Annotated in this window: 48 protein-coding genes and 3 pseudogenes (1 of these 51 only partly in view); 22 read left to right on the forward strand and 29 right to left on the reverse strand. The window is 70.7% G+C overall.

What is annotated here, in order from left to right; all coding sequences use genetic code 11:
• Positions 1 to 1,739: 1,739 nt before the first annotated feature.
• Positions 1,740 to 2,606, reverse strand: a complete 867-nt coding sequence (locus OG514_RS31810) for a GNAT family N-acetyltransferase (protein WP_266900609.1) — start codon at positions 2,604 to 2,606, stop codon at positions 1,740 to 1,742.
• A 760-nt stretch (positions 2,607 to 3,366) separates the two neighbouring features.
• The gene (locus tag OG514_RS31815) at positions 3,367 to 3,939 is read right to left on the reverse strand and encodes a GNAT family N-acetyltransferase (protein ID WP_266900610.1); all 573 of its coding nucleotides are present in this window, start codon (positions 3,937 to 3,939) and stop codon (positions 3,367 to 3,369) included.
• A 547-nt stretch (positions 3,940 to 4,486) separates the two neighbouring features.
• On the opposite strand from OG514_RS31815, the gene OG514_RS31820 reads away from it, so the two are divergent.
• Positions 4,487 to 5,188 (forward strand): restriction endonuclease, encoded by a 702-nt coding sequence (locus tag OG514_RS31820; protein ID WP_266900611.1) that lies wholly within the window; start codon positions 4,487 to 4,489, stop codon positions 5,186 to 5,188.
• 61 nt (positions 5,189 to 5,249) lie between these two features.
• On the opposite strand, the gene OG514_RS31825 is transcribed toward OG514_RS31820, so the two are convergent.
• Positions 5,250 to 6,479: an aromatic acid exporter family protein gene (locus tag OG514_RS31825; protein ID WP_266900612.1), complete on the reverse strand. Its 1,230-nt coding sequence runs from the start codon at positions 6,477 to 6,479 to the stop codon at positions 5,250 to 5,252.
• Positions 6,480 to 6,916: 437 nt separating this feature from the next.
• Positions 6,917 to 7,285 carry a hypothetical protein gene (locus OG514_RS31830; protein WP_266900613.1) on the reverse strand — a complete coding sequence of 123 codons (369 nt, stop codon included), beginning with the start codon at positions 7,283 to 7,285 and terminating at the stop codon, positions 6,917 to 6,919.
• 105 nt (positions 7,286 to 7,390) lie between these two features.
• Here OG514_RS31830 and OG514_RS31835 point away from each other — a divergent pair.
• A pseudogene (locus OG514_RS31835) lies at positions 7,391 to 7,834 on the forward strand (M15 family metallopeptidase).
• Positions 7,835 to 7,978: 144 nt separating this feature from the next.
• On the opposite strand, the gene OG514_RS31840 reads toward OG514_RS31835, so the two are convergent.
• From OG514_RS31840 to OG514_RS31865, 6 genes are read right to left on the reverse strand one after another with little or no spacing between them, the layout of a single operon-like run.
• On the reverse strand, positions 7,979 to 9,220 hold the full coding sequence (locus OG514_RS31840; RefSeq protein WP_266900614.1) for a cytochrome P450: 1,242 nt from the start codon (positions 9,218 to 9,220) through the stop codon (positions 7,979 to 7,981).
• Complete coding sequence (locus OG514_RS31845) at positions 9,217 to 10,446, reverse strand: cytochrome P450 (RefSeq protein ID WP_266900615.1); 1,230 nt, start codon at positions 10,444 to 10,446, stop codon at positions 9,217 to 9,219. Before OG514_RS31845 ends, OG514_RS31840 begins: the two co-directional genes overlap by 4 nt.
• Positions 10,443 to 11,072, reverse strand: coding sequence for an ATP/GTP-binding protein (locus tag OG514_RS31850; protein ID WP_266900616.1), 630 nt, complete (start codon positions 11,070 to 11,072; stop codon positions 10,443 to 10,445). Before OG514_RS31850 ends, OG514_RS31845 begins: the two co-directional genes overlap by 4 nt.
• Complete coding sequence (locus OG514_RS31855) at positions 11,053 to 11,406, reverse strand: DUF742 domain-containing protein (protein ID WP_266900617.1); 354 nt, start codon at positions 11,404 to 11,406, stop codon at positions 11,053 to 11,055. The genes OG514_RS31850 and OG514_RS31855 overlap by 20 nt, the downstream gene beginning before the upstream one ends.
• Positions 11,403 to 11,804, reverse strand: coding sequence for a roadblock/LC7 domain-containing protein (locus OG514_RS31860; RefSeq protein WP_266900618.1), 402 nt, complete (start codon positions 11,802 to 11,804; stop codon positions 11,403 to 11,405). Before OG514_RS31860 ends, OG514_RS31855 begins: the two co-directional genes overlap by 4 nt.
• A complete protein-coding gene (locus OG514_RS31865; protein ID WP_266900619.1) occupies positions 11,804 to 13,462 on the reverse strand; it encodes a sensor histidine kinase KdpD in 1,659 nt (552 codons plus the stop codon). Before OG514_RS31865 ends, OG514_RS31860 begins: the two co-directional genes overlap by 1 nt.
• A gap of 607 nt (positions 13,463 to 14,069) precedes the next feature.
• Here OG514_RS31865 and OG514_RS31870 point away from each other — a divergent pair.
• From OG514_RS31870 to OG514_RS31890, 5 genes are all read left to right on the forward strand, one after another.
• Positions 14,070 to 15,569, forward strand: coding sequence for a DHA2 family efflux MFS transporter permease subunit (locus OG514_RS31870; protein WP_266900620.1), 1,500 nt, complete (start codon positions 14,070 to 14,072; stop codon positions 15,567 to 15,569).
• 413 nt (positions 15,570 to 15,982) lie between these two features.
• Positions 15,983 to 17,434, forward strand: coding sequence for an RNB domain-containing ribonuclease (locus tag OG514_RS31875; protein ID WP_266900621.1), 1,452 nt, complete (start codon positions 15,983 to 15,985; stop codon positions 17,432 to 17,434).
• An 85-nt stretch (positions 17,435 to 17,519) separates the two neighbouring features.
• On the forward strand, positions 17,520 to 18,257 hold the full coding sequence (locus OG514_RS31880; RefSeq protein ID WP_266900622.1) for a VOC family protein: 738 nt from the start codon (positions 17,520 to 17,522) through the stop codon (positions 18,255 to 18,257).
• A 133-nt stretch (positions 18,258 to 18,390) separates the two neighbouring features.
• A complete protein-coding gene (locus OG514_RS31885) occupies positions 18,391 to 18,849 on the forward strand; it encodes a hypothetical protein (RefSeq protein WP_266900623.1) in 459 nt (152 codons plus the stop codon).
• Positions 18,824 to 18,940 (forward strand): hypothetical protein, encoded by a 117-nt coding sequence (locus OG514_RS31890; protein WP_266900624.1) that lies wholly within the window; start codon positions 18,824 to 18,826, stop codon positions 18,938 to 18,940. The genes OG514_RS31885 and OG514_RS31890 overlap by 26 nt, the downstream gene beginning before the upstream one ends.
• A 117-nt stretch (positions 18,941 to 19,057) precedes the next feature.
• Here OG514_RS31890 and OG514_RS31895 read toward each other — a convergent pair whose 3' ends face one another.
• Positions 19,058 to 20,617 (reverse strand): MFS transporter, encoded by a 1,560-nt coding sequence (locus OG514_RS31895; RefSeq protein WP_266900625.1) that lies wholly within the window; start codon positions 20,615 to 20,617, stop codon positions 19,058 to 19,060.
• An 866-nt stretch (positions 20,618 to 21,483) separates the two neighbouring features.
• Here OG514_RS31895 and OG514_RS31900 point away from each other — a divergent pair.
• On the forward strand, positions 21,484 to 22,131 hold the full coding sequence (locus tag OG514_RS31900) for a hypothetical protein (RefSeq protein ID WP_266900626.1): 648 nt from the start codon (positions 21,484 to 21,486) through the stop codon (positions 22,129 to 22,131).
• Positions 22,132 to 22,347: 216 nt separating this feature from the next.
• On the opposite strand, the gene OG514_RS31905 is transcribed toward OG514_RS31900, so the two are convergent.
• From OG514_RS31905 to OG514_RS31945, 9 genes and pseudogenes are all read right to left on the reverse strand, one after another.
• Positions 22,348 to 23,181, reverse strand: a complete 834-nt coding sequence (locus OG514_RS31905) for a PaaX family transcriptional regulator C-terminal domain-containing protein (RefSeq protein WP_266900627.1) — start codon at positions 23,179 to 23,181, stop codon at positions 22,348 to 22,350.
• 60 nt (positions 23,182 to 23,241) lie between these two features.
• Positions 23,242 to 23,949, reverse strand: coding sequence for an Asp/Glu racemase (locus OG514_RS31910; protein WP_266901028.1), 708 nt, complete (start codon positions 23,947 to 23,949; stop codon positions 23,242 to 23,244).
• A 159-nt stretch (positions 23,950 to 24,108) separates the two neighbouring features.
• Positions 24,109 to 25,008: a fumarylacetoacetate hydrolase family protein gene (locus OG514_RS31915; protein WP_266900628.1), complete on the reverse strand. Its 900-nt coding sequence runs from the start codon at positions 25,006 to 25,008 to the stop codon at positions 24,109 to 24,111.
• A gap of 16 nt (positions 25,009 to 25,024) precedes the next feature.
• Complete coding sequence (locus OG514_RS31920; protein WP_266900629.1) at positions 25,025 to 26,143, reverse strand: cupin domain-containing protein; 1,119 nt, start codon at positions 26,141 to 26,143, stop codon at positions 25,025 to 25,027.
• A complete protein-coding gene (locus OG514_RS31925) occupies positions 26,140 to 27,162 on the reverse strand; it encodes a carbon-nitrogen hydrolase family protein (protein WP_266900630.1) in 1,023 nt (340 codons plus the stop codon). The genes OG514_RS31920 and OG514_RS31925 overlap by 4 nt, the downstream gene beginning before the upstream one ends.
• Before the next feature lie 15 nt (positions 27,163 to 27,177).
• Positions 27,178 to 29,547, reverse strand: a complete 2,370-nt coding sequence (locus tag OG514_RS31930; RefSeq protein WP_266900631.1) for an FAD-dependent monooxygenase — start codon at positions 29,545 to 29,547, stop codon at positions 27,178 to 27,180.
• Positions 29,538 to 29,951 carry a thioesterase family protein gene (locus OG514_RS31935; RefSeq protein WP_266901029.1) on the reverse strand — a complete coding sequence of 138 codons (414 nt, stop codon included), beginning with the start codon at positions 29,949 to 29,951 and terminating at the stop codon, positions 29,538 to 29,540. The genes OG514_RS31930 and OG514_RS31935 overlap by 10 nt, the downstream gene beginning before the upstream one ends.
• Before the next feature lie 183 nt (positions 29,952 to 30,134).
• A pseudogene (locus tag OG514_RS31940) lies at positions 30,135 to 31,763 on the reverse strand (AMP-binding protein); the annotation flags it as partial.
• A 112-nt stretch (positions 31,764 to 31,875) separates the two neighbouring features.
• Positions 31,876 to 32,457: an ATP-binding protein gene (locus OG514_RS31945; protein WP_266900632.1), complete on the reverse strand. Its 582-nt coding sequence runs from the start codon at positions 32,455 to 32,457 to the stop codon at positions 31,876 to 31,878.
• Positions 32,458 to 32,664: 207 nt separating this feature from the next.
• Between OG514_RS31945 and OG514_RS31950 the strand changes: the two genes are divergently transcribed.
• Positions 32,665 to 33,618, forward strand: a complete 954-nt coding sequence (locus tag OG514_RS31950) for an alpha/beta hydrolase (protein WP_266900633.1) — start codon at positions 32,665 to 32,667, stop codon at positions 33,616 to 33,618.
• A gap of 286 nt (positions 33,619 to 33,904) precedes the next feature.
• Positions 33,905 to 34,696, forward strand: coding sequence for a phosphatase PAP2 family protein (locus tag OG514_RS31955; protein ID WP_266900634.1), 792 nt, complete (start codon positions 33,905 to 33,907; stop codon positions 34,694 to 34,696).
• Positions 34,697 to 34,905: 209 nt separating this feature from the next.
• On the opposite strand, the gene OG514_RS31960 is transcribed toward OG514_RS31955, so the two are convergent.
• The 3 genes from OG514_RS31960 to OG514_RS31970 form a co-directional block, all read right to left on the reverse strand.
• A complete protein-coding gene (locus OG514_RS31960) occupies positions 34,906 to 35,913 on the reverse strand; it encodes a LacI family DNA-binding transcriptional regulator (protein ID WP_266900635.1) in 1,008 nt (335 codons plus the stop codon).
• 176 nt (positions 35,914 to 36,089) lie between these two features.
• The gene (locus OG514_RS31965; protein ID WP_266900636.1) at positions 36,090 to 37,628 is read right to left on the reverse strand and encodes a carboxylesterase/lipase family protein; all 1,539 of its coding nucleotides are present in this window, start codon (positions 37,626 to 37,628) and stop codon (positions 36,090 to 36,092) included.
• Between the two features lie 105 nt (positions 37,629 to 37,733).
• Positions 37,734 to 38,450 carry a phosphatase PAP2 family protein gene (locus tag OG514_RS31970; protein WP_266900637.1) on the reverse strand — a complete coding sequence of 239 codons (717 nt, stop codon included), beginning with the start codon at positions 38,448 to 38,450 and terminating at the stop codon, positions 37,734 to 37,736.
• A gap of 768 nt (positions 38,451 to 39,218) precedes the next feature.
• On the opposite strand from OG514_RS31970, the gene OG514_RS31975 reads away from it, so the two are divergent.
• The 3 genes from OG514_RS31975 (at position 39,219) to OG514_RS31985 (ending at position 43,565) form a co-directional block, all read left to right on the forward strand.
• On the forward strand, positions 39,219 to 40,565 hold the full coding sequence (locus OG514_RS31975) for an MFS transporter (RefSeq protein ID WP_323181648.1): 1,347 nt from the start codon (positions 39,219 to 39,221) through the stop codon (positions 40,563 to 40,565).
• Between the two features lie 389 nt (positions 40,566 to 40,954).
• Positions 40,955 to 41,875, forward strand: a complete 921-nt coding sequence (gene surE, locus OG514_RS31980; protein WP_266900638.1) for a 5'/3'-nucleotidase SurE — start codon at positions 40,955 to 40,957, stop codon at positions 41,873 to 41,875.
• Positions 41,876 to 41,909: 34 nt separating this feature from the next.
• Positions 41,910 to 43,565, forward strand: coding sequence for a carboxylesterase/lipase family protein (locus OG514_RS31985; protein WP_266900639.1), 1,656 nt, complete (start codon positions 41,910 to 41,912; stop codon positions 43,563 to 43,565).
• Between the two features lie 278 nt (positions 43,566 to 43,843).
• Here OG514_RS31985 and OG514_RS31990 read toward each other — a convergent pair whose 3' ends face one another.
• Positions 43,844 to 44,593 carry a hypothetical protein gene (locus OG514_RS31990; RefSeq protein WP_266900640.1) on the reverse strand — a complete coding sequence of 250 codons (750 nt, stop codon included), beginning with the start codon at positions 44,591 to 44,593 and terminating at the stop codon, positions 43,844 to 43,846.
• Positions 44,594 to 44,643: 50 nt separating this feature from the next.
• Positions 44,644 to 45,342, reverse strand: coding sequence for a YafY family protein (locus OG514_RS31995; protein WP_266900641.1), 699 nt, complete (start codon positions 45,340 to 45,342; stop codon positions 44,644 to 44,646).
• 569 nt (positions 45,343 to 45,911) lie between these two features.
• Here OG514_RS31995 and OG514_RS32000 point away from each other — a divergent pair.
• Positions 45,912 to 46,823, forward strand: coding sequence for an SMP-30/gluconolactonase/LRE family protein (locus OG514_RS32000; protein ID WP_266900642.1), 912 nt, complete (start codon positions 45,912 to 45,914; stop codon positions 46,821 to 46,823).
• A 578-nt stretch (positions 46,824 to 47,401) separates the two neighbouring features.
• Positions 47,402 to 47,767 carry a hypothetical protein gene (locus tag OG514_RS32005; protein WP_266900643.1) on the forward strand — a complete coding sequence of 122 codons (366 nt, stop codon included), beginning with the start codon at positions 47,402 to 47,404 and terminating at the stop codon, positions 47,765 to 47,767.
• On the opposite strand, the gene OG514_RS32010 is transcribed toward OG514_RS32005, so the two are convergent.
• On the reverse strand, positions 47,723 to 48,289 hold the full coding sequence (locus OG514_RS32010) for a DUF4291 domain-containing protein (RefSeq protein ID WP_266900644.1): 567 nt from the start codon (positions 48,287 to 48,289) through the stop codon (positions 47,723 to 47,725). The genes OG514_RS32005 and OG514_RS32010 overlap by 45 nt on opposite strands.
• An 82-nt stretch (positions 48,290 to 48,371) precedes the next feature.
• Positions 48,372 to 48,737, reverse strand: a complete 366-nt coding sequence (locus tag OG514_RS32015) for a transposase (RefSeq protein ID WP_266900645.1) — start codon at positions 48,735 to 48,737, stop codon at positions 48,372 to 48,374.
• 157 nt (positions 48,738 to 48,894) lie between these two features.
• Between OG514_RS32015 and OG514_RS32020 the strand changes: the two are divergent.
• The 6 genes and pseudogenes from OG514_RS32020 (at position 48,895) to OG514_RS32045 (ending at position 53,865) form a co-directional block, all read left to right on the forward strand.
• Positions 48,895 to 49,414: pseudogene (locus OG514_RS32020) on the forward strand (hypothetical protein).
• Positions 49,415 to 50,145: 731 nt separating this feature from the next.
• Complete coding sequence (locus tag OG514_RS32025; RefSeq protein ID WP_266900646.1) at positions 50,146 to 50,427, forward strand: hypothetical protein; 282 nt, start codon at positions 50,146 to 50,148, stop codon at positions 50,425 to 50,427.
• Positions 50,428 to 51,167: 740 nt separating this feature from the next.
• Positions 51,168 to 51,407 (forward strand): hypothetical protein, encoded by a 240-nt coding sequence (locus tag OG514_RS32030; protein ID WP_266900647.1) that lies wholly within the window; start codon positions 51,168 to 51,170, stop codon positions 51,405 to 51,407.
• A complete protein-coding gene (locus OG514_RS32035; RefSeq protein ID WP_266900648.1) occupies positions 51,407 to 51,781 on the forward strand; it encodes a toxin Doc in 375 nt (124 codons plus the stop codon). Before OG514_RS32030 ends, OG514_RS32035 begins: the two co-directional genes overlap by 1 nt.
• A gap of 238 nt (positions 51,782 to 52,019) precedes the next feature.
• Positions 52,020 to 52,292, forward strand: coding sequence for a hypothetical protein (locus OG514_RS32040; RefSeq protein ID WP_266900649.1), 273 nt, complete (start codon positions 52,020 to 52,022; stop codon positions 52,290 to 52,292).
• Between the two features lie 784 nt (positions 52,293 to 53,076).
• Positions 53,077 to 53,865: an alpha/beta fold hydrolase gene (locus OG514_RS32045; RefSeq protein ID WP_266900650.1), complete on the forward strand. Its 789-nt coding sequence runs from the start codon at positions 53,077 to 53,079 to the stop codon at positions 53,863 to 53,865.
• Between the two features lie 405 nt (positions 53,866 to 54,270).
• Here the strand turns inward: OG514_RS32045 and OG514_RS32050 are convergent, their stop codons facing one another.
• Entirely contained in the window at positions 54,271 to 54,447 is a 177-nt protein-coding gene (locus tag OG514_RS32050; RefSeq protein ID WP_266900651.1) for a hypothetical protein, read from the reverse strand.
• Between the two features lie 750 nt (positions 54,448 to 55,197).
• On the opposite strand from OG514_RS32050, the gene OG514_RS32055 reads away from it, so the two are divergent.
• Entirely contained in the window at positions 55,198 to 55,842 is a 645-nt protein-coding gene (locus OG514_RS32055; RefSeq protein WP_266900652.1) for a GAP family protein, read from the forward strand.
• 180 nt (positions 55,843 to 56,022) lie between these two features.
• Here the strand turns inward: OG514_RS32055 and OG514_RS32060 are convergent, their stop codons facing one another.
• On the reverse strand, positions 56,023 to 57,423 hold the 3' portion of the coding sequence (locus OG514_RS32060) for a M9 family metallopeptidase (RefSeq protein WP_266900653.1). It continues 933 nt past the right edge of the window; 1,401 of the gene's 2,334 nt are visible here — the last part of the coding sequence; the start codon falls outside the window, past its right edge — the gene reads right to left on this strand; the stop codon is at positions 56,023 to 56,025.

Here is a 57,423-nt window from a genome sequence, read left to right on the forward strand (position 1 = left end):
TTTTCCTCGTTTTCCTTGTTTCCTTGTGGCCCACGGCGTTCGACGAATACTCGGACGGGTGAGCGGGCCCGACCATACCCCGCCCGTCTGAATTCCGTGGATTCCCTTGACCGCCCCCTCGGAGAGGGCGTTTTGGCTGTTCAGAGGCTGGTTACTATTGAGTTGGAAGGGCCTGAAACTGTTTCCGGTGCGGCGTAAGAGAGGAATTCGCCGACCGAAAACTCACGCGGTGACCCGAACTTCTCCACATCTGCGTCGACCAGATCGGCGAGGGGCCGGCAGCGGAGGGCGTCGGTGAAGCCGGACCATCCCGACGAGTGCCTCGGCGCCACCCACGGGGCAGTCTGGGCGGTGCCGCGGTCCGCCTCTGCGTCGCGGAGGCCGTCCGGGAACACGTCGGTACGTGGCTGGTGGGCCCACGAGGAGGCCGGCGGAAGCGAGGGTCCGTGCCGCGCCGAGCGAGGGAGTCATTCGACGACGGACAGCCTGTGCCACCAATGACCGCACATGCAGGAGCAGAAGCGCTCGCGTCGCCAGGCGCGCTGCACTGGACGCGCGCTTCGACGACCTGGCAGCTGTGCCCGCCAGGAGCTGAGCAGCCCGGACCCGGGGGACCCCGTACCACGCGATCGACATGGCACGCCGTCCGATCACCTTCTGGCGGGGTGTCACACCGACCCCGTCCGGCTGCTCACCGACTGCCTGCTGCCGTACGACTCCACGACGTCGGCGGTGGCCGAAGTGCTCGGGTCCCTGACCGGCCTCGCTGAACCGGCCCCGGATGCCCTCGCCCCCATGTCACATCGCAGCGACCCGATGCGTGGGCGGAGTCCACACTGTGGCCCGCGCCGTACCCACCAGCAACCCGTCGTGACGCCGGCCCGCCCCGTTCGGCGAGCAGGTCATGCGGTGGTCGCGTCGGCGCTGTTCCTGCCGTGGCGGTCGCGGAGGTCTGTCGGCGGTGGGTCACGGGCGTGACGGGTTCATGACGGCCGCGAAGGGTGTAGCTCTGGGTCGCGGAGTCGTCGGTGAGGCATTTGCCTTTGAACGGAGAGTTGGTGGCGTCCCAGTGGGAATCCCCTGTGTCCAGTTCCCACCATGCGGTCACATAACGCGGCTTCCGCGTCACATTGATGACGTTGTTGTTGGAGCGCACTGGCGCGTGGTGGATGACGAACTCGCCCTCGCATTCCTCCGGGGGAGTGGAGGACCGAGTTCTCCCCGCGAATACTGCACCGCAGCGAAGGTTCTCAGGTCGATCCGTCCCCGGTCCGTCCTCACCGACGGCCCGGGTGGCGACCGGCCCGCCGGCCTGCCACCCGCCGGCCTGCCGCACGGCGGCCAGAAGGCGCTGGTAGTCCGCCGGCAGCGCGGATTCGGCCACCCCTGACGCCCGGTCCGGGACCATCCGCACCGCCCGACCCGTCACCTGCACCACCGGCGACCCGGTCGTTGCCCGCTCGTCAGTGAGCTGCTCGCTCATCCGCTGCCACACCCGCACCGCCACGGCCGGCTCGTCCCGCTCGCTCGGCCGCACCTCGGACAGCCGCTTGACCAGCTGCTCTTCCGGTTCATCCCGCTCCGCGCGGCGCGCGGTGATCCGCTCATGCACCTCGGGGCGGGTCCACCATGCGCCGGAACATGCGAGCGCAACCCGCGACGGCGGGCGAGAAACGCAGAACCCGCACCTGCCGGACGATCTACGTCCCAGACCGCCGCCTTACCCAGCAGCCCCGGCGTCAGGCCGTCCGGATGCGGTCCCGCACCTCCGGCCGCACCTCGAACCTGGCGGCCTTGTACGTGGCGACGGCTCCGACGTTGGAACTCGGCGTGCACACACGGACGCTTGACGAGCCCATCTCCCGCAGCGCGGCCGCCCCGGCCACGGTGATCGCCCGGCCGTAGCCGCGACGACGGTGGTTCTCGTGGACGCCCATCGGCTCGACCAGCCCCGGCTTCCCCGGGCCGGCCGACCACACCGTCACCACCGCCGCCACGCTGCCCTGGTCGTCATAGGCGCCCAGGCAGCGGGCGTCGGCGTAGAACGGTCCGGCCGACATCGCGTGCCAGTACTCGCGCGTAGGCCGCGAGGTGTTGAACGCCGACCGTAGGACGTCGGCGAAGTCCTGTGCCTGCTCCGGGCCGATCGACTTGATCCGCACGCCGGGGTCCTCCACCGGGTCGGTGAGGTCGCGGAAGAGCGGCGTCCACGGCTCGTCGACGCCCCAGCCCTCCTTGCTCAGCAGGTCGTGGAGCAGCAGGCCTGGCGGAGCCTCGATGGACACCGCTCCGTCCGGCAGCACGCCGCGCTCAGCCAGCGAGAAGTCCTCGACGAGCCGCCGCGCCAAGTCCTCATCCTGGAAGGCGTCCGGAGCGACCGTCATCCGCACCAGCGTCGGCGTGTCGAGCATCCCGACCGCGAGAATCCGCCCGTCCCGACTCCAGGTCCGGACCACCGCGGCAGTCTGGGCCGTTCCGAATCGGTAGTTCCAGCCGATGTCCCCGGAGTGCAACTGCATCGGCGCTACGTCGTACTGCCACTCCCGCAGCGCGGCCATGGCCTCGCGTACCCCGTCGACAGTCGGCGTACCCAGCACAATCGTCATAGCTGGGATCAGACACTCCAGCCCGAAGGTCCGCAACCGATTAACCGGGCCGGCAAGTTGCTCCCGCAGCGGCCCGACCAAGAGCTTCTTCTCCCGCAACAGCCCAGCAGCTTCGGTCCCCCCGTTCCACGCGGCGCGGTGATGCGCTCACGCACCTCGGGGTCCACCATGCGCCGGAGCGTACGAGCGCAACCCGAGACGGCGGGCGAGAAAACGCAAACCGGCACCTGCCAGACGATCTACACCTCAGGCTGCCGCGCACGACCAGCACGAGTACGCCGAAGACAACTCGCGCGAGACCGGTGACCGGCACCTTCACGATGCACACCGCTCATTGGAGTGCCGGGCAGGCTCCGTACCTCACCTCCGCCATTCCTGCTCCCCACGGCGCCCCCGGCACACCAATAGTGAGCTGTCGCCGGGTCCGGGACGACGACCGACTGCAGGCCGAAAGACGTCGCGGACCAGGTCCGCCGTCGCCACGTCAGCCGCCTGACGGTCTGTCCGCGCGCACCCCGCGAAAGACGTCGGTCCGGCCCTGCGTGACCCCTTGATCGCCGCGAGTTGGACGGACATACTCTGGCCAGCGCTTGAGAGCGCTCTCAAAGAGTGGGGGTACGGCACCTTTCCGGCGATTCCGGCCACGCAGCCCTCCTCCCGTCCTCGCGGAGCGAGCCTCGCGCGCCTTCCGGCCTCGGCCTGACCACTCGCCACTCGCCGCTCACCACTGTCCTGCTGGCCGTAGAGGTCCCAGGGCCTGTCAGCGCAGGTCGAGCCGCATCAGGACCCGGGGATGACCGGCCAGTACCGATGTGGTGTCGGCGGCGTGGGTGAACCCGGCGCGTTGGAAGTTCTTCCGGATCCCGGCGTACGCCATCGTCGCGTCGACTGTGGCGCCACCGTTGTCGAGCGGGTACGCCTCGATCGCCGGTGCGCCATGGGCGCGGGCGAACTCGACCGCACCGGCAATCAGGGCGTGCGAGATCCCCTTCCTGCGATGACCGGGACGTACGCGGATGCACCACAGCGACCAGACCGGCAGGTCGTCAACGTGCGGGATCTTACGGCTGTGCGCGAACGAGGTGTCCGAGCGCGGTGCCACGGCGGCCCATCCGACCGGCTCGTCACCGTCGTAGGCGAGCACCCCCGGAGGGGGTGCCGTCCGACACAGCTCGGCGACGTACTCACCGCGGGCCGGCCCACGGAGCTCGTTGTTGAGCTTGGACGGGATCCGGTAGCTCAGGCACCAGCAGACGTTGGCCCCGGGTGACTTCGGACCGACGAGGGTGCGGACATCCTCGAAGACGGCAGCCGGGCGAACCACGATGGTCATGACACCACGATGTCACGTGTACAGGAGGGGCGCCGCTCACCCTCCGATGCCGTACACCACTACTTTCGCCGGCGCGATCCGCACGTACGTTCCGGCCCTCGGGCAGCCCACCTCGGCACGCGTGCGGAGCTCGTGGCGCAAAATGATCACGAATGGTGATCTCCATGTGACACGTTGTCAGTGGTGGGTGCTTTCATGAGCCGGTCGCGCAGGGAGGCGTGACTCGACTGATGAGGGGGGACACCGCTGTGCCTGTGGTCGAGCAGTATGCGAAGTCCGACGGAACCGTGGTCGGGAGGCACACGCGCCTCCCGGCCGGCGCCCGCCGGCAGACGGCGATCGCGGGGATGATCGTGGCAGGGGTGGTTCTCTTCGGTAGTGGAAACACGACCACCGGGGCGAGTGACCAGCCGGGGCGACACCGGATACCCCGGACGCAGTCGACGGTCGTCTATCCGATCAAGTGGCCCGGACGGGACAAGCCGGTGGTGCGCTCGACACCGACCGTCTCGTATCCGATCGTCTTCCCCAGCTCAGGGAGCGGCCGATGAGCCGCCGTCCCACCCGCCGTCGGCCCGCCCGGCGTGGGCCGCGCCGTCGCAAGAGCCCCGTTCCGGTCAACTTGTGGGTGCTCGGACTGATCGGGATGGTGGCCGTGAGTCTGGTCATGGCAGTGGTGTCGTGGCTGGCCGCGCATCCGTGGGTGGTTCTTCTGGCGTTGCTGGTCGCGGCAGGTGCTGGAGCGCTCTGGACGCACCGACGGCAGGAGGCCGCGCGGTGGAGCCGCGTCAGGGCTCAGGGCCTGAGGTATGCCGTCGAGCACCTGGACGGCCTGCACTACACCCAGTTCGAGTACGCCGTCCGCGACCTGATGCGCCGAGACGGCTGCCAGGACGCCCGACAAGTCGGCGGACGCGGCGACAACGGAGCGGACGTGAAGGCCACCGACCCGTTCGGAAGGCGCTGGGTGATCCAGTGCAAGCACCGCAAGGCCGGCTGGTCAGGTTCCGCCGTCGGTACTCCGGACCTCCAGGTCCTCAACGGCACCGGTCGACAGATCCACGGCGGCGACGTCCTCGTCATGCTCACCAACGGCCGTTTCTCCGCCCCCGCTCTCGACTTCGCCTCGTCCCAGCGCCTCCACCTGGTCGACCGCCATCTCCTCGCCCAGTGGGCCGCCGGATCGACGCCCCTGTGGGAGTTGCTGCGGGCCGTGCCGTCGCCGCGCAAGCCCACCGCACTCTCTTGACGTGGGCAGCGGAGCACGATCGAGTCGAGGGGGTCGTGAGTGAGTACCCCGTCGCGAGCGGTCATCCGCCGGCGCGGCCGGGCCGGCGCATGGCCCACCGGTCACGGAGGGCGATACGGCGTCGGCGGTCACTGCGCTCGCGGACCCGCCGGTCCAGCTCCTCCATCAGTCGGTGGCCCCGGTGCTCGGGGTCGAGTTCGTCGAGGATCCGGTCGACCTCGGTGAGCAGTGCCCCGTACAGCTGCCAGCGCCCGGGGTCGGCGAGGGCGAGGGCGAGGAGCCGGTCGGCGGCGTGGTCCCTGCAGGCCCTGGCCGCCCGCAGCTCGCCCGTAAGCCGGGTCTCCGCGGCCTCGGCGTCCTCGCTGCCCCGCGCGGTGACCAGGACGGCGAAGCTGACGAGGGCGTCGGCGGTGTACTGGGCGGTCTCCCGGATGGCCAGGGCGGCCTGCTCGGGCAGCAGCTGGTGCCCGGCACGATGTTTGGCCAGGTCGGTCAGGGTGCGGGCGAGGACCCGCAGGACGACGGCGCAGATCTCCAGGGTGTCGAGGCCGGTACGCAACACCACCCGGTGCAGGAGGCCCTCCTTGACGCGGGGGTTGAGCCGCAGGCTGTCCTCGGCGGTGCGCAGGGCCCCGTCGACGTCGGCGACGTCGTTGTCGAGACGGCGGGCCTCGTGGAGCCGGGTGGCGGCCTGCTCGACGGGGGGTGCACCGGTGAACTCGTCCGCCACGTCGAGGAGGAGCAGCCGCATCCGTCGGGCGAGGTCCTCGATGGAGTCGCCTGCGGTGTCGACCCAGACGGGCGGGGCGAGAAGCAGGTTGAAGAGCATGCCCACGGCGGCGCCGATGAGGGTCTCCAGGACGCGGTCCCAGGCGGTGTCGGAGACCTGGGTGACGCCGAGGACGAGCATGGCGCTGATGGCGACCTCGGGGATGAACTCCTCGACCTTCACGAGCCGGCCGACCAGCAGCGAGGCCAGGATGACGAGGGCGAGACTCCACCAGGAGAGGCCGACGACGGCGCTGAACGCGATGGCGATGAGGACACCGACGACGACCGAGTTCACCCGGCGCAGGCTGGTGGTCACGGTGGAGTAGAGCGTGACCTGGACGACGAGGAGGGCGGTGAGGGGTGCGGTGAGGGGGACCGGTTCGCTGCTGAGCCGGAGGGCGACGACGTAGCTGAGGGTGGCCGCCGCCGTGGACCGTACGGTCTGGACGGCGAAAGGGTCGCGCCGAACGCGCGCGAGCAGCCCCTGGCCCCGGTCGTGCTGTCCTTTGCCGAGTGCCACGCCCCACCTCGTCCGTCGCCGCCCCGCAGGGGCCGTATGGACGACCGCCTGCCCGGACGACCCCGGGTTCATACGTGGGTACGCCCGGGCGGACGAGGGATCACCCCCACTTCGGGGACGGGCAGCTCCGAAAGGGACGGCGTTGATACCGGTTGCCGTGCTGCCCCAGCAGCTGCCGCCGCGTGTGCCCTGATCAGGCAGGGGACCCTTGACCCGCGGGATGCCGATGCCGGCGAGCTCGGGGGAGGGAGCGTCAGCCCGGTTGCTGCGCATGCGTGACGCCATGGCGAGCGCGGGGAGTTCGGCGTGCGGCGAGCAAGCCGTGGGAGACCCGCCGCGCTCCACTCCCTGCGAGCTCGCTGGGGGCTCGATGGCGCGCCCGACCTTCGGCGAGGGCGCTGGTCACGGTCGACGGCATGGGTCTCGGTCTCTGGCCCTCACTGGTCTTCCTCCATCCGGATCGCCTGCCGCAGCTCGTCCGCCGCTGTGTGGCTGGTGCCGTCGCGTTGCTCCAGCAGGGCTGCTGCGATGGCGTCCAGCTTGCGCTGAACGGCGTGCGTGTCACGCCGCTCGGTGTTCTTCAGCAGAGCGAGCAGGAGGAGGTTGACGGCCGTCATGACATCCCCGGCGAAGATCAGCCAGGACAGCGGTGGGTGCATGAAGTGCAGGACGACCGTGCCGAGGACCAGAAGCACACACAGGACGTAGAACAGCGGGGAGCTGGTGATGTTCGACGCCCGATCGGAGAACGCGGCGAACCGGTCGCGCCCGGCGCCGCCGCGCTCGGCGGGATGATCAGTGGTCATGGCGCCATGCTCGCTGTCCACATCCCATCGGTTCGGGACCATGGAACGGCGCGGCGGGACGGACTCGGGTCAGGAGATGATCGCTTCACGACTGAGATCGTTCTGATGTCCGACCCGAAGGTCGCAGCCGTGCCTGTCCGGGAGTGCGGTGAACGGCTCGTGGATGTGCGACGAGGCATTCCCCTGCTTGGTCGACGAGCGCAAGTGGCAGGACTCCGCCAGTGCCTTCGCCCACCTGCGGGAAGGAGTGCTCGATCGACTCCTCAAGGCGCAGGCGCAGCTGCCTGAGGGGGTGCGGTGCTGTTCGTCGAGGGGTATCGTCCGCCGTCGCTGCAACGCCACTACTTCGACGAGTACGCGGCCCAACTGCGAGCCGACAACATCAGCGCCGAGGCTCGCTCCCATCGGGACGTCCTGAGTGCTGCGCTGACCGCTGCCGGCCTGGTCAACTACCCCACAGAGTGGTGGCACTGGTCGTGCGGAGACCGCTACTGGGCTTTGCAGACCGGAGCAGCCGTCGCCCACTACGGGCCCAGGGAACTCGACTGACCGCACACCTCACGAAGGCCCCGCACGATGGGCAGCAGTCCCGGTGTGGGCCGGAGACCTCGGCCCGCACCTGAGGACGTGAGACGTTTCTCCGCCCCGAGGGAGGGAACCCCGCTGCCGGGTTCCCTCCTCTCCGCGCGGCCGTCAGGCCAGGACGACCGGGAGGTCGAACAGGTCGTTCTGCGTGACGACCGGCTTGTTCCGGAGCTTCTCGGGCGCGACGGCGAGACGCAGCTCCGGGAAACGCGCGTACAGGGCGGGGAGGGCCACCGACGCCTCCAGGCGGGAGAGGGCGGCGCCCGGGCAGACGTGCGGGCCGTGACCGAAGGAGATGTGACGGTTCGGCGTACGGGTCACGTCGAACGAGCCCGCCGTCGGGCCGTGCTGCTCCTCGTCCCGACCGATCGCGCCGAACGAGACGATCAGGGCCTCGCCCTTGGGCAGGACCCGGTCGCCCACCTCGACGTCCTCGGTGGCGAAGCGGATCAGCACGTGCGAGGTCGGCGTCGACCAGCGCAGCGTCTCCTCGATCACGTTCGCCCACGGCACCTCGCCTGAGAGGACCAGGGCACGCTGCTCGGGGTGGGTCTCCAGGGCCACGACGGCGTTCACGATGAGGCTGATCGTCGTCTCGTGCCCGGCCGCCACCATCAGCTGGAGGGTGTTGGTGATCTCCTCCGTGGTGAGGCGGTCGCCGCCCTCCGACGCCTCGATCAGCGCGCTCGTCAGGTCGTCACCGGGCTTCTCGACCTTGCCCGCCACGATCCCGGAGAACAGCGCGCCCAGGTCCGCCATCATCTGCGGCACCTCCTCGGGCGGTGTCTGCGTCGAGAAGAACTTCTCGAACAGGGCCTTCAACCGCGGGTGGTCGACCGGGTCGACACCCATGAGGTCGCAGACCACGTTCATCGGCAGCGGGTAGGCGAACTCCGCCTTCAGGTCGACGGTCTCACCCGCCGGACGCTCCGCCAGCCGGTCCAGCATGCCCGTGGTCAGGGCCTCGATGCCCTCGCGCAGCCGCTCCACCCGGCGCGCGGTCAGCGCCTGCGCGACCAGTGTGCGCAGCCGCCGGTGCTCGTCGCCGTCGACCGTCAGCATCGACCTGCCGGGGTTCGCGAGGCCGATCAGCGGCCAGTCCATGGGTATCTCGCCACGCGTCCAGGCCCCCCAGACGTCGATGTCCTTGACCAGGCGGGCGTCGGTGAGCAGCCGCCGCGCCTCGGCGTGGTGGGTGACGGCCCAGCAGGCCACCCCGCCGGGCAGGACGACACGGGCCAACGGGCCCGCGGCCCGCAGCCGGGCGCTCTCGCCGTCGAGGTCGGTGACGAACGGGTCCAGGGCGATGGCGTCGGCGGCGGACGCGGCGTGGGCGTGCGGGCAGGTCATCCGAGTGCTCCAAGGGCGGGGGTCGGGGTGTAGGTCACGGGGAGCGCGGTGAGTCCGCGCAGCCAGGGCGAGGGGCGCCGGGCGAGGTCGGCCGCGGGGACCGCGAGGTCGACGTCCGGCAGTCGGTCGAGCAGCACCTCGATCCCGGTGCGGGCGATGGTCTCGGCGACCTCCTGCGCGGGGAAGGGGCAGCGGTGCTCGCCGTGGCCGAAGGAGAGATAGGCGTTGTTGCCGCCGGTGAGCCGGCCCGCGTCGGCGCGCACGTGCGGGTCGGAGTTGGCGGCGGCCAGGCCCAGCAGCAGCAGGTCGCCGCGGCCGATCCGGCGCCCGCCGAGGTGGGTGTCGCGCGAGGCCCAGCGGCCGGCGACGTTCTGGGTGGGGGTGTCCTCCCACAGGACCTCGTTCATCGCCTCGCCGACGCTGTGGCGGCCGCCGGACAGGGAGGCGGCGAACCGGTCGTCGGTGAGCATCAGCCGCAGCGAGTTGCCGATCCAGTCGGCGGTGGGCTGATGGCCGGCGGCCAGCATCACCATGAGGTCCTGGGCGACCTCCTCGACCGTGAAGCCGGCGGTGTTGCCCAGCATCCGGGAGGCCACGTCGTCGCCCGGCTCCTCCGCCTTCGCGGCGAGCAGGGCGAACATGGACTCCGCCAGGTGACGCTGGCCCTCCAGCGCGCCCTCCTGGCCGTTGATCATGTCGTTGAGGGCGGTGACCAGCCCCGGCCCCTGCTCTTCGGCGAAGCCGTAGACGCTGGCGAGGACGCGTACCGGCAGCAGCATCGCGTACTCGGCGATGATGTCGCAGGACCCCTTGCCGCACAGCGCGTCGATCAGCTCGTCGGCGAAGCGCTCGGCCCGCTCCTTCAGTACGAACGGGTCGACACCTTCAAGGGCCGAGGAGATGACGTTCGCGCGCTCGCGGTGCCGCTCCCCGACGGTGTAGAGGATGGACGGCTGCTTGCGGCCGATCATTGGCAGCAGCGGCCAGTCCGCCGGAATGGAGTCCCACTGGTTCCACAGGTCGGAGTCGCGGGAGAAGAGGGCCGGGTCGCTGGTGACCTGGTGGAGCTCGCGGTAGCCGAGGACCAGCCAGGCCGGTACGTCGCCGTCCAGCACGACGGGGGCGACCGCCCCGTGCTCGCGCCGGATCTGCCGGTACAGCTCGGTGGGGTCGGTCTGGAAGCGCGGCCCGCTCAGGGGGACGGGCGGGTGCTCGGGGAGGGTCACGGGGCGGGCTCCGGGATCGGCTGCGGGTCCGGCCGCGTGGCCGGGGCGACGACGGTCCGCAGGTGCTCGACGAGCGAGATGAGGACCTGCTTGCTGGACTCGCGCGACCGGGCGTCGCAGAAGACCAGCGGAACCTCGTCGGCGAGGTCGAGGGCCCCGCGGATCTGGGCGGGGGTGTGGGCGGGACCGCCGAAGTCGTTGCAGGCGACGACGAACGGCGTCCCGTGGTGTTCCAGACGGTCGATGGCGTACCAGGAGTCGGCGAGCCGACGGGTGTCGACGAGCACCACCGCGCCGAGCGTCCCGGAGAACAGCCGGTCCCACAGGAACCAGAACCGCTCCTGGCCGGGCGCCCCGAACAGGTACAGGACGTTGTGGGTGTCGAGCGAGATCCGGCCGAAGTCGAAGGCCACCGTGGTGGCCGACTTGGCGGCGACCCCCGCGGTGTCGTCGACGCCCTCGCCCGCCTGCGTCATCGTCTCCTCGGTGTTCAGCGGACGGATCTCGCTGACCGAGCGGACGAGGGTGGTCTTGCCGACTCCGAATCCGCCGACGACGACGATCTTCAGTCCGTTGTCGGCGGTGCTGTGCAGGGTCTGGCGCTGTTCAGAGGTTACGGAGTCCAACGAGCACCTGCTCCAGGATGTCGTGATCGGGAAGGCGGTACGACGCACGGGGATGCCGGGCGCTGATCCCGCCGGTGTCGTGCAGATCGGCCAGGAGGATCCGGGTGATCGACACCGGCAGTCCGAGCCCGGCCGCGACCTCCACCACCGCGGTGGGGAACCTGCACATGCGCAGGATCGCGGCGTGCTCCGACTGCATGCCGGGGACCGGGTCGCTCTCGGAGACCACCAGGGTCACCAGGTCGAAGGCGTCGGACCCGGCGCGGCTGCGGCCGCCGGTCAGGGTGTAGAGCCGGTCGGGGGAGTCGTCCCGGCCCGGCCTGCCGCGGCTCATCCCCGGGGCCTCGCGACCAGGTGCTCGCCCAACTGCTCCACCAGCTCCGACATGTTGTGGCCCACGAGGCCGGCGTCGGCGTCCTCGTCGGCGACGACCGCGAGGTGGGCGCCCTCGCCGGCCTCCACGATGAAGAGGATGCCGCCGTAGAACTCGGCGATCGCGGACCGGACCCCGCCGGTGCCGTCGCCGAACTCCACGGAGGCACCGTGCGACAGGCTCTGGATGCCGGCGGCGATCGCGGCGAGCTGGTCGGCCTGGTCGACGGAGAGCTCGGGGGTGCGGCAGAGCTTCAGGCCGTCACGGGAGAGCACCAGGGCGTGCCGGGTGCCCGCGGTGCGTTCCAGCAGGCCCTCAAGGAGCCAGCTGAGCTTCTCGTCGGTGGTGGAGCCGGTCATTACGAGGTGCCTTCCGGGTACGGGGGGTTCGAGGTCGGCGACGGCGTCCGCGGAGCGGACGTCGGGCCGGCCGGGTCGGTGGGTACGGAGGGGGAGCCGGGACGGTCGGCGCCGGCGGACGCGCCGGACCCGGCGGGGTCGGACGCCGTCGCGGTCTCCGGCACGGGGCCGCCCTCGGGCTCGCCGTCCGGCCGGGCCGTGGTGCCGCGGACCGCGCGGCGGAACGTGCCGAACCGGTTCGCCGCACCGGCGGCCGCGCCGGTGCGCGGCCCTTCGGCGGGCGCCTTCTCGGCGGCCTGCGGCCCCTCGGGGTGGGCGGCGGCCATGGCCCGTCCGCGGCGGCGCTGGGGCAGGCCGCTCTCGCCGAACCGCGGGTGCTCGCCGGTGGTCTCGGCCGCGCTGTCGTGCACGGTCTCGGGCTCGGAGGCCGTGGCCGGGGTCGGGGCGCCGGTCGTGGCGGGCGCGGACAGGCCGCGGCCCGAGACCGGCGGCAGAGTGTCGACGGGCGTGGCCGTCGGTTCCGCGGGTGCGTGGCTGATCAGTTCCTGAGGCAGCATCAGGAGGGCGCCGGTGCCGCCGCGCGCGGAGGGGCGGAACGACACGGTGAGGCCGTGCTTGCGCGCCAGCCGGCCGACGACCGCGAGGCCGAGGCGGGTGCCGGACAGGCCGGCCAGGTCCTGCGGTGCGGAGCCGACGGCGGCCTCCGCGCGGCGCTGCTGCACGTCGCTCATCACGAGGCCGCTGTCCTCGATGGCGATGATGACGCCGGCCGGGACCTCCTCGACGTAGACGTGCACCTCGGCGGTGGGGGGCGAGAAGTTCGCCGCGTTGTCCATGAGTTCGGCCAGGGCGTGCATGACGCCCTCGGCCGCGTGCCCAGCGACGGCCGCGTCGCTGCTGGAGTGCAGTCGCACCCGCTGGTAGCCGCTGATCCGGCCCATGGCGCCGCGGAGTATCGACTCCATGACGATGGGGCGGGTCCAGCGCCGGCCGGACCTGGCCCCGCTGAGCACGGCGACGGAGTCGGCGAGCCGACCCGCCTGCGCGGTGCGGTGGTCGAGGTGGAGCAGATCGGTCAGGACGTCCTCGTCGGCGTGCCGGTGCTCCATCTCCCGGAGGTCGGCGAGCATGCTCGTCGCAAGGGCCTGCATGCGGCCGGCGGCGTTGGCCGCGGCCGCCATGGCGGCCGACCGGCCGGACTCGGCGCGGCGCAGCCGGGTTTCGAGCCGCGCGGTCTCGGCGGCGCGTTCCCGGCCCAGCTCGGCGATCTCGGCCGCGTGGGACCGGACGAGTTCTTGGGCCTGGGCAGCGTGGGCCGCCCGGGCGGCGGCTGTCTCCGCCTCCTGACGGTCCCTGAGGGTGGCCGTCTCGCGCTCGGCGGTCGCCGCGAACCGGGCGACGTACGCGTCCTTGGAGGCGACTTCGGCGGCGAGGGTCTCGGCCCGCCGGGCCAGTACGCGCGAGGTCCGCCCGTACCAGGTCACGGCGAAGGCCGCGGCCGAGAGCAGCAGGACGCCACAGGCGGCGAACCAGCCGAGCGGGGCACGGACGCCGCCCGGTGCCGCGGCGACGGCGGCCACGGCGAGCGCACCGCCCGCGGCGGCGGTCAGCAGCGAGGCGGTCAGGGCAGGACGGAAGGGGGTGGGTGACGCCGACATCAACCAGACTCTCGGGAGCGGGCACGCGGGGAAGGGAGTCGCAACGACGGCACTATAGATGCGTTGTTGATCAGTTCGGAACTCTTGTGATCGGATCGGCATTCATTGAGGGGAATATTCTTCCGGTACTGCGCCCAAGAAGCTCCGAACTCGGTGACCCCGCAGGAAGTACCGCTCGGTAAGCGCTTCCTGAATGCCCCTCGGTTCCACGTTCCGCCCTACTCGCCGCGACACGGCAGGGGTTGGGCCGAGGGATGTCCTGTCGATCAGGCCGATCACCGCCCTTGGGCGGTTCTGTGCGGTACCAGCGTCGACTCGATATCGAGGTTCCGCAACGCCGGCGACTCCCTGGGGAACCCGCCGGTCGGCCGCAACCCTCGACGGGGAACCGGACGGGGAGCTCGACGGGGGAGGCGGACGCCCGCAGGGCAGGCCGCTGGAACCGCTCACGGCCTCCGACCCCTCCCGGCGTTCCGGCGCGGGAAAACGGTTTGTGCTCGGGCTGCGCGGCCGACAGGATCGGGAGCACCGATGAGTTCTTCCCGGCGCCGCCGTCTGTCAGTGTGAGCTGCCACGTGCGGAAGACACTCACATGACGGAAGGCGCCATGCCCGCACCACACCCGACACCCACCCTCTCGCCCGCCCACGTCACCGCCGTGCTGCGGATTCTCGTCCTGTCCACGTTCGTCGTCCTCCTCAACGAGACGATCATGGTCAACGCGATCCCGCGGCTCATGCGCGAGTTCGAGGTCACCGCGGCAGCCGCAGGATGGCTGTCCACGGCCTTCATGCTCACCATGGCTGTCGTCATCCCCGTGACGGGCTGGTTCCTGCAGCGCGTGACGACCCGGACCGCCTTCAGCCTGGCCATGGCACTGTTCCTGGCCGGTACGGCGCTGGCCGCGGCCGCGCCCGCCTTCCCCGTACTGCTGGCCGCCCGCGTCATCCAGGCCAGCGGCACCGCCGTCATGATGCCGCTGCTCATGACGACCCTGATGACCCTCGTGCCCCCGCACGACCGCGGCCGCGTGATGGGCAACATCACCCTCGTCATCTCCGTCGCACCCGCGCTCGGCCCCGCCGTCTCCGGCGTGCTGCTGGAGTTGGGGACATGGCGCCTGCTGTTCCTGGCCGTGTTGCCCATCGCCGGAGCGATGGCCGTCTTCGGTCGGCGCAAACTGGTCAACATCGGCGAGCCACAGGCCGGCCCGATCGACTGGTTGTCCGTCCCCCTGGCGGCAGCGGGCTTCGGCTCCCTGATCTACGGCCTGAGCGAGCTCGGAGCCGGGAACGCATCCCAGGCCCCCATGTCCCCGGCGGCCCTGACCCTGGCCGGCGCCGTGCTGGTCGGCCTGTTCGTATGGCGACAGCTGGCACTTCAGCGCTCGTCCACGCCGCTGCTGGACCTGCGCGCCCTGGCGTTTCGTCACTTCTCCGTGGCACTCGGCCTGATGTGCCTGTCCTTCATGGCCCTCATGGGTGCGTTCATCCTGCTGCCGATCTATCTGCAGGAGGTGCGCGGCCTGACCTCACTGCAGACCGGGCTGCTCCTCATCCCAGGCGGTTTGACCATGGGCCTGCTGGGACCACAGGTCGGCAAGCTCTACGACCGACTCGGCGCACCACGCCTGGTCGTACCCGGAGCCGCACTCACAGCGCTGTGCCTCGCGCTGTTCGCCCTCACGGACGAACAGACCTCGCCGTGGCTGGTGCTCGCCCTTCACGTGGTCCTGAGCGCCGGCATGGCGTTCGTCTTCACCCCCGTGTTCACCTCCGGCCTGTCCGTGCTGCCGCCGCACCTCTACCCCCACGGCTCCGCCATCCTCGGCTCGCTCCAACAGGTCGCTGCCGCCGCCGGCACCGCCCTGGTCATCAGTGTCATGTCGGGACACGCCGCCACGGCAGCCGCCGACGGCGCCGACACGACCGGCGCCCTGGCCACGGGCATCCGATGGGGGTTCGGCGTCGGCGCCGTGATCGGCGCCCTGGCCGTACTGGTCGCGCTGCTCGTCCGCACCCCGCCCACGCCGCAACAGCCCGCTGAGCCGGAGGCACAGGACGACGGCGGCACCACGACGCACAAAACCGCCCCCACACCCACCTGACACCTGGTCGAGCGGCCCGGTGCCCGCCGTGGCGACGGCGGGCAGGGCGGGTACCAGCCGCCCCAGGAGTACTTCATCGGCGGCGCCGGTACGCCTGCGCAGCCACGCCTGCGTCGACACGCCCGCGCCCGTAACGCTGGTCGCTGTCGGCCAGTGCTCCAGGGCGACGAGAGGTCACCCGTCACCCGCACTTCGCTCCCGTACGGCGGGAGTGGCGGGCGGCGGCCCGGCGTCGGTGACGACGGGACGGGGCAGGTGACGACGGTAGGGGGCGGGGGACCGCGTTGAGCGCGGCCAACGGGGCGGCGAGCAGACGCACCCAAGGGGATGGCCCGCCCCTCGGATCGCTGCCCCTTCCCCCGCCTGGACCCGCTCACTGCGCCGCTCCGCAGCCGCCGCCCTACGGTCGAGACATGCGACGCCGACAGATGCACATGTCCCGCGAGGCCCAGGACGACCTGCTCAAGGCACTGCAGCAGCTCCGGGCAGAGCTGAAGGCCTCTACGGAATTTCCCGCGCATGTGCTGGAAGCGGCGGAGGCCGCCAAGGCCGCGGTCCAGCTGCCCGCCAAGGACGCCACTCACCTGCCGTTGTTCACCATCGACCCGCCGACGTCGAAGGACCTCGACCAGGCCATGCACCTGGAGCGGCGGCCCGGTGGCGGATACCGCGTGCACTACGCCATCGCCGACGTGGCGGCCTTCGTCAGGCCCGGTGGTCCGCTGGACGCCGAGGCGCACGACCGGATCGAGACGCTGTACTTCCCCGACCTCAAGGTGCCCCTGTACCCGCCCTCGATCTCCGAGGGACCGGCCAGCCTGCTTCCGGACCAAGTCGTCCCCGCCCTGCTGTGGCAGCACGACCTCGACGCCGACGGCAACGTGACCGACTCGACCGTGAGCCGGGCCAAGGTCCGCAGCCTGGCCAAGCTCAATTACAAGAAGGTCCAACAGGACATCGAGGCCGGAACTGCCTCGGAGTCCGTCGCCCTGCTGCGCGAGATCGGCAAGCTGCGGGAAGCCGTCGAGGCCGCGCGCGGCGGGGTGGCGGTGAACCTGCCGGACCAGGAGGTCACCCTGGAGGACGGATCGTTCCGGCTGAGCTACGTGGCGGCATTGCCCGTGGAGGGCTGGAACGAGCAGATCTCCCTCATGACCGGAATGGCTGCGGCCCGGATCATGCTGGACAGCGGTACCGGGATCCTGCGGACCCAGAAGGAGCAGGCCGACCCGGACGTGGTCCGGCGCGTGCACGACATCGCAAAGCTCCTGGGCATCGACTGGAAGCCCGGCGTCTCGTACGCCGCGCTGGTCAACTCCCTCGATCCGGCTGACCGCAAGCACATGGCCTTCCTCAGCGAGGCGACCGCCATGTTGCTCAAGGCGGAGTACACCACCTTCCGTGACCACCACATCCCGAAGCACACGATGCACGCGGCGATCGCGGCTCCGTACACCTACTGCACGGCCCCGTTGCGGCGCCTGATCGACCGCTACACAGGTGAACTGTGCGTGGCCGCGTGCGCCGGCCAGGCCCCGCCGAACTGGGTGCTCGACGCCCTGTACTGCCTGCCGTGCGACATGGCGCGGGGGAAGGGGAAGGTGGCGGACCGGCGCGCGGTGGACCTGGCGGAGGCCGCGGTGCTGAAGAACCGGGTCAACGAGGTCTTCGGCGGCATGGTCATCAACACCGACGCGGAGATCGACGAACCGAAGAAGGGCACGGTGCACCTGGCGGAACCCGCCGTGATGGGCAGGATCACGTCCGGCGTCGAACTCGACCTGGGCGCGAGCGTCCAGGCCAAGCTCACGCGGGCCGATCCCTTCTTCACCGGCCAGCACAAGATCCTCTTCAATACGGTGTAGCGGCCCGTCGCCTCCGGTGGGCCGGGCGCCCGCGCGGCCCGCACCACCGCGACCAGGGCCGCCGACAGCTCCTAGGATCTACGGCATGGCGACACGACTTGTGCAGATCAACATGAAGGCCCAGGACGACTCCGTGCTCGGCCGGTTCTGGGCGGAGGCACTGGGTTGGGGTGTCGACAGTGAGGGGCCGGGAGTGACCAACCTCGAACCGGTGGGTTTCTCCTATCCCGACCCCACGGCCGTCTGCATCGACATCATCGCCCGACCGGAACCCAAGACGGTGAAGAACCGGGTGCACCTTGATCTGGCCACCACATCGACCGCGCATCAGGCGGAGTTGGTGGCGCGCCTGAAGGATCTCGGCGCGACGCTCGCGGACGTGGGTCAGGGCGACGTCCCCTGGACGGTCATGGCCGACCCGGAGGGCAACGAGTTCTGCGTCCTGGAGCCCCGTGCGATCTACCGGGACACCGGGCCGGTCGCCGCGGTGGTGGTCGACTGCACCGACCCACGGGCGATGGCCCGGTTCTGGGGCGAGGCGATGGACTGGACGCTGCACGAGGTGACCGACGACCACGCGTCCATGCGCTCCTCTCAAGGAGTCGGCCCCTACCTGGAGTTCATTCGCACCCCCGACACCAAGACCGTGTGGAACCGCGTCCACCTCGACGTCCGCCCCTACCCCGGTGACGACCTGGCGGCAGAGGAAGCCCGACTGCGTGCCCTGGGTGCCACCGACCCTGGCATCGACCAGTCCGCCATCTCCTGGACGGTTCTGGCCGACCCAGAAGGCAACGAGTTCTGCCTCCTCACCCCCAGCTGACCTCCAGCAACGGCTCCGGCCGCCTTCGGGCCGGCGGCGAAGACCGTGTCTCATGACCTTCACGGGAGCCTCCTGCCACGGGCGAGCCGGCCGCCTGCTGCGGCAGCCAATGGCTCGGGCACAATCAGGAGCCGTGCCTACACCTCCCGATCCCGCTGTCCTGTACTCCGGTGTCGCGGCCTTCGGCAGCCTCGCCGCGGCACTCCGGGCCGAGTGGGAGGGTTGCCTCGACGCCGTCCCCGTCACGGCCTCGGTCTTTGCCCCGCTGCTCGAAGCGGCCGTCGCGACCACCGTGTCGCATCGCAAGCCGCTGGAGATCAGCGCTTGGAGGTCCGAAAGGCGGTGGTCGATCAGGGGCACGGAGCCGTTCCAGAACCTGGCCCTCGTCGACGGCCAGACGGACGACCTGGCGCAGGTCGCCAGGGCCGCCCGGGCCTGGCACGACGGAAAGTCCCTGGAAGACATCTGCCGGACGGCAGCGTTCGTACACCCGACCGGCCGGTTCGAGGTACCGGACAACGATCCCGCGCGCCTGCCTGACCGCCCACGGCGACGGCACGTACGGGGTGGGCACGAGCGTGATCAGCGATGACCTCGGCCGGTTCGCCACGGCGCAAGATGCCGTGGCAACGGCCCTGCGCAACCTGCCGTCCGACGTGGGTCCGCCCACGCTCGGCGGATGACTTCAAGCGGCAGGCATCAGCCGCGCAGGAGCGGGCTGAGCACCCGACACGGCGAATGGTGCCGACTCGGGTGCTCAGCTGCCCTGCGACCGGCCTGAGCGGGCTGCCGTCACGCCCTCAGACGGAGCTGCGTGCCTCTTCGTGGTCCGGCTCCGGGAGCGGAGCCTTCTTCTTTCCGGCAGGCAAGGTAATCAGCAGCACAACTGCTCCGAGGAGTGCGATGACCGCGATCCAGCCCGCGCCGACGTGCATGGCATGGATGAACGCATCATCAGCAGCCTGAGCAAGAGTGGGCCGGTGGATGGTGGTGGCGATGTGGCGGGCCTGCTCGGCAGACACTCGCGCCTGATCCTGCACGGGACCGGGTGCACCCTCCAGCGAAGGTTCGATGGCACGTCGGTACATGATCGACATGATGGTGCCGCCTACGGCGATTCCGATCACACTGCCGGTTTGTCGCACGGTGTTGGTGACGGCCGATCCTGCACCGGCCTGTTCCAACGGCAGGTTGCTGATCAGTGCGGCCGTAACGGGGCCGATCACCATGCCGATCGAGAGACCCTGTACCAACAACAGGATCTCGATCCAGACGAGTGGAGTCTGGAGTCCGAGGAACCCGTATCCGCCCATGGTCAGCGCAGCCACGGTGAGCGCGGGCACGGTGACAAGGCGTAGCGGCAAGCGGCGAACCAGGCGTGAGGCAAGGGGCGCCCCCGCGAGCGCGCCGAATGCGGTCGGAATATTGGCCAGACCCGCCTTCATCGGCGAAAGTCCGAGCGCGCCTTGCAGGTAGAACGCATTGTAGAAGGTGATCGAGGCCACGCCGAAGAGCAGCAATCCGAGCGCTATATTGCCGCCACCGAATGTGCGCTGCGCGAACAGTCGCGGATCAAAGCTGGGCGCCTTGAGGCGCAGTTCGACGAGTACGAAAGCAGCCAGCAGGACCAGACCGACAATGATAGGCGCCCAGACGTCGGTCCGACTCCACACCGCCACCTGCCCCGCCCGGATCAGCCCGAAGGCCAACGCCACGAGGCCACTGATCGACAGCAGCATTCCAGCGGGGTCCAGAGGTCGCGGAGTGGGGCTGCGGAAATTCGGAATCAGTACGGCGAGTCCGGCCAACGCCAATGCCGCGACCGGGACATTGATCAGAAAGACCGAGCCCCACCAGAAATGATCGAGCAGGAACCCCGCCAGCACCGGGCCGGCAGCCATTCCGACACCGGCCGAAGCCGAGAAAATGCCGATCGCGGCAGCCCGCGAGGGGCCGGTAAAGGTCCACATGAGGATGGCCATCATGGAGGGCGTGATCAGCGCACTGCCCACACCCATCGCAGCTCGAGCTGTGATCAGCTGGCCCGTATCGCTTGCGTACGCCGCCCACAGCGAGGACCCGGCGAAGACCACCAGTCCAATGGAGAACACCGTCCGGTGGCCGAACCGATCGCCCAATGAGCCCGCAGTGAACATCAACGTGGCGAAGGCCAGCGTGTACGAACCCGTCGCCCATTGCAGCTGACCGGGATCGGCCCCCAGCCCGCGGACCGGGTCGGCAAGGGTCTCCAGCGTCGTGCTCAGGACGGTATTTTCCAGCCAAATCAGCAACGAACACAACATAAGAACGGCAAGAATCAACTGCTGCCTGAGCTTCGGCAACGTTGGAGGCGTGGTCATGAACACCTTCGGATAGCGCGCGGCGGGAACCTGAACGACTGGACCATAAGCAAACTCCGCGACGACGTCAAGCTTTAATTTTCTTGGCAATACTGTTGCGACTGAACGAACCGTATGCCCTCTGCCGGATTTGTGAACCGAACGATTTTGTGCCCTCAGGCGGATGTGCGAGTCGAAGGATTTCCTGACTTCAGGGAGTTGCGACCGGGCGGATTTCATGCCCTCCGGTGAGCTGCAGCATCGTGCCCTGTGCCCCCAGCTCGGTGCCCACGTCAAAAGGCAGCCGCTGCCCGCCCGGAACCGCCGGAACTCTGGCACCTACCCGACGCTTTGCCGACGCCATTTCTGCGTCACCATTTCTGCGTCACTCACCATGGCCTCAGAACTCGGTCCCGCCGGATCGGGCCGCCGCCAGGAGAACGCAGGATCCGGGCCTGTGGGATCTGGCGGCCCGACTCCGAGCTCACGTACCAGGAACGCGGCATCCTGGAGAGATGGGTGCGATGGGTGCACCCATGGTCGTCCACGGCTCAAGGCCGGCCGGCGGACGTCGAGGCACCGCGGGCGGAGGGAACCTCGGCGTGACGGCAGCGCTCGACCCCGCCTGCATCGCAGCGGCAAGCGGGGTCGTGGCGGATCCCCCGACGGGGGTGGCGGGGAGGCCGTGGCCACAGCATGCACCTGGTATCAGCCACGGGGCTAGAGGTGTGGCGGAAAATGGCCGAGCGGCCGTGCCCGCTCACGGGGGCGCGCCTGACACACAAGGGCACCGGCCGGTTCGTCACGACCTGGTGAAGACCGCTCACGCACTGCGCACGAGTGGTCTACCGTGACCCGCCTGTACCGGCACCACTCGGGGGGAACCCGTGCGTACCCGCATTTTCACCACCACCTTGCTCTGCGTCATGCTGGGCGGCGCCGTCGCCTGCCAGCCTGCCGACGACGCCAAGTCACCCGCCGCAAGCGGCCCGTCGGCAGCCCCGCCGACGTCGACGACCAAGGATCCGGCGAGCAGCAAGCCTGCCAAGGACGAGAAGGCCACCGTGCCGAACTTCGTCGGCATGGGCCTGCAGTCCGCCCAAGACGCCGCGCAGGAGCTGGGCTTCTACGCACTCACCTCCCATGACGCGCTTGGCCGCGGCCGCATGCAGGCGCTCGACCGGAACTGGAAGGTCTGCAACCAGAGCCTCCCTGCCGGCACGTCCACGGCGGTCACCACCACGCTCGACTTCGGAGCGGTGAAGCTGGAAGAGGCGTGCCCGGCACAGGAAGCCGAGGCGCCGTCCACCGCAGGCGGGAAGATGCCCGATTTCACAGGGAAGTCGGTGAAGGCCGCCCGCGGCGCGCTCGACGCGAGCACGTCGATCACCGTTGCCGACGCTACAGCGGACGGTCGCATGGTCCTGATGGAGTCCAACTGGCAGGTGTGCGGCCAGACGCCCTCACCTGGGGCTGCACTGAACGGGCAACCCGTCGAGCTCATGGCCGTCAAGTTCGGTGAAGACTGCGCGTAGTTCCGCTCCCGGACACGCGACCCAACGGCCCCCTCGCTCGGAGGCGAGGGGGCGGCGCGCGCGCCGCTCCTCGGCGTCCAGGCCGCGGATCCGCCGGCCTCCTGGACCTCTGTCGTTCCCCTCTTTACCAACCACCGGCCCAACAAACAGGGACCCTGCGACGCCCCGAGGGTCGCCCGATCCCCACGGATCGGACGGCCCTCGGACGTCAGCCGCTCACCCCTGAGCCCTCAGCCCCGTGACCTCGGCGACGTGCCGCAGGCTCGGGTCGAGCAGGATGCCGTGCAGCTGCTGGAAGACCTGCCGGGCGGCCACCGCGTTCCAATCGGCCGGCAGGAGCTCGGTCGGCAGACCCGGGTCCAGGTACGGCAGCCGCCGCCACTGGGTGAGCAGGGGAACGTAGTGCCGGAACGCCTCCGCGGGCTCCGGCTCCGCCTCGGCCGCCGCCCACCACGCGGCCACCGGCGCATAGGTGTCGGTGAACGCCGCGTACTGCGTCTGGATGGCGGGGAAGTCCCACCACGAGCTCACGGTCCCCGGCAGATCGCTGAAGGCCGCGTACTCGGCCGCGAACAGGTGGACGTAGTCGCTGAGACCGAGTCGTACGAGCATGCTCCGCGCGTCCTCCAGGAGCCGGCCCGGCGCCAGCCACACGCCCGGGGCGATGTTGCCGAAGCCGAGCCAGGTCAGGCGGGTACGCAGCTGGTAGCGGTGAGAGCGTTCCGACTCGGGTACGGAGAACACCGCCATGGCCCAGCCGTCCGCCAGGTCGGCCGGCTCAAGGCTGGCGAAGATCCGGCGGTCGCCCTCGTCGAAGACGGGAAGGACGGCCGGGCTCAGTCGGTAGCCGGTGGCGCCCCGGCGCTCCGGTTCGAGGACTCCGCGCTTCTTCAGCCGGGAGATCGCCGAGCGCACCGCCGGGGCGTCGACGCCGAGTTCCCCCATCAGCGTGATCAGGTCGGCGATGGATGTCCAGCCGCCCAGGCGGCGCAGGAACGCACCGTAGACCGTGTTGATCAACGAGCTGGGCCTGAGGGGGCTGTCCGACATGATCGCCTTCCGTTGTACGCGGTCGCGATCATATCGAGGCCCCCTCCGGGCCCACGGGGGTCAGGCGTACGCCCCCGACAGCAGATGTCCGGCACCGGGGGCCTCGGCCCGGAGGTCCAGGGCGCGCAGCATCTGGTGGGCGGTGCACACGGCGGCCGACACGACCGGCTTGCCCAGGAGCTGTTCGGCTTCCTCGATGACGTCGAGCGAGGGCATCTGCACACAGGCGGAGAGGACGACCGCGTCGGCGTCGGCGTGGTCGAGCGCGCGGGCGAGTCCGGGCAGCCTGGCCGGGTCGTGGGCGGCCACGTCCAGGTTGTTCGGGATCTCCAGGGCCTGGTGGTCGAGGACGTCGATGCCCTCCCGGGTGAGGTAGTCCACGACGGTCCGGGTGAGGGGGCGCATGTAGGGGGCGAGCAGGGCGATCTTCTTGGCGCCGATGGTGTTCAGTCCGTGGACGAGGGCTCCCGCGCTGGTGACGACGGGCGCGGGAGCGCCGTTCTCGACGGTACGCAGGTGGAGCCGCTCCTCGGAGACCCGGTGGTAGCCCGGTCCCATGCTCATGATGGCGACGAGACAGGCGTACCCGAGTACGTCGACCCGCGCGTCGGACAGTTCCACGGCACAGCGGTCGGAGTCGGCGTCCATGGCCTTGAGCTGTTCCGGGGTCACATGGGTCATGCGCATCCGGCTGGAGTGGAAGGTGAACCGCTCGTCCGGCGCGACGGCCGCGCGGGCGCGCAGGATCGCGGGGACCTCGGTCTCCATGGTGACGTTCGAGCTCGGCACGATCTGGCCGATGCGATAGGTACGGGGTGGCACGGGTGACTCCTCGTTCTCGTACGTATGTGTCCGGCGTTTGTGTCTGGCGTACATGTCCGGCGTCGGTGTCCGACGTATTCGTCCGGCGTCGGTGTCCGATGGGGATCAGCGCGCGTCGGCCACGGGATTGGTGAGTGTGCCGATCAGCTCGACCGTGGCCTCGACCGTGTCACCGGGCGCGAGGAATTCCGGCGGGACCATGCCGGCCCCGACCCCGGAGGGCGAACCCGTCGCGATCACATCGCCGGGCTCCAGCGTCATGCCGGAGCTGATGTCGGCGATCAGGCGGGCGATCGGGAAGAGCATGTGCCGCGTGTTCGACTTCTGCTTGGTGACGCCGTTGACGCGCAGCGAGAGGTCCAGGGCCATCGGGTCCGGGATCGCGTCGGCGGTGACGACCACCGGGCCGAAGGGCGCGTACGAGTCCTGTCCCTTGGAGAAGAACCACTGGCCGGAGCGGCGCTGGTCGCGGGCGCTGATGTCGTTGACGATGCTGAAGCCGAAGATGTGGCCGTACGCCTCCTCCTCGCTCACGCGGTACGCCGTCCGGCCGATGACGACGGCGAGTTCGCACTCCCAGTCCAGCTGCGTGGTGAGATCGGCGTTGTGCAGGATGGGCGCGCCCGGGCCGGTGACGGCGGTGGCGGGCTTGCTGAACAGCACGGGGCGAGGCGGGAGTTCCTTGTCGGTGTCGAGGCTGCGGCTGGACTCCTCGACGTGCTCGACGTAGTTGAGGCCGACTCCGATGATCTTGCCGGGCCGGAAGGGTGCGCTCAGCCGGACGTCCTCGGTCCGGTGGACGGCGTGGTCCGGACGGTCCCCGTCGAGCAGCCGGCGCACGGTGTCCAGGGCGGCCGGGCCGGCCTGGACCAGGCCCAGCAGGTCGTTCGGGACCGAGGTGCCCGTGTGGTCGGCGAGGGCGGTGAGGTCGAGGACGTGGTCGTCGGTCTCGACGCCCAGCCGCGGTGCGGCACCGGTGGTGGTCGTGAAGGTCAGCAGACGCATGGGGGCTCCTCGTGGGTCAGGCGGCGGTCACGGGCTGGTGGCCGCCGTTGTCGGGGTACGCCTCTTCCCGGTGGAAGCCGAGCGAGCGCATGACGGGGAAGTCGTTGAAGGAGAAGAGGCAGGCGTCCTCGGACGGGTCGAGGTTGTGGTGCTCGTGCCAGGCCCAGGAAGGGACGCAGAAGATGTCCCCTTCCCGCCACTCGAAGCGCCGTCCTGCGATCACCGACGCGCCCCGGCCCTTGGCGACGGTGTAGATCACCGAGCCGGTGTGCCGGTGGGCCGCGGTGGCCTGGCCGGGGCGCAGAAGCTGCATGTGAGCGCCCATGGTCGGCATCACCGAGCCGCCGGTCACCGGGTTGGTGTACTCGGCGATGACCCCGTCGTACGGGGACCCCTCCGTCGCCTCGGCGAGGCCGCGCAGGGCCTCGTAGGTCGGCTCCCACGGGTAGGCGAGCAGCGGCGAATGGGGCCGCGTCCACGTGTCCGACCCGTACGGGAGGAGGGTGCCGGAGTAGGTGAGGACGGAGGAGTTGACCACCTTCCCGGGCATCTGGTGGAGGTCGGGGTGCACCTCGTAGAACCCGGCGTCCAGGGCGTTGACCAGGGGGATGTCCAGACCGTCCTGCCAGATCACCGGGGCGTCGGTCCCGTCGTTGCCGTGTTCGTGCCAGGTGCCGTTCGGGGTGATGGCGAAGTCGCGCGGGCCGACCTTGAGCTTCTCGCCGTCGACGATCGTCCACGCGCCGGTGCCCTCGTGGACGAAGCGCAGGGCGGCGGCCTGGTGGCGGTGGGCGGTCATCGCCTCACCGGGGCCCATGATCTGGAGGCCCGTGTAGAGCAGACCGGCGGCGGCGCTGACGTCCTTGCGGCCCGGGTTGACCAGCATCACGACGCGGCGGCCCGCGTCGTCGGCCTTGACGAGACCGAGGGCCTTGTGGACGAGGGGCCGCAGCTCCTCGTAACGCCACAGCACGGGAACGGACTTGGGCTGGGGGTACCAGGGCTCGATGTCGTTGGCGACGGTCCACAGCGCGCCGGCGTCCAGTGCTTCGAGCTCGCCGTAGTACGCGGTGAGTTCCGGGGTGTCGGAGACCCGGGCGCGGCCGAGCATCGTGTCGTCCTGCTCGATGGTCATACGTCCTCCTCAGGAGCGGTGCTGGTCACGGGGCCGGTCAGTGGCATGGTGAACGTCACGGGCGGGCGCGGGGTGTTGTCGACTTCGAGGCGGAAGATGTCGAAGCGGTTGTAGTGGCCGGTGATGTCGTGCATCTGCTTGGGCTGGATGCAGCGGCCGAGGTCGATCTCGCCGTAGACGATGCCCTCGTCGTCGACGAGCGGTTCGACGACGGGTCGGCCGTCGGGGCCGAAGATGCCGGACAGCGCGCTGCGCGGCCGCTGGAACTGGGCGCGCAGCTCCTCGTCGTCCCCGGCGACCATGTCGACGATCTCCGGGGAGACGGTGGAGCAGGCGACGACGGAGAAGACCTTCCCCTCGAAGCTGTGGGCCGCGGTACGGACGGCGATCGCGTCGGCCATGTCGTAGTCGGCCGGGGCGACGGGCAGCGCGATGTAGCAGGCGGCGTGCACGAGTTCGCCCTGCGCGAGGAGGGTGAACCGGGCCAATGTATTGGTGTTCTCGCCGCAGGCGAGGGCGCCGAGCGGGCCGACGGGCGTCCGGTGGACGCGCAGCGAACTGCCGTCACCGCCGGTCCACGTCAGCTTCTCGGCCCATGTCGGCACCAACTTGCGGTGCACCCCGAGGAGTTCGCCGTCCGGGCCGATGGTGAGCAGCGTGTTGTAGAGGACGCCGAGGCTGTGGGCGGCACGCTCGTTGACGCCGATGACGAGGACCACGCCGTACTGGCGGGCCGCCGCGCGCAGGGTGTCGACGTACGGGCCGGGGACGTCCACGGAGGCGCGCTGGAGGCGCTCGAACCAGGGCGAGCCCTGGATCGGGTTCATCGTCCAGTTCCAGTACGGGTATCCGGGAACGAACACCTCGGGGAACACGATCAGTCGGGCACCGTTCCCGGCCGCCTCGGCGATCAGGGCGACGGCCTTGTCGACGGTGGCGGCGGGATCGAGGTAGACGGGCGAGGCCTGGACGGCGGCGGCCGTGAACCGGGGCAGGTCGTCAAGGGGCGGATGTGGCACGGGGGTTCTCCCCTTTCAGTGGGCGAGGGAGACGGCGGCGACCTCGGCGGGCCCACCGCCGGTCCCGACTGCGTGGGTGTTGGCGTCGGCCTTGGTGTGGGCGGTGGTGGCGCGCGGCAGCCAGCGCTGATGCACGGGTACGGCGGGCTGCCGCAGGAGTTCGAGACGCGGCGGCACCCGGTCCGTACGGCCCGCGGGCGGTCGCCCGCTGCCTGCCCTCCATGACGGTGCCCAGGGCGCGGCCGGCCCGCGGTAACCCTGCGCGGCGGCCGCGTGCAACGTCCACAGCGGGTCGTGGAGCTGGGCCCGCCCCACACCGCACAGGTCGGCGCGGCCGGCCAGGATGATCGAGTTCACGTCGTCGTACGACGAGATGGCGCCGACGGCGATCGTCGGGACCCCGGTGGCGTTGCGGATCAGGTCGGCGTACGGAGTCTGGTAACTGCGGCCGAAGCGGGGCCGCTCGTGGGGGACCACCTCGCCGGTGGAGACGTCGATGGCATCGGCACCCGCCTCGGCGAGCGCGCGGGCGATGCCCACCGCGTCCGCCTCGCTCAGCCCGCCCTCCGCCCAGTCGGCCGCGGAGATCCGCACGAGCAGCGCCTTGCCCGCCGGCCACGACTCCCGTACGGCAGACAGCACTTCCAGCGGGAAGCGCAGCCGTCCGGCGAGGCTGCCGCCGTACTCGTCGGTGCGCAGATTGGTCAGGGGGGAGAGGAAGCCGGACATCAGATGCCCGTGCCCGTACTGGAGTTCCACGGCGTCGAAGCCCGCCCGGTCGGCGCGCCGGGCCGCGCGCACGAAGTCCCGTACGACCAGATCCATGTCGCCGCGCGTCGCCTCGCGCGGCACCGGGCCCTGCTCGTCCCAGGACAGCGGGGAGGCGGCGAGGAGCGGTCCGGCGGCCGCGCGGCGCCCCGCATGGGTGAGCTGGACACCGAGGCAGGTGCCGCTCTGGCCGTGCACGAAGTCGGCGATCCGCCGCCAGGCGGCCTCCTGGTCGTCGTCCCAGAGGCCGGGGCAGCCCGGGTCCGGGCGGGCGTCGGCGCTCACGGCGGTCATGCCGGCGACGACCAGACCGGCCCCGCCGAGAGCCTGGGTGCTCAGATGGACGAGGTCGAAGTCGCCCGGGACGCCGTCACGGGCCGTGGCGAGCGCGGTGGGCGGGACGACGACACGGTTGCGCAGGTGCAGCCCGCCGACGCGGAAGGGCCGGAACATCGGCGGAACGGGCGCGGTGGTGTTGACGGCGTCGGTGAAGGCCTCGTCGCGGACGCGCAGGTTGTCGTAGGTGACGCGGCGGCTGCGGGTCAGCAGGTTGAACGCGAACTGGTGCGGGTCCTGACCGGTGTAGCGGTCGACGTTCTCGAACCATTCGAGGCTGGCCTGCGCGGCCCGCTGGGTGGACTCCACGACCGGCCGACGCTCGTCCTCGTACGCGGCGAGCGCGCCCGGGACGTCCGCCGGGTGCTCGTGCAGGCAGGCCGCGAGGGCGAGGGCGTCCTCCATGGCGAGCTTGGTGCCGGAGCCGATGGAGAAGTGGGCCGTGTGGGCGGCGTCGCCCAGCAGGACCACGTTCTCGTGCCGCCAGGTGCGGTTGCGTACCGTCGTGAAGCGGAGCCACTTGGAGTTGTTGGGCAGGAGCCGGTGGCCGTCCAGGTGCCCGGCCAGGATCTCCTCGCAGCGCCGGATGCTCTCCTCGTCGCTGGCGCCGGGCGGGTACGCGCGTCCGGCGGAGTCCGCGAAACCAGCGCGCCGCCAGGCGTCCTCGTCCAGCTCGACGATGAAGGTGGAGCGCGTGTCGTCGTACGGGTACGCGTGCACCTGGAGGGTGCCGAAGTCCCGCTGCTCCACGATGAAGGTGAAGGCCTCGAAGACCTTGTCGGTGCCCAGCCACATGTAGCGGCCGGAGCGCTCGTCGAGGTCGGGGCCGAAGGTGTCGGCGTAGGCGGCGCGGGTGGCCGAACGGACGCCGTCGCAGGCCACCACCAGGTCGTACTCGGCGGAGAGCTGCTCCGCGGCCGGTGCCTGGGTGCGGTAGCGGACGTCCACGGCGAGGTCGGCGCAACGGTCCTGGAGGATCCGCAGCAGGCTCCGACGGCCCAGCGCGGCGAAGCCGTGGCCTCCCGAGGTGAGGGTCCGCCCCCGGTAGCGCACGTCGATGTCGCTCCAGCGGGCGAACTCCGCCGACATGGCGGCATGGACGACCGGATCGGCGGTCGCGATGCCGTCCAGGGTCTCGTCGGAGAAGACGACCCCGAAGCCGAACGTGTCGTCGGGGGCGTTGCGCTCCCAGACCGTGACCTCCCAGTCCGGGGAGAGCTGCTTGGCCAGGGCCGCGAAGTACAGGCCGCCCGGCCCTCCTCCGATGACTGCTACGCGCACGGGGTACCTCCTGTGGTTCCGGTGATGAGCTCGGGGGCCTGCGGGCCCGCCGTGGTGAGGACCTCGCGCACGTCCGCGGGCCAGGGGGTGGTGCCGGTGGCCCGGGCCGCCGAGTGGGCGATGACCATGCGACCGGTCGCGGCCTCCGCACCCTCCGCGCCGAGGACGGTGAAGGCGTAGTGCAGGGAGCTCGTGCCGACCTTGGTGACCCGCAGCTCGGTGCGGACCGCCTCGCCGAACCAGAGCCGGGCTCGGTAGTCGGCCTCGAAGTGGACGCGCGGCGTACTGCCGAAGAGGTGCGACAGGCCCAGGCGGCGCAGCAGCACGGCCTCGGCCGCCTCGACCCAGCGCACGACGGTGGAGTGGTGGTAGTGGCCGGCGGCGTCCGTGTCGGGCCACTCCACGCGGCGCTCGACCGTGACACTGGGCAGACGCCGGACCAGCGGCTCGGCGGCTCCGGCGGCGCGTCTTCCCTCGCCGGCAACGGCGGCGACACGGGATGCCTCGGCCGCATCCGTACGGGTGGTGTCGCCGGGACGGGCCGGTTCTGCGCGTGTGTCCTCGGCGCGGGCCTCGGCCCGCGCGCGTTGGCGCAGCTCGCCGCGCTGGAGCTTGCCGGTGGCCGTTCGGGGGAGATCCCCGACGAACGCGACGGCCCTGGGGTACTTGTACGGCGCGATGGCCTGCTTGACGTGGGCCTGGAGCTCCCGGGCCGTGGCCTCGGCCGCCGGGGTGCCGTCGCGCAGGACGACGTACGCCTTGACGATCATGCCGCGCCGCACGTCGGGGGCGCCGACGACCCCGCAGTCCTCGACGTAGGGATGGGCGGCGAGGGCCTTCTCGACTTCCGGGCCCGCGATGTTGTACCCGGAGGAGACGATCATGTCGTCGCTGCGGGCCACGTACCAGAAGTATCCGTCGGCGTCCCGTATGTAGGTGTCGCCGGTGACGTTCCAGCCGTTCCTGACGTACGTGGTCTGCCGCGGGTCGGCGAGATAGCGGCAGCCCGTCGGGCCCGTCACGGCGAGCAGTCCCGGCTGCCCGTCCGGTACCGGATCGCCCTGCTCGTCGACCACGGCGGCGCGGTATCCGGGGACGGGCCGGCCCGTGGAGCCGGGGCGGATGTCCTCGTCGGCGGCGGAGATGAACACGTGCAGCATCTCGGTGGCACCGATGCCGTCGATGATGCGCAGGCCCGTGGCGGCGTGGAAGTCCTCCCAGACGGTGGCGGGCAGGGGTTCTCCGGCCGACACGCAGCGACGGAGACCGGACAGCTTCCCGGTCGCACCGGCGGCCATGATCGCCCGGTAGGCGGTGGGGGCGGTGAACAGGACGGTCACACCGTGTGCGGCGACCAGCTCGGCCAGCTCCTCGGGGGCGGCCTGCTCGATCAACAGGGTCGAGGCGCCCACGTGCAGCGGGAAGACCACGAGCCCGCCGAGACCGAACGTGAAAGCGAGCGGCGGGGTGCCGGTGAAGACGTCGTCGGGACCGGGCTTGAGGACGTGACGCGAGAACGTGTCGGCGTTGGCGAGGACGTCCCGGTGGAAGTGGAGGGTCGCCTTGGGGCGTCCCGTCGTACCCGAGGTGAAGGCGATCAGCGCCACGTCTTCGGCTGCCGTCTCGACGGCGGTGAACCGGCCTTCCTTCGTGGCACAGAGGGCGGTCAGATCACCCGCGTCGGGGCCCCCGTAGGGGATGACGGGCAGAGCCGGCGGGGCGGCGCTTCCCGGTGGGCCCGGCGGGTCCGCGGAATCGAGTTCCGCGAGGTAGCGGTGGTCGCACAGGGCGACCGTCGGACGGCTGATCTCGCACAGTTCGGCGAGTTCGGCGGAGCGCAGCAGCGGCATCGTCGTGACGGCCACGCCGCCGGCCTTGAGCACGCCGAACCACGCGGCGACGAGCCAGGGGTTGTTGGGGCCTCGCAGCAGGACACGATTGCCGGGCCGGAGTCCGTGGTTTTCGGTGAGCACCTGGGCGACCTGATCGGCGCGCCGCTGGAGCTCGCCGTAGGTCCAGCGTTCGGTCGGGGTCAGCAGACAGGGCCGGTCGCGGCCCCAGCGTTCGACCGCGTCGTCGAGCAGGCGGCGGGCGCAGTTGAGCCGGTCGGGATAGTCCAACTCCGGTAGGTCGAAGTGGAGTTCGGGCCAGAGGGAGAAGTCGGGCAGCCGGTCGCGGCAGAAGGAATCGGCGTGCGCCGAAGGGGAGAGCTCCATGGGGCGGCACCTCAATCAGGGAGCAGCGGGAGATGGGGCAAGTATCTCGATAATTTGGCGGCCGTCAACATTGCGCGATATTTCCGAGTCCCCGCAGTGTCGCCCGAGCTGCTCAGGGGAGGGGGAGTCGCACCCGTACGCACTTGCCCGACTCGTGGATGAGGACGGCGAGTTCGCCGCCCGCCTCGGCGGCCATCAGCTGGATCAGGAGCAGGCCTCGCCCGCCCTCGGCGTCCGCGTCGACCTCGGCGGCGCGCTCGGGCACGCGGGGCAGGTCGGCTGCGCCGTCCGTGACCCGCAGGCACAGCCACCCCTCGCCCCGGGAGACGGCGACGCGCATCCGGCCGGTGGCGGCAGCGGCGTGCCGGACGACATTGCCGACGAGCTCGCTGACGGCCAGCAGGAGGGTGTCAGCGACGTCAGCGGCGATCCGCCACCCGGCGAGCAGGGTGTGGACGCGCGAGCGGACCAGGGGAACGGTCGCGGTGGTGGGTTCGGGCACCCAGCGAACGAAGGCCCGGGTGGGGGCGGCGGCCTGGGTGCGGTCCGAAGCGTGACTCGGGGCGGCTCCCGGGGAGTGGTCGGCGCTGTGGGCCGGGGCGTGGCCGGGGGCCGGGCGGTGGTCGACGCTGGGGCCCGGGACGTGGTCGATGTCCGGAGCGCTGGGTGCGGGATGAGCGGTGGCGGTGAGCATGACGTGCTCCCAGAGGGGGTGCGCAACGCGACCGCAGAGTAACTCGTGTAACTAACGTGAGCATCGGACAGCCGTTGGGCTTGCTGTTGGCGGAAACGCGTCGCTAGAGTTTTGATAACACGTGTAACACGTTACGTTTCCCCGGGCGTCAGGCGCAAGCATTTCGGACAAAAGGCGCCGAACCCCGGGGTCGGCAGAAGGGCCGCAATGACGCACTCCCACCCGGCCGAGCTCGACCTGGCCGACATGACCTGGCCGCCCCCGCCCTACCAGCCCCCGGTGCCGCCCGTGACGGACGAGCACGGGGTGCACCGCTTCCACGGGGTCACGTACGCCACCACGCCCGGCTACCGCCCGCGGCTCCTCGATGTCCAAGTCCCGGCAGGCGAAGGGCCGTTCCCTGCGGTCGTCTGGATCCACGGCGGAGGATGGCTGGACGGCGACCGCCGCTACCCGCCGCCGACCGTGCCGGTCGCTCTGCTGCACGGATCGGTCCTGGAGGCCGGGCTCGCGCTCGTCTCCATCGACTACCGGCACAGCCTCGAAGCCCCCTTCCCGGCCCAGCTCCACGACGTGAAGGCCGCGATCCGCTACGTCCGCCGGTTCGCCGCCGACCTCGGCATCGACCCGGACCGGATCGCCGTCTGGGGCGAGTCGGCGGGCGGCCACCTGGCCGCCCTCGCCGGGCTCGTCGGCCCGGACAGCGCCGACGCCCAGGCGCTGGAGGGCGCCCACGGGGTGGGCGCCGGGGACACGGGTGTCCGGGCCGTCGTCGACTGGTACGGGGTCTCCGACCTCGCCGCCCTGGCAGGCCACCCCCTGCCGGGCATGCCCCCCGGCGGAAACTTCCCGGACCCGTACGACGCCTTGCTCGGCGGGACCGAGGCGGAGCGCCCGGAGCTGGCCCGGGCCGCGAGCCCGGTGACGTACGCGGCGGGTTCGACCCCGCCGCCGTTCCTGCTGATCCACGGCACGCGGGACGGCCTGGTCCCGTACAGCCAGAGCGAGGTGCTCGCCGAGGCCCTCGCGGGGGCGGGCGGCGATGTGACCCTGCGGCCCGTCGAGGGCGCCGACCACATCTTCCTCGGCTCCGCGGACATCGCGGGGATCGTCGCCGAAAGCGTCGCGTTCCTGGCCCGCCACTTGGACGCGAAGGTCTGAGGCGGTTGGGCCGTTGGGTGGTTGGGCTCTCCGAGGCCGGGGGGTCGGGCTCGGGGGCCGGACGGTTCCCGAGCCGGTGCGCCGGCATCCGCCCCCTCCTACCTGTTCTTCCCCTCCCCTCCCATCGCTTCTCTCCCCTCCCTTGCCTTCCCTCCTGCACCGTCCCCTCCCCTTTCCGCTGCCGTCGGAAGTCCGGCCCGTCGAAGGGGGCCCGCCCCGCAGGCCCTGCGGATACACCGACCACCCCAAGGGCCGCGGCCATCCCCGCGGTCCGCGAGAGGCGCTCATGTCCACCCCTCCGGTCATCCCTTCGCCGCCCCCCGAGAGACCGCCTCTCACCGAGACGCCGTCCGGCACGGACAGGCTTTCCCGCACGGACAGGCCGCCAGAGGCGGGGTCGGCGCGTCGGCCCGGTGTCCTCGCGGCGGGGCTCCTGCTGCTCACCGTCGCCACGCTGCCCGCCTTCGTCGTCCGGGCCGACCCGGCGAACCCGCCGTTCCAGGACCTGGACGACCAGTGGCTGGCCTGGATGGGCGGCCCGCACGACGGCCCGTACGCCGTTCTCGCCGCGGTCCTGAACTGGTTCGGCGGCCCGCTGGGTGTCGTCGTACCACTCGCCCTGCTGTTCTTCCTGCTCGTCCGGGGGCGCTGGGTCTCCGTCGGCTTCCTGCTCGGCGTCTATCTCGCCGGCAACCTGCTCGTGGTCCAGGGCCTCAAGCACCTGGTCGATCGGCCACGACCGGCGAACCCGCTGGTCCGGGTCGACCACGGCTCGTTCCCGTCCGGCCACGCGGCCGGGGCGGCGCTGCTCGTCGTACTCGCCGGGGTGCTGCTGATCCCGGCCGCGCGGCGGCGGGCATGGTGGCTCGGGGGAGTGGTGTTCACGCTGGCCATGATGTGGAGCCGTACGTGGCTTCACGCGCACTGGCTCACCGACACGGCTGCCGGGGCGGCCGCCGGTGCGGGCGCGGGCCTGCTGGCGTGGTGGCTCTGCGCTCCGGCACTCGCCCGGGAAGCCGCTCGCGACCGCCGGGGGGCGGCCGCGGCGCCACCGGACGCCGGCCTCGCAATTCCCTAGCCGCAGCTTTCTCAAGCGCGCTTCGGGTCAGCGTCCTTCGGTTACGCGCGGTTCGGTTATGCGCGGTTCGACCGACCGTGCGCGGTTCGACGGTGTGCCCACCTGGGCACACCTGCGCGCGGCTCGACCGCGCGCACGTCGACGGCGCCCTGGCCCTGTGCGGGCCCGGGCGCCGTCGGGGGTTCGTGCCGCGTGCGGGACGCGGAAGCTCAGGACGTCTGGCGGTGGACGAGAACGGCCTCTATGGCGGGGAGGGGCGCGGTCGAACCGGTCTCGATCAGCTCGTGCAGGGCGTCCGCGATCTGCGCCGGCGAGGCCAGGTCCAGGCGGACCGTGGTGAGCGCGGGCTGCTGGAGCCCGGAGAGGACGAGGTCGTCGGAGCCGACGATCGCCACCTCGTCCGGTACGGCGATCCCCTCGGCCTGGAGGGCGTGCAGGAGCAGCGCGGCGTACTCGTCGTTGTAGGCGAAGACGGAGTCGAGGTCCAGGCTCGCCCAGCGCCGGGCGAGCGCGGTGGCCGACTCCCGCGTGTAGGCGAGCTCCAGCGGGGCGACGGTGGCCATGTGCCGGGCGGCCACCGATTCCGCTCCCGCGAGGCGCGGCCGGGCGAGCGCGCCGAGGCCGCGCTCCTGGGGCATGACGACGCCGATCCGGGTCCGGCCGCGGGCGATCAGGTGCTCGGCGGCCGTGGCGCCGATGTGGGCGTGGTCGAAGCCGATCGTGTGGACGCCGGGCACCGGGTGGGACGCGAAGGCGAGCACTCCGCGCACCCCTGCACGACGCAGCAACTCGGCGGCCTGCCGCGTGAGTCGGTCGCCGTCGAGGGCGACGACCGCTGCGGGGCGCAGCTCGGCCCAGGCCCGGGCGGCGTCGACGGGGTCGCTGAAACGACCCGCGTGGAGGACGGCCGTGTAGCCGTGACGGTCGAGTTCGCTGTGCAGGTCGTCGACCCAGTCGCTGACGAGCCGGCCGATCGCGGAGATCGACGCGGGCATCAGGACGAGGTTGCTGCGTCCCGCGCGCAGGGACCGGGCGGCGGCGTGCGGGACGTAACCGAGCCGGTCGGCCGCGTCGAGGACGCGGGCGCGCGTGCTCTCGCTGACGCGGTGGCCCGGGGTGTCGTTCAGCACGAAGGAGACGGTGGCACGTGACACGCCGGCGAGGCGCGCCACGTCGGCGCTCGTGATCGAGACGGGGACGAGGGATTCTTCTGCCATGACGTCCCGTGACGCTCCTTGCGAGGTTCGTGTCTGCGGTTGTGCCAGCCTTCCCCATCGAGGTTACACGAGTTAGATCACGAGGCGTGGTGGGCCGTGCAAGACGAGTGTGGTGACCATGAGTGCGATGGGCCACGTGCCACGTCCGCGCGGCCCACCTGGCACGACTGCCGGTCTTACACGCCCGCTCCGTGCAGGCGGCGCGAGTCACCGGCCAGGTCCCCGACTGCGGTCACCGCCGAGTCGAAGCGCATCGTGGTGCGCCACTCCCTGTCGTACGGGTCCCACGCCGGCATGTCCGCGTGGTTGGGGTCGCCCGTGCGGGCGAAGGCGATCCACGCCCTGTGCATGGTCTGCGCCAGGCCGTCGCGGACCGCGGGGGCGAGTCCGGTCACGAACGGCGCGTGCGCCCATTGGTCGAAGTTGGCGAAGACGAAGGGGAGTTCGAGGCAGTGGGCGGCGCCGAGGCGGCCGCCGTGCGCGGGCGTGGGGAGATCGAACTGGTAGGCCCAGACGGGCCGCCCCGACGCGGCCCTGGCCTCGGCGAGTCGTACGGCGGGTACGCGGAAGAGCTCGTCCGTGATCAGGTCCATCAGGACGTGGACGGGGCGGGCGCCGGGCCGGGCCCGCTCGTACGCCGCGTACACCCCGGGCGCGGCGTCGGCCCCGAAGGTCTCGGCGATCCGCGCGGTCACCTGCTCCCGGTCGGCGGCGGCGTACCCGGGGTCGAGGGCGAAGCCGAAGTTGGCCTCCTCGCGGGTCCAGCCGATCATCACGTCGATACCGGTCGCGGCTCCGTGCAGCAGGGCCTCCACCGGATGGCGTGTCAGGGTGATGCCGTCGACGACGGGCAGAAAGGGCGTCGGCCAGTGGCCCCAGCGTGCCGTGCGGGCGAAGAGCCCGCCGGTCGCGCCCATCAGTGCGGGCCAGGGCAGTTCGCGCAGCTCCGCGACCGTCTTGACGCCGGCCAGTTCCAGAAAGGCGGAGGTGCGGTCCGCGTACGCGTCCGGGCCGGGGAGATCGAGGCCGAAGGGCGGGCTCTGCAGGATCACGCGCTTGATCACTCCCTGGGCCTCGGGGAGCCCGGCGAGAGAAGCCGTGGACAGGGCGCCGCCCGACTGGCCGGCGACGGTGATGTTCTCCGGGTCGCCGCCGAAGGAGGCGATGTGCGCCGCGATCCAAAGGAGGGCGGCCAACTGGTCGCTGAGCCAGGGATTGCCGGCGCCTTCGGAGTTGCCCTCCTCGGGTCCGGTGTACAGATAACCCAGCGGCCCGATCCGGTAGTTGACGCTCACCATCACGAGGTCGCCGTCCCGGGCGAAGGTCTCGCCGGAGTAGTTCGGCAGCGATCCCGAACCCGAGACGAAGCCGCCTCCATGGATCCACACGAGGACCGGGCGGCGGGCCTCGTCGGCTGCCGGGGTCCAGATGTTGAGGGTGAGGCAGTCCTCGTCGAAGGGTGGCGATCCATGGCCGCCGAGGACCGGGTCCCCACCCTCCACGTACGGCTGCGGGGCGCTGGGGCCGTCGGCGGTCGCGTCCCGGGTCCCGGTCCATCCCGGGTGCGGCTGGGACGGGCGCCAGCGCAGGTCACCGACCGGGGGAGCGGCGTAGGGCACGGCGCGGAAGACGGCGACCCCGCCTTCGACCGCGCCGCGCAGGCGCCCTGCGGGGAGGGCGACCAAGGTGTGATCCGGGCCTGGAGTGAGAGCCATGAGTCAATCCTTCCTGGGCCGCGCGCCGAGTACGCGCCGACCTTTCGAGAGTATGGAGAAAATTTGGCGACCGTCAATTGTTCAACATATGACGGATGTGGCCTCTCACAGCCAGAGGCTGTTGCTCGCCGTCCGCTCCGCTTCCGTTTTCAGGAGGGGGGCGAAGACCCGCCACAGCACGAGGCATGTTCCGGCCCCGGCCAGCCCGCCGGCGAGGGTGTCGCTGATCCACTGGGTGTGCAGCCAGGTGCGGCTCCACGCCACGGCGACGACGTACGTGGCACCGAACGGCCACCACCAGCGTCGCGCCCGCGGCGGGATCAGCACGATCGCGGCCGTGAGCATCAGCGTCACCGCGCTGAAAACCTGGCCGGAGGGGAACGAGCCGTCGTTGACGAGGACCCAGGGGTGGGGCGGGCGCGGGCGGTCGGCCAGATGCTTCAGGGGCAGCACCACGACGACGCTGGAGAGGACGGCGGCCGTGAACGCGTACAGCGCGGAACGCCAGCGCCCGTAGACGCAGAGGCAGCCGCCCAGGACGAGCGGCGGAATCACGCCGATCGGGCCGCCGAGTCGGTCCAGGGCGGTGGCGAATCCGGTGGCGGCGTCGGCGCGCGTGCCGTCCATGGAAGCAGCCCAGCGATCGTCGAGCCCCTGGAGGAACGAGCGGTCGTCGACCCGGACAAGGAGCCCGATCAGCAGCGACATGGCGAGGAGTGCGATTCCGGCGGCGAGCGCGTGACGCGGCGGTGCCGACGGGACGTGGTGGGCGGGGAGGGTGCGCGGGGAGCGGAGGAGGAGGGCGTCGGAAGGACGCGACATGGCAGGCCTTTCACGGCCTTCACCTCGAGCGGTGGGGGCACGCGGGAAGGCGGTCACGGGAATGTGTGGAGAGGGGTGCGCCTGAGGGATGCGCCTGGCGAATGCGGCGCCTGAGAGATGCGCCTGAGGGATGCGTCTGAGCGATGTGTCTGAAGGGGTGCGTCTGGAGGGGTGCGCGAAATCCGGTGAGCGGGACGGGGGAGGGGCGGCAGCGGGGGAGGAGGCTGCCGCCGCGCTCACCGGGCTGCGCGACCGGAGGGGCGTACGGCTGGAGGGTCGTACGCCGCACGTTCGTACGTGGTCGGCATGGGCATCGGCATCGGAACAGCGCCTGAGCCGGGAGGTCCTCGCGGTGGGCACGGAGTATGGCGGATCCGTGACCACCGCCACAAGGGCAAGAGGGATTCTCGTCGCGATTGCCCTGGTCAGCGTGGACCATCGAGTGGTTACACGTGCTCGACGTGCGCATCTCCCCTCGGTCACGATCTGAGCAAGGCCCCCACAAAGGCTCTAGCCGAGTACGGAAATGGGTGCTACACAGTGTCCTAGCGCTGCAGGTGACACGTGTAACAACACCGTGTCGGCCGTAGCCGTCGGAGGCGGCTTCCGCTGACACCGCCGCCCCCGCGCGACCGCTCACGTGGCGTCTCCCTCACCCGGCCCCACCGCCACCCGCGTACCCGGAACCGGTGCATCACCCGCCCGCACCCCATCCGACCCGGTTCCGCGACACCTCCATCTCCCCGCTCCGTCCTCCCAGGAGTCGTCATGGCCACGAACGAGCTCACCGATCCGATCGATCCGCCCGCCGCCGCCGACGGCACCGGTACTGTCGCCGCCGGCACAGGCACCGCTGCCACTGGCGCAGGCATGGCTGCCGCCGGCGCAGGTACCGCCGCCACCACCTCGGAACCGGAAGCTCCGCGCCAGCGCGGGCTCATGCCTCTGCTGCTGGTCGCCAACTCCGCGATGATGGCGGTCTACATGGGAGTCGGCTCCGTCCTCCTGCCCACCCAGGTCGCCGCGATCGCACCCGACGACAAGGTCGCCGTCCTGGGCCTGATCGGAGGCGTCAGTGCCATCTTCGCGACGGCGTTCAACCCGATCGCGGGCGCCCTCTCCGACCGCAGCGGCCGCCGCAACCCCTGGATCCTCGGCGGCGCGATCGGCGCGCTGATCACCCTGGCCTTCCTCGGCAGCGTCTCCACCGCGCTGCTCGTCGGTATCGGCTGGTGCCTGGTCCAGGCGACGATGAACACGTACCAGGCGGCGGTCACCGCCATCGTGCCCGACCGCGTCCCCGCCGCCCGTCGCGGCACGGCGTCGGCGCTGGTGGGCCTCGGCATGCCGATCGGTGGAACAGCCGGCGTCCTCATCGCCTCGCAGACCGCGACCCAGATCCGCACCGGCTACCTGGTCTTCGGCGCGATCGTCGCCGTCGCCGCACTGCTCCTCTCCGTCTTCTGCCGCGACACTCCCCGCACCGAGGCCGTGGCGAAGGCCCCGAAGGGTTCCCAACTCGCGGCTTTCCTTTCCTCGTTGGCCAACCACGACTTCCGCTGGGCCTTCATCGGACGCGCCCTGATGGTCCTGGGCTACTTCTCCGTCGTCGGCTACCAGCTGTACATCCTGGGCGATCACATCGCGCTGCCCGCCGGGTTGAACCCGCCCGAGGCGATGGCGATCCTCACGCCGGTGTCGATGGTCGCCGTGGCGCTGTCCACCGTCGTCGGCGGGCTGCTGTCCGACCGATGGAACCGCCGCAAGGTGTTCGTCGGCGTGTCGGCCGCGCTGGCCGGACTGGTCATGGTGGTGCCCGTCGTCAGCCCGACCTGGACCGGCATGCTCGTCTTCAGCGCCCTCAACGGCCTCGCCTTCGGCTGCTTCATGGCCGTCGACACGGCGCTCGTCACCCTGGTCCTGCCCCGGGCGGAGGACGCGGCCCGCGACATGGGCGTCCTCAACGTCGCGAACGCCGGGCCGCAGATCATCGCCCCGTTCGTCGCCTCCGCCATCGTCACCGGCCTCGGCGGGTACACCCCGCTCTTCCTGGCCGGCGGAGCCCTGTCGCTGATCGGCGCGCTCGCCATCCTCCCGATCCGCGGAGTGCGCTGAACCGACCGGTCCAAGGAGTGCGCTGGTTCCGGTCGGTCCGCGGCGGCCGCTGCCCGCAAACGACTGCTGCCCGCGTCGGCCATAGCCCCGTGTGGCAGCAGCCCGTATCGGCTGCTGCCTGTGCCGACCGCTGCCCGCGCCGACGCGGACCGGCCGCCCTGGCTCCGGCGGGCGCATGCCGAGGGTCACGTGCCCGCCGGTTCAGCCCCATCACCCTCGCCCCACCAGCCCACCAGCCCACCAGCCCACCAGCCCACCAGCCCACCAGCCCACCAGCCCACCAGCCCACCAGCCCACCAGCCCACCAGCCCTACCAGTTCCACCACCCTCGCCCCGCCGCCACCGGCACCCTGCCCTGCCCTCCCACTCCCACTCCCAAGGAGCCTCCTGTGAGTCGCAAGCGAGTTCTGCCGCCGGCCATGCTGATCCTCTGCACGGCGGCCCTCACCGCTACCGCACCCGCCGTCGCCTCGCCCCAGGCCGCCCCGGCGCCCGCGCGGCCCGCGGCACCGCTGCGGATCCTGCTCACCAACGACGACGGCTACAACGCGCCCGGCATCCGCAAGGCGTTCGAGCGGCTCACCGCCGCGGGCCACGACGTCACCATCGTCGCCCCGCTCACCAACCAGAGCGGTGCGGGCACGAAGATGTCGAACGCCCCCGTGATCACGGTGAAGCACCCTGAGTCGAAGGTATGGGCCGTCGACGGATCACCCGGTGACTCGGTGGCCTTCGGCCTCTCCGAGGTGTTCGAGGGCGACGCCCCCGATCTGGTGGTGTCCGGCACCAACTTCGGGCCGAACGTCGCCGGGCTCGCCACCCACTCCGGTACGGTCGGCGGCGCCGTGGCCGCGGTGGAGTCGGGCGTACCCGCCATCGCCCTGAGCACGGGCGGCCTCTCCGTGCCCGACCCGGTCACCACCGTCAACGCGATGGACCCGACGCTCGACTTCGCCGTCAAGCTCATCGACCGGCTCCGTGTACGGGCGAAGTCGGGGCCGCTGCTGCCCAAGGGCGTCGGCCTGAACGTGAACCACCCCATCGTCGGCGCCGACGGCAAGGGCACCGCCGCCGGGGTGTCCACCACCTTCCAGGATGCGCAGACGATCCTCGAACCGGACTTCACCGACTCCGGCGACGGCACCTGGAAGGTCGACGTGACGGTGGACCTGCGTTCGCCGGTGAAGGGCGGTGACGTGGAGGCCGTCAGCGCCGGACGGATCGCCGTCAGTCCGATCAACGCAAACTGGAACACCGGCCCCGCCGACCACGCCACCACCTCAGCCCTGATCGCAGGTCTGCGTCCCTGACCGCCGCACCACACCAGCCCATTCAGGAGGATGGATGAAGCGGCCCGGAACGCGGCCCAGTTCGGCAAGACCCCTGCTCGGTACGGCCCTTGCGCTGCTGGCACTGTTCACATCGGCGGCCCCCGCCACTGCGACCCCCGCCACCACGGCGGCCCCCACCACCGCGGCCCCCACGTCTGTCGCGGGCTCGCGCCCTGTGGTCACCGTGGCGCAGGGCAAGCTGCGCGGACAGACTCACGACAGGGCACAGGAGTTCCTCGGCGTCCCGTACGCCGCACCCCCGGTCGGGGAGGCCCGGCTGCGGGCGCCCCGTGAGCCGCGCCGCTGGAGCAGTGTGCGGGAGGCGGACCGCCAGGCGCCCGCTTGCGTGCAGTTCTCGCCGTTCGGCCTCGCCGACCCCTCGGCCGTCAGCGAGGACTGCCTCTACCTGGACGTGTACCGGCCCAAGGGAGCCAGGGCGGGAGCCCGGCTGCCGGTGATCCTCTGGATCCACGGGGGTGCGTACAGCCAGGGCACCGGCACCCAGTTCGGCGGCCGGACGATGGCCGACCTCACGAACAGTGTCGTGGTCAGCATCAACTACCGGCTGGGACAGCTGGGTTACCTGGCGCTGCCCGAACTCGTACGGGAGAACGCGCGGCGCTCCGGCTCCCTCGGCCTGCTGGACCAGGTCGAGGCGCTGCGCTGGACGCGGCAGAACATCGCGGCGTTCGGCGGAAACCCCGGCAATGTGACCGTCTCCGGCCAGTCGGCGGGCAGCGGCTCGGTGTGCGGGCTGCTCGCGGCGCCCTCGGTGGCCGGGCTGTTCCACCGTGCCGTGCTACAGAGCGGGCCATGCACTCTCATTCGTACACCCGACAGCCCCCGGGCCGCCTCCCAGGCCCGGGAGTTCGCCGAAGCGGCCGGCTGCACCGATCAGGCCCGGGTTGTCGCGTGCCTGCGCGCCACCCCGGCCGACGCGCTGGTCGAGGCGGCGCGCACGCTGCCGACTTCGGGACCGGCCTCGGGCGACGGGCTTCTTCCCATGGACCCGGCAGCAGCGATCGGAAGTGGGAACTGGAACAGGGTGCCCGTGCTCATCGGGAGCACCCGCTCCGAGTCACGGCTGTTCGTGGCACTGTCCCAGCCACGGCTGACGGAGGCGGAGTACACGGCGCAGATCCTGGCGACGTACGGTACGGCGAGCCCGGAGGTGCTGGCCCGCTACCCGGTCTCGGCGTACGGCTCGCCGTACCTGGCGCTGTCGGCGGTCATGACCGACTCCTCGTTCGCCTGCCACACGGCGTGGACGGCGCGGCTCTTCGCCTCGCAGGTGCCGACGTTCGTCTACGAGTTCGACGACCCCGACTCCCCGACGCTGGCCGGCGCGCAGGTTCCCGGTCTCGACATGGCGAACGCTCACAGCGCCGAGCTGGCGTACCTGCACGACTTCACGGCGGGTGACCGTCCCCTGACCCCGGTCCAGACGGCGCTCGCGACGCGGATGAAGCGCTACTGGGGCGCGTTCGCCCGCTTCGGCACGCCGACCGTACCGGGCCAAACTCCCTGGCCCGCGACCGGAACCGGGAACGACATCGGGGCGGCCACGGTGCTCACGCTCAACCCAGCGGCCACGCAGCCGAGTTCGACGTTCGCGTCGGACCACCAGTGCGCCTTCTGGCAGACCGGCCCCATTGGACAGCCACTGTAGGGGTCGCGGCAGGCCAATCGGCCAATCGGGCCACACAGGCCACACAGGCCACGATGCCCTGACGCCCGGCGGCCCGGAGTGAGACCAGGGCTGCCGGGCGGACGGTTCTTCCGGCGTCGGCTTTCGCGGGGCGCCGGTGTCGCGGTCGGCGCTTCCTCGGCCGTACCAATTTCGCGACGGATCACCGGCTTGGGGTCGGCATCCACGTCGCCAGGGCGACGAGGTCACACGGGCGCGACCACCGTCATTGCGTCAACCAGCCGGGGTGGGCGCGTGCTTCAGTACCGGAAGGGACGAGTGCCCGTCAGGGACCAGGCGCGCGCGAACCGGTCGGAGCACACCGTCAGGAGGTCGACGCCGCCGACAGAGGCACCGGCAGCCCTGGTTTCGGCCGTCCAGAGAAGCGCTACGTACCCCCGCGTGGGGTCGACGACGGGCTGCCGGTGGGTCGTGATGATGGGAGGGTCGTTGGTCCCGGCCTGTCGCTCGATCAAGTCGGCCAATTCGGAGGGGCCGTGCGCGTCGCCACCCGGCCCGGCGCCCGAGAACAGGTCGAAGTCGCCCGTGACCACGTCCGTGGCCAGCTCGGCGCGGCCGTTGCGCAGCTGAACCCAGCGGTGGCACAAGTCCTCGATCGTCGCAAGGTCGGTCCGACCGGCCGCCTGAGGTTCTGGATCGGATTGCTCACAAAGCCGCTCCGCCACGAAGGTCCAGTTCTCCCGTATGCGGTCGTCCTTGAGAATGTTGACGTCGATGCCGGTCAGTACTTGACCGTCGGCCTTTCTCACATCCCACAGGTAGGCGAACCGATCACCGGCATCGACGAGTACCCGCGGGCTGAAGATGTTCACATGCCGCGCGCGGTACCCGGTGACGAACCGTTCCTGCTCGTCCGGGCCGACCACCGTGTCCAGGCTGTCCACGTGATTCGACCACTGCACGCAATCGTCGGACATCAGGTCGTACGCCAGCGAGGGGTCCTCGTTCCACATGCGGCACCACGTGATCATGCGCTTTTCGTTGTCCATGGCGAAAAGCATCGCGGCCCCTCGCGACACCGTCCTGTCGGTGTTTCAGATCACAGAGCGAACGGCTCGGCATCCAAGCGCTTCAGCTCGGCCCTCCACTGCGGCTCGCGGGACGCCACTTGTTCGTCCGACAGTTCCAACGAGGTGATCCGGTCGAGCTGGAAGCCTCGGACAGCTGACCGCAGCCGGCACCACGCCGCCAGATACCAGCCTTCCGGTCCCCACAGGAGCCCCAACGGCTCGACATCGCGCGTTGTCGCCGCCCCGGCCCGGTCCGTATAAGTGAGGTGCAGGACATGCCCGGAGACCACTGCCCCGACGATCACCTCGCTCAACTTGCCGCTCCCGACAGGGGCGTGATCGCCGACCCGGTACACCAGCCGTGCGAGCGCTGCCTCCCGCTGTCGCACGTCGGCGGGGAGCACTGCCAGCACCTTCTGAGCGGCGCGGTGCGCGGCTGCAGCGAACGGCGTGGATGCCGCCGTGCGTAGCGCGACGCTGACGGCGAGGGCCTCGGCGGCGCTGAGCGTCACGGGCGGCAGCGTACGGTCCCGGTCAAGGCTGTATCCACCAGCCCGACCGGCGTCACTACGGATCGGCAGGCCCGACTGCCTCAACGCCTCGAGATCCCGCTCCACGGTGCGCACGCTGACCTCGAACCGCCGTGCCAGCCACGGAGCACTGCGTGGCCGGGGCGCCACCGCTCGAAGCTCCTCGACCAGCGCATACAGGCGATCGGTGCGGTTCATCGCCCCAGCCTAAGGGCTGTCCGGCAATGATCGCGGCTCCGAGTACGCAGCCACCGGAAGAGCCGATCGGGTGCTCAGCCGGTGGTTCGTGGAGTGTCCAGGGATCGGCCGTACTCGCGAGCGTGTAAGAGGCTGGAGCAGCTCGCCCGGCGGCCGCGGCGCTTTGAAGTGGGTGGCCCGTGAAAGCCGCAGCAACACCTGGCCCGAGCTCCGCGACGAGACCGGACTGCGCCGGAGCGGTCGCCTCGAACACAGCGCCAAGGTCGGGCCTTTCGCCCTGACAGAGGGCGGTACGACCCCGAAGACCTCTCCCGTCCCCCCTTCCTGTCGTCGCCGCCGCCGACGACAGCGCCCCCTCGGGCTCCACCGCGCCTCTTCTCACGGCTCCTCGGCCGCCCCGGCTCTTTGAGGGTGGTGGCTGGGACGTTGGGGTGGCCTGGGGTCGGGTGGGCGGCGTGGTTCCTGTATTGATCGGTGCCGATTCCTATGGTCGGGGGAGGTACGGCAAGGGGCCGGCCGCTCGGATCTGATGGGGAGTCATGGTAGGTACGACGGCCGGGTCCGCAACGATGACGTTCGCGCTTCCGAAGGGGCGTGCCTCGCGCCGATGGGCCCGCCGGCTTGCCGCTGCGGTGGGTCTCGTGGCGCTGTGCGCGCTGCCCACGACGACGGCGGGCGCGGCCCCGCCGCAGGACGGTCGGCCCTCCGCGCATGCGCCCCTGTACGTGTCCGACTACGGCAACAACCGGGTTGTCGCCCTGCCCGCGAGGGGCGGTGATCAGATGCCCGTGCCCTTCGAGGGTCTCGTACGGCCGACGGGGATGGCCGGGGACACGGCGGGCCGGCTCTACGTGTCGGACACCGGCAACAACCGCGTGGTCGTGATGGCAGCGCACGGGAGCGGCCAGTCCTCCGTCCCCACCGACGGCCTGTCGCGCCCCCTGGGGCTCGCCCTGGACCGGGCAGGGAACCTCTACGTCGCCGACAGCTTCAACGACCGGGTCGTGAACGTGTCCCTGGCCGACGGTACCCAGACGACCGTACCGACCACAGGGCTGCTGCACCCCTGGGGGCTGGCGCTCGACGCCGCCGGGAACCTGTACGTCTCCGACTTCGTCAACGACCGCGTCGTCAAGGTGGCCGGTGACGGGAGCGGCCAGTCCACTGTCCCCACGGTCGGCCTCTCCCAGCCGACCGGACTGGCCCTCAGCGCCAAGGGGGACCTCTACATCTCCGACAGTGGCAACAACCGCGTGGTGAAGATCGCGGAGGGCGGCGGCCAGACCACCGTCCCCACCAGTGGTCTCAGCGGCCCGCTCGGTCTCGCACTCGACGGCTGCGGCGGCCTGTACATCGCCGACGGCTTCAACAACCGGGTGGTCCGCGTCCACGAGACAGGCGGTGGCCAGACCACTCTCCCGGCCACCGGCCTGAACACGCCGACGGGCCTCGCCTTCCCGCCGATGGGCACGCGTCCCTGAAACACCACGATCCGCGTCGTTGGGCCGAGCGCGGGAGCGGGCTCGGCGAGGCAGCGCGGACGCTGTGCCCGCCGGCCGTCGAGGCGGAACGACCGGCGAGCCTCGTGCCGCTGGTGCCGGGCGGGAGCGTGAGTCCATGAAGACCGCTTGCGCGAGCCTCGGAGGGGTACGAGGCGGCGGTGCCGCCGTCGAGCGGGTGGGAGCCGAACTCGTGGCTCGCAGCGATGTTCACGGCCGTGGTCGTGCCGGCGCGCCCGTGAGACCGGCGCGCCCGACAGACCAGGTCCCCCCGCCGCCCGAGACGTCGGAAGAGGACCCGCCCCACGCAGGGCCTCGACGCCTTCGGTCGGTGGGTAGATGACAATGCCCTCCGCGTGCGTCTGGCCGGACACCGGGCATCCGCCCCACCACACGAACCACGGGCTTTCGCCCGTTTCCCCGAAACCCCCGGCCTGCCGTTCATCGACTCATCGACCGCAACGGATCCGACGGCGTCATCGTCCCGGGAGCGTCCGAGCCCAAAGGCGACCGCCCCGCCGAGGGCGCGGGACGCAGCATCCAGGAGCGTCGGCCCGTGCATGGCCGACCGCAAGGTCGAAGCACCGTACGAGAACACCTTCTTCTCCCTCGCCGACCGGCGCATGCAGGCCGGCGACACCACCGGGGAACGCGCCCTGGCCCGCGCGTACTCCGCCTGCATGAAGCCGGTCGAAGACGTCCGCTCGGAGCTGGGGAAGGCGCTCGGGAAACGCCTCCGCGCCGACTACCGCCAGAAGATCGACCAGCTGAACACCGCGTTGCGGGCCAAGATCCGCGATCCGCGAGTACGAGCGCCGCTAGGGCGTGTATCGAAGTGCTCGTCATACGGTGGCCGTGGGCGACCCCTCACCAGTTCCCCGTCATCTACCTGGGGAAACGACGTCTTCCAGCGTCCGCGGCATTGAGTAGGTGCGCTCGACAGGAAACAGCCGATGAGCCTTGGTGGCGTGCCCGGTCTGTATCAGTGTCGAGGCTTTGCGGACCTGGGGAGTGAGGTCGGTGAGACTGACGATCCAGTCGTCGGTGAACGTGCGGATCAGGTGGCGACCGATGCCGACCTGGATGCTGTAGTGATTCAGTGCCGCTCCGCGCGGCGAGCGCTCCGGGTCCCACTGGACGTGTACGGCTGCCTGGGTCACCGCCACCGGGTCGGCGGTCGTCAGCACGGCCCGGGACAGCGCCTCCTCCCAGCCCTCCCGAGTGATCCGCACCGCGAGCACACGTTCCTGGCCGGGCTTGCGGGCCCAGTTGCTGCGGTGCATCAGCCACATGAACGACGGCTTGATCCACGTCATCCGGTGGAACGAGAACGGCGCAACGAAGCGGCCCGCCCGCAGTGCCGCGTCAGCGATGGCAGGCGAGTACGCCTGGTAGACCACGATCGTGCGAGCGTCGTAGTCGGCACGAATCTGATACTGGGGCGTCATGCGCCGCACCCTGCCATCCGGTCCGCCGCCGCGGCGAGCCGATTTCGGCTCACCGCCCCCGGGGTCGGTTCGAATGTGCTGCTCAAAGCCACTCGTTGATGGCCGCGACGAGGACGGTCGCCTCGCAGGTAACCGCGAGCTTGTCGTAGCGCGTGGCCACGGCCCGGTGTCTCTTGAGGTGGTTGATGCCGCAGTCGAGCGCGTGACGAGCCTTGTAATCCTGCGGGTCGACCTTCGGCGGACGGCCGCCGCGCGAGCCGCGTTTCTTGCGGTTGCCGGCCTGGTCGGCCTTGTCCGGGATGGTGCAGCGGATCCCGCGGCGCCGCAGGTGGACGCGGTTGCCGCGGGAGGTGGACGCCTTGTCGGCCCGCACCGGGATGGTCTGGTGCGCGGCCTGCCCGGCCCAAGACGCGGAACTTTGCGGGTCCGTGAGATCTCCACGTGCCATGAATCAAGATCATCTCGCGCTCGAGATCCACTTTCGATACACGTCCCAGGTCGTCCGGATCTCCTCCCGACTCTCTGACCGAGTGACCCTCGCCTGCCGCCCCCGGTGCGCGCACCGCGGGGGGCGCATCACCGCGAGCGAACCCGCTCAGGGCGACATGTTCAGCATGGACGAGAGCGTCTATGAAGCTGTCCGTGCCCTGGCCGAACGGATCTCGACCCGCGCATCGGCCTACCGTGCCGCCGGCAAGACCCTCGACCCCGCTACTCATGGCAGCTCCTGATGTGCAGCTGGCACTCCTGTGCGCTCTGTACGAGGCCAAGCAGTCCGTCGAGCGGCTGGCGGAGAGCGCCGCCACCGTCGCCGGCCGCAGCGGAGCCAACTACGCCCAACTGGGTGCTGCCTGGGGTGGCGTCAAGCGTCAGTCCACTCGTCTCAAGTGGCCCCACGCCGTCGTCAGGAAGTCCACCAGCGAGTCCATCCCGCTCCACTACGCCGGTGGCACCGCGATGGTTCACCACGATGCCGACAGTGACGCCTGGTGGTACACCGCCACCGCCGCGGACCACGAGGACACGGAGTCCGAGCCCGTCCACCGCACGTACGCCGAGGCCATCGCCGGAGCGACCGAATACCTCCTCGCGCACTCGCTGCCCGGTCGGCAATCACCCGCGTGAGACACACAGACCGCCAGCCGGTGAGAGGTGGCCCGCCGTTCCTCTGCGGCGCGGCATGCGCCTCTCGGGCGGCAGCGTAGGAGTGGACCGGAGGGGTGCTGTGGATCGCTCCGGCGGTCCGCGCCCCCTGACCTTGCGCGAGCCTGCATCGCCAGGCACAGAGAACAGCTCCCAGCCCAATGCCTCTCTACGCCCCGTCGCCCCGTAGAGCCAGCTCGTGGAGCCCGCTCGTCGTGGCGGTGTGATCCCCCTTCAGACCCGGCGAGAGAGCAACCGTCAGGCCGGCAAACGCACTGCGGCGGCGGCCCAGGGGGCGCCCTCCAGCCTGCAGACAAATGGAGGGCAAAGTCTGCTCTCCGCACAGGGATCGGAGGGCGCAGTGGATCACATCCAGTCGACGCCGGGGGACGACCGGGCAAGCATCACCACAGCCCAGGGACGCCCTGGACAGGGCCGATTCGGCCGGTCTGTCGCGGGCCGGCAAGGCGCTGTCCAGGCGCTACGCCACGGGGGTCGCCTACGGGGCCGGCACGGCCACCGGGAGCATTCTGATCGCCCTCATTGCGTGGTGGATCACGAACCGCTAGCGGCGTAGATCATTCGGGGCTCCGGGTGCACACGGATCCCCGTCGCCGTCTTCGGCATGTGGGCTGGTCTTCCCCGCCGTTCTTACGTCTCGGCGCTGAGACTTCCGGCACCATGAGGTCAGTTGCTGATCTAGGGGGGTACCGGTGGCGGAGCAAGAGTCTCCTCGAGTCCTGCGCATCACGATCGAATTGCGGGTGCCTGTCGGCCTGCGCAAGAACGTCCACTTCCAGCGTGTGAAGACCGCAGCGGAGGCGTTCAAGAGCGCCATCCAGTCCCTCGCGGGGCAGGTGTTCCCTTGGGCGAACGAGATGCGAGTGCGTACCGAGTGGTCGTACGCCTGGTACGACGACCAGCCTGAGCCGATCCAGTTGCCGGCGACTGCGGAGAACTCACTGCCGACTCAGAACGAGGGGACACCAAAGTAGGCAACTGCCCCGCACTTCGGTGCTGCTGGCGCAGTCGCGCACACGCAATCGAACACCCGCAATCGTGCATGTGGCGTCTGACCAGACCTCGGCGGAGAGCACCGCCGAGACCCCTTCCGGACCCGTGCAACCCCGGCCGGTGTGGCGCGGTGCGCCGCTCGGCCTGCAGCCGATCGCGCCGACCCCGGCGAAGAGTCGCGAAGTCGACCCTGTTCAGGCACACCGCTGCCCACGGGCAGCCTGGTCAGCCGTTTCCTTGGCCGTATGAGCAATCATCTCCACCTGCGCGAGGCCGTTCTTGTCGCGGCTCAAGCGCCCTGGCCGCCCGCCGGTGCGCGGCCAGCGTGCTGCCCGAGGTCGACGGACGTTCTCGCGACGCCGTGGGGGCTCGGGGGATACGGGCGTACGGGGGGTCGGGCTGCGGGGGACGTCCGCCAGGTCTACCAGGGCCGGGCTTGAACGCCCGCAGGAGGTCGCCGCAGCGGACGCGCTGCTCGGCCGGTCAGGCATCCGGCGTGGAGTGGGGTTGACGAAAGAGGCTCGGGATCTGCTGGACGAGATGAACGCCGTCCAGCTGGCCCGGGCGCGCACCGCGGCGCCCGGGCCCGGCGAGCCGGGACCTCTGCGGACAGATGCTTGGCGGCCCTGCCGATATCGCGGCCAGTCGGCGCGCGACCGCCGAAACCGACGCCCTTTCAACCCCTGGCCACCCTAGGTACCTACTAGGTACCATGCGGGGTATGCCGTCTTTGAACGTCACCTTCACAGAGGAGGAGCTGGAGGAAGTCCGCGCCGCCGCGGCCGCCGAAGGCAAGTCCCTCAAGCAGTACGTGCACGACCTGCCGCTGCGCGAGCGCCAGCGCCGCCAGTTCGTCCGATACGCCGTCTCCTGGGGTGAGATCCACCGGGCCGAGTTCGACGACGCCTTCCCCGACGAGATCCCGCCCGCCACCCGGGAACGCGGGGCGGACGCCGCCTGATGATCCTCCACATCGACGTCCCCTGGCTCCTGGACGTCCAGGAACAGGCTGTCCCCGAGGACGTCAGCGTCGCCGACTACTCCGCCCTCGTCGCCGCCGTCGCCCGCCACAAGACCCGCATCCCGCGCCCCACCACCGCCGACCCCGACCCGGCCTGGCGCGCCGCAGCGCTCCTGCACACACTGATCCGCCTGCAGCCGCTGCCGTACCGCAACAGCCTGTACGCCTGCCAGGTCACCGCCGCATACATGCACGCCTCAGGGGAGGGCATCGACCCTCCTTACGGCGCCATGGTCGATCTCGTCCGCGACGTCCAGTCCGGCAAGGCCACCGTGTACCAGGCCGCCGACCGCATTCGGACCTGGCGCATCTGACGCTGTTTGTGCCGACACCATCAACACGGCCGATGTCCTCGGAGGCTCGAGTTCGTGAAAAGGAAGAGGTCGCTTCCCTGCGGAGTCGCTGGAATTGGGCGGCGTTCTCCATCGGCTTGATGTTTCTGCTCATGGGGCTCGCGGGTTTTGCTGGAGGGGGCTTCTGGGAGAATAAATCCGTCAACATCCCGTTTCTTGTCATTGGCGGATGGGTTTCCCTCAATGCCCCCTTCCGTTGGTGTCCGTCGACGTCACTGGGATTCAGTACCGGGGCTTTTTCAAGTACGCCTCCCTCCCGTGGGCCGAGATTGACGCCATCGGCGTCGACCATGTGGCCGGCGGTGGGGGACTGCTGACGGCAGAAGTGCCTCTCGTGCGGAAGGATGATGGCAAGGAGCTACTCCTGCTGGTTCTCGCCGGATACACACGGGAGGAACCGCCCGTGAACAAGAGGGTGCGCGTACAGATCTCGCGGATGGCGCTGGCGCAGGAGAGTGCGGTCGCAGACTGAGTGCTCCACTGGATCGAGGGCGGGGAATTCTGCCTCCTGACCCTCGGTTGTGTCATCGGATGTGCACGTTGCGGAGGGGGACGTTGTCCCTGGCGAAGAATCAGGCATCCGGTTGGATTTCGAAGGTCCCGGTGCAGGGGAAAATGCGGCATTAACCTGGATGTCGACGATGTGGAGGGCGGCGTAGGGTATCTCGTGCACCGGCAAATGGCATGGTGCGAGCGCAGTGCGGTGGGCTCGAATCAGCAGGAAGGCGCTGCGCTTGCCTCCGATGCGAAGAGCGGCGGACCGCCTTTGGAGGCGGCTGTTTCACAGCTGGCGTGGGGATGCGGTCGGGCTCCCCAGGAAGAGCGTGTTGGTGGCATCTCGCTTCTGACTTGAGCGGGTGATGTCGGGCCGTTCTCCGGACGGTGTCGGGTGGCTCCGATACTCGGGGCAGTCGCTTGGCTGGGCGGTCGACCGTCCTCGCTCAGCAGCCGACCGGGCAAAGAGTTCTCGAGGGCATAACGATGGCCCGGATCACCCGGCTGGGGGTCCTGCTCGCCTCATGGACCCGTTGGTAGGCCGACAGCGTCACTGGCAGCTGGCGACGCCCGCCACCAGGCTCGTCCCGACCGCGAGCACCAAGGCCAGACCGCGCCCCGCGCCCCGCGCACCCGCGCCGCACTGCCGAGCGATGGGCATGGAGTACGCGGGGTGCTTGTGTCGCGTGCTGCCAGGCGGGCCCGCCTCGGGCATCACGGCGGAGTCTCCCGATCCGCAAGACACCCTTTAGCCTGGTGGTATGGCAGTGGTGCGGGTCGGTGGCGTCGATGTCGCGTATACGCGGAAGGGGCGGGGGCCGGTCGTGGTCCTTGCTCACGGGGCCGGGCTCGACGGGCGGATGTGGCAGCCGCAAGTCGAAGCGCTGGCGGACGAGTTCACGGTGGTGGCCTGGGACGAGCCGGGGTCCGGGCGGTCCGGTGTGCTGCCGACGGGCTTCGGGCTGGAGGATTTCGCGCGTGCCCTCGCTGGCGTGATCGAAGACGTGGGGCTCGGACCTGCGCAGGTCGCAGGGCTGTCCTGGGGCGGGACGGTGGTCCTGGAGATGTACCGGTGGCGGCCGGACCTGGTGCGATCCCTGCTGATGGTGGACACGTACGCCGGCTGGAAGGGCTCACTGCCGCCCGGGGAGGTCGCGGCGCGAGTCGAGGGGGCGCAGCGGATGCTCGCGGCGCCACGGGAGGAGTTCGACCCGACGCTGCCCGGGCTCTACGCCGCCGGCCCGCCGGAGCGCTTCACGCTGATGCTGGACGCCATGAGTCGGGACGTTCGGCCGGAGACCATGGCCACGCAGCTCTCCCTGATGGCCGAGGCCGACGAGACGGACCTGCTGCCCAGGATCACGGTGCCGACTCTGCTGCTGTGGGGCGAGGAAGACGCCCGCTCCCCGCTGGACGTCGCTTACGCTTTCCAGGATGCCATCCCGCATGCCGAGCTGGTGGCGATCCCAGCGGTGGGCCACATGAGCAACCTGGAGGCGCCGGAGGCCTTCACGGCAGCGGTTCGCGCCTTCTGCCGTGCGCACGCCTAGAGCTGCCACCGGAAACGGTCACGGGTTCGAACGTGTGCCGGCACGGCAGCCTCGTGGATCTTTCCGAGGGCCTGGCTGACTGGGACGGTGCTGCCCTCGTGGTGGGCCGCTCGCGGGGGACGTTCCGCGAGGCTGAGACGTTCACACAGGTCAAGTAGGTGGTCGGGGGCGAGTAGGTGTTCTGGACCGACAACCCCTTTGGGGAACGCACTGCTTGAGGTGCTGGGGCGATTGGCGGCGGCGGGAGTGCTGGAACGTCGCGAGAAGCCGGACGACCTCCAGCTCCGTCGGCGCGACGGTGGCGCCAGCCCGCTTCAGTAGTGAACAGGGAGAACTCCCGGGGATGCCCGGTAGCCACTCCGTCGGACTCTGGCTGGGGCCGTCCGAGCTGAGCGCAGGAGGGCATCAGAGGTCCGGACCGGACCGTTTGTGCACGACGAATTCCACTTCTCCGGGCCTGCGCTTGAGCTGATGGGCGAGCGGCCCGGCGAAGGCGAGCGGGGCAGAGGACTCGGCGGCGGCTTCGGGGTCGTACTCGCGGACGTAGGCCAGGCACCCACGGCACAGTGCTTGCTCGTCCACGGGCAGGCCATCGCGTCGGTAGCGCGGACACCGACCAGACGGATACCGCTCGGGCACGTCCTACCAGGTCGCGAACCCACGGCACCACGTCGTCGTGATCCCCCAGCTGCCGCAGTCCGCACACGAGCGCGGCCACGGTCCGCTCGAAGCCGTCGGCGTCGACGGCTGTGTGGTCCAGGGCCTCGCCGCCGATGTCGGGAGCGGCCGGGGCGGGGACCTGGTTGTCCCGCCGGACGTCACGCCGGCGGAAGGACGGCACGTCCCTTTTGGCGGTCGACAGTCCGACGGACAGCACTCCCAGGGCGCCGAGCGCTACGAGGACGGCGTCGACGACCCCCGAGCCACGGCTTCCCGCCGGCTGGGCTGCTTTGAGGAAGAGCGTCAGACCGGCGACGCATATCCCCACGAGCCCCACGGCCAGCACCAGATCGCGCCACACCCTGGGGCTCCTCCTGACCGCACCTCTGTCCACGTCGGTCGACTTCATCCGAAACCTCCCCTCCCTCACGCGTCGACAGACCGTTTGTCCGTGCACGGGGCCTCGAAACGTGGTTGCCGAAGTGAACCCGTCGCCGTCGATGGCGGGCCTGGGGCCCGGGGGAACGCGGGTGACGTGCGGGCGTGGCCTGCTTGACCGGCCCCTCCGCCACCTGCAGAGTCGGGATGCGGCTCCGTACCAGCGCCGCCCGACTCTGCCGGCGGCCCGCCCGTCCACCGGCACCACCCTCACGTCCGGGAGCGGCTGATTCGATGGTCCTCGACCTGATTGTGATCGGCTTGGCCATCAGCCTGGGGCCCTTGCACAACAGCGCCTTCATCCTCCTGCTCTCCTCGCGGCGCGGTGTTCGCAAGGGGCTGGCGTTCCTGTTGTCGTGGCTGGCCAATCTCGTCGCGGTGATCGCCTGTGTGGTGCTGCTGACCGGTGGTCAGCCCCCCGCGCACGACAGCGCGCCCTCGACTGCCGTGATCATTGCGAAACTCGTCATCGGCGTGGCCATGGTGCTGTACGGCGGGCACCGGCACCGCCGACCGCGCCCTCCGCACGGCCCACCACGCTGGGCCGTCCGGATCGACGACGCCTCTCTGGTCACCGCAGCCGCCCTCGCCTGGCTGCTGCAGCCGTGGGGCCTGGTCGGCGTCGGCGCCGCGACCGCCGTCGACGCGGACCTCTCCACCCTCAACGACTGGCTCGCTCTGAGCGGCTACTGCCTGCTGGCCACGCTCAGCCTTGTCGTGATGGAGATGTACGCGGTCTGGGCGCCCGCCGCCGCGAACGCCCGGCTGAACGCCCTGCGGAGCTGGCTGGAGCACCACCAGGAGCAGCTGATCGTCACCCTCTCCCTGCTCGTCGGTCTGTGGGTGACGGTCCGGAGCATCTACGACCTGGTCTCCTGACACGCACGGCCGCGGGGGCAACGAGGTACGCCGAACGGAGGGAAGGGGCGAGGGTGCGTACCGGTGTGAAGGCCAAGGGTCCTCACCGGGCCGTTCGGCGTGCTGCGTTCCCCGTTCCCCGTTTCCCGTTCGCCGGGGCCGACCGGGGGAGTCCTGCCCGGCCGGCCCCGGCGAACCGGCTCACTTGGACTGCGTGGAGAGCGTCACACCGCTGAAGTCCTGCGCGGCGGCGAGGCTGAAGTAGACCCAGCCGGACGGCGGGTTGTCGATCGTCAGCGTCTCGCCGTTGCCGGCTCTGACGGACTTCGCCTTGTAGTTGCCTGTGGTGGCCCAGTTGCTGCCGCCGTAGTACAGGTCGGCGTTGCCGGTGCCGCCGCTGCTTGTAATGGTCAGCTGCTTGACGCCGGCGGGCAGGTACACGAAGTGGTAGCTGTAGTTGCCGGTGGCGGCCGCGAGATCGTCCCGGCGGCAGTTCTGGTCGAACTGGCGGGAGTCGCTGATCGTGCAGAGCGGGACGGCCGCGGTCGAGGCGGCCTCGGGCAGCGGACCACAGTCGTCGGTCGCGCAGGTGGTCGTCAGCCAGGTCGCGAAGCCCGCGTCGTAGCGGGTGCCGATGGTCTCCTTCAGGAAGGAACGCGCCCCGGTCCAGTCACCGGCGCGGTACTTGTTCAGCACGGCCTCGACGTCGGCCGGGTGCGCCTGGAGCATGTAGCGGACGGCGAGGAAGCCCCAGCGGTAGACCCGGTTCGAGTTGACCTCGGGGTCCTCGTCCTGGCCGTAGACGGTGTCGAACAGCTGGCTCAGCTTGTACGTGTTCTTGCGGGCCTCGGCGATCGCGTCGGCGTTGCGCTCGCCGCGGTAGCCGAACGAGATGTTCTCGGCGATGCCCTCGACCCACCAGATGGTCGGCGTGGTCATGCCCGCCTCGAAGTCGCCGTACATGTTGTAGCGGCCGTCGAGGTAGTGGGTGTACTCGTGGTTGAGGTTCCAGATCTGGAAGTCCGGGCGCAGCCAGTGGGCCTCGTGGGCGATGAAGCGGGCCTGGTTGCCGGCGGTGGCCGGGTCGCCCTCCTCGTACATGCCGCCGTTGTCGACGTCGATGTTGTAGATGGCCCAGGCGTACAGGGCGTACTGGGTGTAGTCGTCGAACACGACGACCTCCAGGTTGGTGTTCACGTCACCGGGGATCGCGCCCTTGTCGCCGATGATCCGGTGGAAGTAGACGTCCTGGTTGACGAGGCTGGTACAGGTGCTCGCCAGCTGGCCCGGGGACATGTCCTGGGCGCGGATCTTCAGGTCCGGGGTGCACGTGTGCCGGATCGGCAGGATCGCCGGGAGCACGCGCTCGCCCAGGTCGCAGATGGCGTAGGCCGCGCAGTTGTTCCTGTCGTACTGGCGCGTGTACCAGCCGAGGTTCATGGTGATCGGCGCGGTGGGGCCGACGTTCGGGTAGCGGTTGATCAGGTCCTTGAGCAGCGGCCGGAGCCGGTCCTTCAGCTCGGGGACGTCGAGGGCGTAGCCGAGGTAGCGGCCGACGTTGCTGACGACGTCCAGGCGGTTCAGCTGCGCGCCGTTGCGCGT

Source organism: Streptomyces sp. NBC_00572, from assembly GCF_026341815.1.
In the GTDB taxonomy this organism is placed as follows: domain Bacteria; phylum Actinomycetota; class Actinomycetes; order Streptomycetales; family Streptomycetaceae; genus Streptomyces.

Bases quoted from the DNA above. Each gene is read 5' to 3' on its own strand.
- OG514_RS31810 (WP_266900609.1), bottom strand. From the start codon at position 2,606: ATGACGATTGTGCTGGGTACGCCGACTGTCGACGGGGTACGCGAGGCC.
- OG514_RS31815 (WP_266900610.1), bottom strand. From the start codon at position 3,939: ATGACCATCGTGGTTCGCCCGGCTGCCGTCTTCGAGGATGTCCGCACC.
- OG514_RS31820 (WP_266900611.1), top strand. From the start codon at position 4,487: ATGAGCCGCCGTCCCACCCGCCGTCGGCCCGCCCGGCGTGGGCCGCGC.
- OG514_RS31830 (WP_266900613.1), bottom strand. From the start codon at position 7,285: ATGACCACTGATCATCCCGCCGAGCGCGGCGGCGCCGGGCGCGACCGG.
- OG514_RS31840 (WP_266900614.1), bottom strand. From the start codon at position 9,220: ATGACCTGCCCGCACGCCCACGCCGCGTCCGCCGCCGACGCCATCGCC.
- OG514_RS31855 (WP_266900617.1), bottom strand. From the start codon at position 11,406: ATGAGCCGCGGCAGGCCGGGCCGGGACGACTCCCCCGACCGGCTCTAC.
- OG514_RS31860 (WP_266900618.1), bottom strand. From the start codon at position 11,804: ATGACCGGCTCCACCACCGACGAGAAGCTCAGCTGGCTCCTTGAGGGC.
- OG514_RS31865 (WP_266900619.1), bottom strand. From the start codon at position 13,462: ATGTCGGCGTCACCCACCCCCTTCCGTCCTGCCCTGACCGCCTCGCTG.
- OG514_RS31870 (WP_266900620.1), top strand. From the start codon at position 14,070: ATGCCCGCACCACACCCGACACCCACCCTCTCGCCCGCCCACGTCACC.
- OG514_RS31875 (WP_266900621.1), top strand. From the start codon at position 15,983: ATGCGACGCCGACAGATGCACATGTCCCGCGAGGCCCAGGACGACCTG.
- OG514_RS31880 (WP_266900622.1), top strand. From the start codon at position 17,520: ATGGCGACACGACTTGTGCAGATCAACATGAAGGCCCAGGACGACTCC.
- OG514_RS31895 (WP_266900625.1), bottom strand. From the start codon at position 20,617: ATGACCACGCCTCCAACGTTGCCGAAGCTCAGGCAGCAGTTGATTCTT.
- OG514_RS31905 (WP_266900627.1), bottom strand. From the start codon at position 23,181: ATGTCGGACAGCCCCCTCAGGCCCAGCTCGTTGATCAACACGGTCTAC.
- OG514_RS31910 (WP_266901028.1), bottom strand. From the start codon at position 23,949: ATGGAGACCGAGGTCCCCGCGATCCTGCGCGCCCGCGCGGCCGTCGCG.
- OG514_RS31915 (WP_266900628.1), bottom strand. From the start codon at position 25,008: ATGCGTCTGCTGACCTTCACGACCACCACCGGTGCCGCACCGCGGCTG.
- OG514_RS31920 (WP_266900629.1), bottom strand. From the start codon at position 26,143: ATGACCATCGAGCAGGACGACACGATGCTCGGCCGCGCCCGGGTCTCC.
- OG514_RS31945 (WP_266900632.1), bottom strand. From the start codon at position 32,457: ATGCTCACCGCCACCGCTCATCCCGCACCCAGCGCTCCGGACATCGAC.
- OG514_RS31950 (WP_266900633.1), top strand. From the start codon at position 32,665: ATGACGCACTCCCACCCGGCCGAGCTCGACCTGGCCGACATGACCTGG.
- OG514_RS31955 (WP_266900634.1), top strand. From the start codon at position 33,905: ATGTCCACCCCTCCGGTCATCCCTTCGCCGCCCCCCGAGAGACCGCCT.
- OG514_RS31960 (WP_266900635.1), bottom strand. From the start codon at position 35,913: ATGGCAGAAGAATCCCTCGTCCCCGTCTCGATCACGAGCGCCGACGTG.
- OG514_RS31965 (WP_266900636.1), bottom strand. From the start codon at position 37,628: ATGGCTCTCACTCCAGGCCCGGATCACACCTTGGTCGCCCTCCCCGCA.
- OG514_RS31970 (WP_266900637.1), bottom strand. From the start codon at position 38,450: ATGTCGCGTCCTTCCGACGCCCTCCTCCTCCGCTCCCCGCGCACCCTC.
- OG514_RS31975 (WP_323181648.1), top strand. From the start codon at position 39,219: ATGGCCACGAACGAGCTCACCGATCCGATCGATCCGCCCGCCGCCGCC.
- OG514_RS31985 (WP_266900639.1), top strand. From the start codon at position 41,910: ATGAAGCGGCCCGGAACGCGGCCCAGTTCGGCAAGACCCCTGCTCGGT.
- OG514_RS31990 (WP_266900640.1), bottom strand. From the start codon at position 44,593: ATGGACAACGAAAAGCGCATGATCACGTGGTGCCGCATGTGGAACGAG.
- OG514_RS31995 (WP_266900641.1), bottom strand. From the start codon at position 45,342: ATGAACCGCACCGATCGCCTGTATGCGCTGGTCGAGGAGCTTCGAGCG.
- OG514_RS32000 (WP_266900642.1), top strand. From the start codon at position 45,912: ATGACGTTCGCGCTTCCGAAGGGGCGTGCCTCGCGCCGATGGGCCCGC.
- OG514_RS32005 (WP_266900643.1), top strand. From the start codon at position 47,402: ATGGCCGACCGCAAGGTCGAAGCACCGTACGAGAACACCTTCTTCTCC.
- OG514_RS32010 (WP_266900644.1), bottom strand. From the start codon at position 48,289: ATGACGCCCCAGTATCAGATTCGTGCCGACTACGACGCTCGCACGATC.
- OG514_RS32015 (WP_266900645.1), bottom strand. From the start codon at position 48,737: ATGGCACGTGGAGATCTCACGGACCCGCAAAGTTCCGCGTCTTGGGCC.
- OG514_RS32030 (WP_266900647.1), top strand. From the start codon at position 51,168: ATGCCGTCTTTGAACGTCACCTTCACAGAGGAGGAGCTGGAGGAAGTC.
- OG514_RS32035 (WP_266900648.1), top strand. From the start codon at position 51,407: ATGATCCTCCACATCGACGTCCCCTGGCTCCTGGACGTCCAGGAACAG.
- OG514_RS32045 (WP_266900650.1), top strand. From the start codon at position 53,077: ATGGCAGTGGTGCGGGTCGGTGGCGTCGATGTCGCGTATACGCGGAAG.
- OG514_RS32055 (WP_266900652.1), top strand. From the start codon at position 55,198: ATGGTCCTCGACCTGATTGTGATCGGCTTGGCCATCAGCCTGGGGCCC.